The 57,671-nt window shown below is 43.9% G+C and carries 48 protein-coding genes and 3 rRNA genes (2 of these 51 only partly in view); 16 read left to right on the forward strand and 35 right to left on the reverse strand.

Features of this window, described 5'->3' with window-relative positions:
• Nucleotides 1-1,518: the end of a phosphoribosylformylglycinamidine synthase gene (gene purL / locus ACAY30_RS12325; protein WP_290250948.1), read on the forward strand. Its footprint begins 2,403 nt before the window's first position; 1,518 of the gene's 3,921 nt are visible here — the last part of the coding sequence; the start codon falls outside the window, past its left edge; its stop codon occupies nt 1,516-1,518.
• 71 nt (nt 1,519-1,589) lie between these two features.
• On the opposite strand, the gene ACAY30_RS12330 is transcribed toward purL, so the two are convergent.
• The gene (locus ACAY30_RS12330) at nt 1,590-2,831 is read right to left on the reverse strand and encodes an AAA family ATPase (RefSeq protein ID WP_290250947.1); all 1,242 of its coding nucleotides are present in this window, start codon (nt 2,829-2,831) and stop codon (nt 1,590-1,592) included.
• Between the two features lie 249 nt (nt 2,832-3,080).
• On the opposite strand from ACAY30_RS12330, the gene ACAY30_RS12335 reads away from it, so the two are divergent.
• Complete coding sequence (locus tag ACAY30_RS12335; RefSeq protein WP_290250946.1) at nt 3,081-3,692, forward strand: LysE family translocator; 612 nt, start codon at nt 3,081-3,083, stop codon at nt 3,690-3,692.
• 296 nt (nt 3,693-3,988) lie between these two features.
• The gene (locus ACAY30_RS12340; protein WP_290250945.1) at nt 3,989-4,663 is read left to right on the forward strand and encodes a nitroreductase family protein; all 675 of its coding nucleotides are present in this window, start codon (nt 3,989-3,991) and stop codon (nt 4,661-4,663) included.
• A gap of 10 nt (nt 4,664-4,673) precedes the next feature.
• Here ACAY30_RS12340 and ACAY30_RS12345 read toward each other — a convergent pair whose 3' ends face one another.
• From ACAY30_RS12345 to ACAY30_RS12360, 4 genes are all read right to left on the reverse strand, one after another.
• Nucleotides 4,674-5,255, reverse strand: a complete 582-nt coding sequence (locus ACAY30_RS12345; RefSeq protein ID WP_290250944.1) for an ACP phosphodiesterase — start codon at nt 5,253-5,255, stop codon at nt 4,674-4,676.
• Between the two features lie 13 nt (nt 5,256-5,268).
• Complete coding sequence (locus ACAY30_RS12350) at nt 5,269-5,487, reverse strand: hypothetical protein (RefSeq protein ID WP_290250943.1); 219 nt, start codon at nt 5,485-5,487, stop codon at nt 5,269-5,271.
• A gap of 24 nt (nt 5,488-5,511) precedes the next feature.
• The gene (locus tag ACAY30_RS12355; protein ID WP_290250942.1) at nt 5,512-5,886 is read right to left on the reverse strand and encodes a ribonuclease E inhibitor RraB; all 375 of its coding nucleotides are present in this window, start codon (nt 5,884-5,886) and stop codon (nt 5,512-5,514) included.
• 79 nt (nt 5,887-5,965) lie between these two features.
• Nucleotides 5,966-6,364 (reverse strand): hypothetical protein, encoded by a 399-nt coding sequence (locus ACAY30_RS12360; protein WP_290250941.1) that lies wholly within the window; start codon nt 6,362-6,364, stop codon nt 5,966-5,968.
• Between the two features lie 113 nt (nt 6,365-6,477).
• Here ACAY30_RS12360 and ACAY30_RS12365 point away from each other — a divergent pair, with 113 nt between their 5' ends.
• The gene (locus ACAY30_RS12365) at nt 6,478-9,348 is read left to right on the forward strand and encodes a prolyl oligopeptidase family serine peptidase (RefSeq protein ID WP_290250940.1); all 2,871 of its coding nucleotides are present in this window, start codon (nt 6,478-6,480) and stop codon (nt 9,346-9,348) included.
• Nucleotides 9,349-9,448: 100 nt separating this feature from the next.
• Here ACAY30_RS12365 and ACAY30_RS12370 read toward each other — a convergent pair whose 3' ends face one another.
• The 4 genes from ACAY30_RS12370 to ACAY30_RS12385 form a co-directional block, all read right to left on the reverse strand.
• On the reverse strand, nt 9,449-11,143 hold the full coding sequence (locus tag ACAY30_RS12370) for an NAD-dependent malic enzyme (RefSeq protein ID WP_290250939.1): 1,695 nt from the start codon (nt 11,141-11,143) through the stop codon (nt 9,449-9,451).
• 392 nt (nt 11,144-11,535) lie between these two features.
• Nucleotides 11,536-11,736, reverse strand: a complete 201-nt coding sequence (iscX, locus tag ACAY30_RS12375; protein ID WP_290250938.1) for a Fe-S cluster assembly protein IscX — start codon at nt 11,734-11,736, stop codon at nt 11,536-11,538.
• Nucleotides 11,737-11,974: 238 nt separating this feature from the next.
• The gene (locus tag ACAY30_RS12380; RefSeq protein ID WP_290250937.1) at nt 11,975-14,284 is read right to left on the reverse strand and encodes an aminotransferase class V-fold PLP-dependent enzyme; all 2,310 of its coding nucleotides are present in this window, start codon (nt 14,282-14,284) and stop codon (nt 11,975-11,977) included.
• 238 nt (nt 14,285-14,522) lie between these two features.
• On the reverse strand, nt 14,523-15,290 hold the full coding sequence (locus ACAY30_RS12385) for a glycerophosphodiester phosphodiesterase family protein (RefSeq protein ID WP_290250936.1): 768 nt from the start codon (nt 15,288-15,290) through the stop codon (nt 14,523-14,525).
• 350 nt (nt 15,291-15,640) lie between these two features.
• On the opposite strand from ACAY30_RS12385, the gene ACAY30_RS12390 reads away from it, so the two are divergent.
• A complete protein-coding gene (locus ACAY30_RS12390; protein WP_290250935.1) occupies nt 15,641-16,846 on the forward strand; it encodes a porin in 1,206 nt (401 codons plus the stop codon).
• A gap of 57 nt (nt 16,847-16,903) precedes the next feature.
• Here ACAY30_RS12390 and ACAY30_RS12395 read toward each other — a convergent pair whose 3' ends face one another.
• The 3 genes from ACAY30_RS12395 to ACAY30_RS12405 all read right to left on the reverse strand — a co-directional run bounded on the left by ACAY30_RS12395 (nt 16,904) and on the right by ACAY30_RS12405 (nt 19,380).
• Nucleotides 16,904-17,473 carry a glutathione S-transferase family protein gene (locus tag ACAY30_RS12395; protein ID WP_290250934.1) on the reverse strand — a complete coding sequence of 190 codons (570 nt, stop codon included), beginning with the start codon at nt 17,471-17,473 and terminating at the stop codon, nt 16,904-16,906.
• Between the two features lie 97 nt (nt 17,474-17,570).
• Complete coding sequence (gene speE, locus ACAY30_RS12400) at nt 17,571-18,431, reverse strand: polyamine aminopropyltransferase (protein ID WP_290250933.1); 861 nt, start codon at nt 18,429-18,431, stop codon at nt 17,571-17,573.
• Nucleotides 18,421-19,380, reverse strand: a complete 960-nt coding sequence (locus ACAY30_RS12405) for an adenosylmethionine decarboxylase (RefSeq protein WP_371189924.1) — start codon at nt 19,378-19,380, stop codon at nt 18,421-18,423. The genes speE and ACAY30_RS12405 overlap by 11 nt, the downstream gene beginning before the upstream one ends.
• 330 nt (nt 19,381-19,710) lie before the next feature.
• Between ACAY30_RS12405 and speB the strand changes: the two genes are divergently transcribed.
• From speB to ACAY30_RS12420, 3 genes are read left to right on the forward strand one after another with little or no spacing between them, the layout of a single operon-like run.
• Nucleotides 19,711-20,643, forward strand: coding sequence for an agmatinase (gene speB / locus ACAY30_RS12410; protein ID WP_290250931.1), 933 nt, complete (start codon nt 19,711-19,713; stop codon nt 20,641-20,643).
• 3 nt (nt 20,644-20,646) lie between these two features.
• Nucleotides 20,647-22,581 carry a biosynthetic arginine decarboxylase gene (speA, locus tag ACAY30_RS12415; protein WP_290250930.1) on the forward strand — a complete coding sequence of 645 codons (1,935 nt, stop codon included), beginning with the start codon at nt 20,647-20,649 and terminating at the stop codon, nt 22,579-22,581.
• A gap of 11 nt (nt 22,582-22,592) precedes the next feature.
• Nucleotides 22,593-23,018, forward strand: coding sequence for a TipAS antibiotic-recognition domain-containing protein (locus tag ACAY30_RS12420; RefSeq protein ID WP_290250929.1), 426 nt, complete (start codon nt 22,593-22,595; stop codon nt 23,016-23,018).
• Nucleotides 23,019-23,145: 127 nt separating this feature from the next.
• Here the strand turns inward: ACAY30_RS12420 and guaA are convergent, their stop codons facing one another.
• Both guaA and guaB read right to left on the reverse strand, forming a co-directional pair.
• The gene (guaA, locus tag ACAY30_RS12425; protein ID WP_290250928.1) at nt 23,146-24,723 is read right to left on the reverse strand and encodes a glutamine-hydrolyzing GMP synthase; all 1,578 of its coding nucleotides are present in this window, start codon (nt 24,721-24,723) and stop codon (nt 23,146-23,148) included.
• Between the two features lie 157 nt (nt 24,724-24,880).
• The gene (gene guaB, locus ACAY30_RS12430) at nt 24,881-26,350 is read right to left on the reverse strand and encodes an IMP dehydrogenase (protein WP_290250927.1); all 1,470 of its coding nucleotides are present in this window, start codon (nt 26,348-26,350) and stop codon (nt 24,881-24,883) included.
• Nucleotides 26,351-26,483: 133 nt separating this feature from the next.
• On the opposite strand from guaB, the gene xseA reads away from it, so the two are divergent.
• Nucleotides 26,484-27,854, forward strand: a complete 1,371-nt coding sequence (gene xseA / locus ACAY30_RS12435) for an exodeoxyribonuclease VII large subunit (RefSeq protein ID WP_290250926.1) — start codon at nt 26,484-26,486, stop codon at nt 27,852-27,854.
• Between the two features lie 89 nt (nt 27,855-27,943).
• Nucleotides 27,944-28,948, forward strand: coding sequence for a metallophosphoesterase (locus ACAY30_RS12440; protein WP_290250925.1), 1,005 nt, complete (start codon nt 27,944-27,946; stop codon nt 28,946-28,948).
• Here ACAY30_RS12440 and ACAY30_RS12445 read toward each other — a convergent pair.
• Complete coding sequence (locus ACAY30_RS12445; RefSeq protein ID WP_371189925.1) at nt 28,932-29,549, reverse strand: hypothetical protein; 618 nt, start codon at nt 29,547-29,549, stop codon at nt 28,932-28,934. The genes ACAY30_RS12440 and ACAY30_RS12445 overlap by 17 nt on opposite strands.
• 81 nt (nt 29,550-29,630) lie before the next feature.
• Complete coding sequence (locus ACAY30_RS12450; protein ID WP_290250923.1) at nt 29,631-30,140, reverse strand: isoprenylcysteine carboxylmethyltransferase family protein; 510 nt, start codon at nt 30,138-30,140, stop codon at nt 29,631-29,633.
• Nucleotides 30,141-30,225: 85 nt separating this feature from the next.
• Between ACAY30_RS12450 and ACAY30_RS12455 the strand changes: the two genes are divergently transcribed.
• Entirely contained in the window at nt 30,226-30,687 is a 462-nt protein-coding gene (locus ACAY30_RS12455; RefSeq protein ID WP_290250922.1) for an RDD family protein, read from the forward strand.
• A gap of 482 nt (nt 30,688-31,169) precedes the next feature.
• Here ACAY30_RS12455 and rrf read toward each other — a convergent pair.
• From rrf to ACAY30_RS12470, 3 genes are all read right to left on the reverse strand, one after another.
• Nucleotides 31,170-31,284: ribosomal RNA gene (gene rrf, locus ACAY30_RS12460) — 5S ribosomal RNA — on the reverse strand.
• A gap of 165 nt (nt 31,285-31,449) precedes the next feature.
• Nucleotides 31,450-34,334 (reverse strand): 23S ribosomal RNA (locus ACAY30_RS12465).
• A gap of 473 nt (nt 34,335-34,807) precedes the next feature.
• Nucleotides 34,808-36,347, reverse strand: a 16S ribosomal RNA gene (locus ACAY30_RS12470).
• Together the 16S, 23S and 5S rRNA genes form the textbook arrangement of a ribosomal RNA operon.
• Nucleotides 36,348-37,215: 868 nt before the next feature.
• On the opposite strand from ACAY30_RS12470, the gene ACAY30_RS12475 reads away from it, so the two are divergent.
• A complete protein-coding gene (locus ACAY30_RS12475; protein ID WP_290252627.1) occupies nt 37,216-37,860 on the forward strand; it encodes a hypothetical protein in 645 nt (214 codons plus the stop codon).
• A 51-nt stretch (nt 37,861-37,911) separates the two neighbouring features.
• Here the strand turns inward: ACAY30_RS12475 and fadA are convergent, their stop codons facing one another.
• From fadA to ppa, 3 genes are all read right to left on the reverse strand, one after another.
• The gene (gene fadA / locus ACAY30_RS12480) at nt 37,912-39,075 is read right to left on the reverse strand and encodes an acetyl-CoA C-acyltransferase FadA (protein ID WP_290252626.1); all 1,164 of its coding nucleotides are present in this window, start codon (nt 39,073-39,075) and stop codon (nt 37,912-37,914) included.
• Between the two features lie 14 nt (nt 39,076-39,089).
• Nucleotides 39,090-41,261, reverse strand: a complete 2,172-nt coding sequence (gene fadB / locus ACAY30_RS12485) for a fatty acid oxidation complex subunit alpha FadB (RefSeq protein ID WP_290252625.1) — start codon at nt 41,259-41,261, stop codon at nt 39,090-39,092.
• Between the two features lie 314 nt (nt 41,262-41,575).
• Nucleotides 41,576-42,124, reverse strand: a complete 549-nt coding sequence (gene ppa / locus ACAY30_RS12490; protein ID WP_290252624.1) for an inorganic diphosphatase — start codon at nt 42,122-42,124, stop codon at nt 41,576-41,578.
• Between the two features lie 356 nt (nt 42,125-42,480).
• Here ppa and ACAY30_RS12495 point away from each other — a divergent pair, with 356 nt between their 5' ends.
• On the forward strand, nt 42,481-44,475 hold the full coding sequence (locus ACAY30_RS12495) for a sodium-translocating pyrophosphatase (protein WP_290252623.1): 1,995 nt from the start codon (nt 42,481-42,483) through the stop codon (nt 44,473-44,475).
• Between the two features lie 344 nt (nt 44,476-44,819).
• On the opposite strand, the gene ACAY30_RS12500 is transcribed toward ACAY30_RS12495, so the two are convergent.
• On the reverse strand, nt 44,820-45,398 hold the full coding sequence (locus ACAY30_RS12500) for a hypothetical protein (RefSeq protein ID WP_290252622.1): 579 nt from the start codon (nt 45,396-45,398) through the stop codon (nt 44,820-44,822).
• A gap of 284 nt (nt 45,399-45,682) precedes the next feature.
• Between ACAY30_RS12500 and ACAY30_RS12505 the strand changes: the two genes are divergently transcribed.
• Entirely contained in the window at nt 45,683-46,513 is an 831-nt protein-coding gene (locus tag ACAY30_RS12505; RefSeq protein WP_290252621.1) for a MipA/OmpV family protein, read from the forward strand.
• A 280-nt stretch (nt 46,514-46,793) separates the two neighbouring features.
• On the forward strand, nt 46,794-47,663 hold the full coding sequence (locus tag ACAY30_RS12510) for a hypothetical protein (RefSeq protein WP_290252620.1): 870 nt from the start codon (nt 46,794-46,796) through the stop codon (nt 47,661-47,663).
• A 190-nt stretch (nt 47,664-47,853) separates the two neighbouring features.
• On the opposite strand, the gene ACAY30_RS12515 is transcribed toward ACAY30_RS12510, so the two are convergent.
• The 9 genes from ACAY30_RS12515 to ACAY30_RS12555 all read right to left on the reverse strand — a co-directional run bounded on the left by ACAY30_RS12515 (nt 47,854) and on the right by ACAY30_RS12555 (nt 54,424).
• Entirely contained in the window at nt 47,854-48,573 is a 720-nt protein-coding gene (locus ACAY30_RS12515) for a TIGR04219 family outer membrane beta-barrel protein (RefSeq protein ID WP_290252619.1), read from the reverse strand.
• Nucleotides 48,574-48,580: 7 nt separating this feature from the next.
• Nucleotides 48,581-49,573, reverse strand: a complete 993-nt coding sequence (locus ACAY30_RS12520) for a DUF2333 family protein (RefSeq protein WP_290252617.1) — start codon at nt 49,571-49,573, stop codon at nt 48,581-48,583.
• A 20-nt stretch (nt 49,574-49,593) separates the two neighbouring features.
• Nucleotides 49,594-50,028 (reverse strand): copper chaperone PCu(A)C, encoded by a 435-nt coding sequence (locus ACAY30_RS12525; RefSeq protein ID WP_290252616.1) that lies wholly within the window; start codon nt 50,026-50,028, stop codon nt 49,594-49,596.
• Nucleotides 50,029-50,177: 149 nt separating this feature from the next.
• Nucleotides 50,178-50,516: a hypothetical protein gene (locus ACAY30_RS12530; RefSeq protein ID WP_290252615.1), complete on the reverse strand. Its 339-nt coding sequence runs from the start codon at nt 50,514-50,516 to the stop codon at nt 50,178-50,180.
• Nucleotides 50,517-50,531: 15 nt separating this feature from the next.
• On the reverse strand, nt 50,532-50,735 hold the full coding sequence (locus ACAY30_RS12535; RefSeq protein ID WP_290252614.1) for a PspC domain-containing protein: 204 nt from the start codon (nt 50,733-50,735) through the stop codon (nt 50,532-50,534).
• A 196-nt stretch (nt 50,736-50,931) separates the two neighbouring features.
• Nucleotides 50,932-51,594: a phage shock protein PspA gene (gene pspA, locus ACAY30_RS12540; RefSeq protein ID WP_290252613.1), complete on the reverse strand. Its 663-nt coding sequence runs from the start codon at nt 51,592-51,594 to the stop codon at nt 50,932-50,934.
• A 34-nt stretch (nt 51,595-51,628) separates the two neighbouring features.
• Complete coding sequence (locus ACAY30_RS12545; RefSeq protein ID WP_290252612.1) at nt 51,629-51,940, reverse strand: hypothetical protein; 312 nt, start codon at nt 51,938-51,940, stop codon at nt 51,629-51,631.
• Between the two features lie 845 nt (nt 51,941-52,785).
• On the reverse strand, nt 52,786-53,781 hold the full coding sequence (dusA, locus tag ACAY30_RS12550; RefSeq protein WP_290252611.1) for a tRNA dihydrouridine(20/20a) synthase DusA: 996 nt from the start codon (nt 53,779-53,781) through the stop codon (nt 52,786-52,788).
• Between the two features lie 262 nt (nt 53,782-54,043).
• Entirely contained in the window at nt 54,044-54,424 is a 381-nt protein-coding gene (locus ACAY30_RS12555; RefSeq protein WP_290252610.1) for a VOC family protein, read from the reverse strand.
• Between the two features lie 259 nt (nt 54,425-54,683).
• Between ACAY30_RS12555 and ACAY30_RS12560 the strand changes: the two genes are divergently transcribed.
• A complete protein-coding gene (locus tag ACAY30_RS12560; protein ID WP_290252609.1) occupies nt 54,684-55,127 on the forward strand; it encodes a transcriptional repressor in 444 nt (147 codons plus the stop codon).
• Nucleotides 55,128-55,187: 60 nt separating this feature from the next.
• On the opposite strand, the gene ACAY30_RS12565 is transcribed toward ACAY30_RS12560, so the two are convergent.
• From ACAY30_RS12565 to dnaB, 3 genes are all read right to left on the reverse strand, one after another.
• Nucleotides 55,188-55,427, reverse strand: coding sequence for a DUF2375 family protein (locus tag ACAY30_RS12565; RefSeq protein WP_290252608.1), 240 nt, complete (start codon nt 55,425-55,427; stop codon nt 55,188-55,190).
• A 190-nt stretch (nt 55,428-55,617) separates the two neighbouring features.
• Nucleotides 55,618-56,703, reverse strand: a complete 1,086-nt coding sequence (alr, locus tag ACAY30_RS12570) for an alanine racemase (RefSeq protein WP_290252607.1) — start codon at nt 56,701-56,703, stop codon at nt 55,618-55,620.
• A gap of 6 nt (nt 56,704-56,709) precedes the next feature.
• Nucleotides 56,710-57,671, reverse strand: partial view of a replicative DNA helicase gene (gene dnaB, locus ACAY30_RS12575; RefSeq protein ID WP_290252606.1) — the 3' portion only. Its footprint extends 442 nt past the window's final position; 962 of the gene's 1,404 nt are visible here — the last part of the coding sequence; the start codon falls outside the window, past its right edge; it ends in the stop codon at nt 56,710-56,712.

Raw genomic sequence — 57,671 nt, forward strand, 5'->3', positions numbered from 1 at the left:
CCATTATCATTGGTTATTACTGCTTTCGGTCGTGTTGAAGATATCCGTAAAACCGTTACCCCAGAGCTTCGCACTGACAAAGGCGATTCTCGCATTGTTGCGATTGACCTTTCAAAAGGTAAGAACCGTTTAGGTGGTTCATGTATCGCTCAGGTTTACAAGCAATTAGGTACTGAGACACCAGACGTTGATAACGCGGAAGACTTAAAGAACTTCTTCAACTTAATTCAACACTTAGTACGTGATGAAAAACTACTAGCGTACCATGACCGTTCAGACGGTGGTTTATTCACAACCGTAGCTGAAATGGCGTTTGCTGGTCACACGGGTGTTGATATTGATATCAGCAAGCTTGCTGGTGACAACCTAAGCGTACTATTTAACGAAGAGCTTGGTGCGGTAATCCAAATCCGCGAAGACGACGTTGATGCAATTCACGCCATCATTGAGCAATACGGCTTAATGGAATGTTTCACTGATATTGGTCGCATCAACAACGAAGACGTTATCCGCTTTACTCGTGACGGTGAAGAAGTACTTGCTAACACCCGTACTTACTACCGTACCGTTTGGGCAGAAACGACCTTCAAGATGCAGTCAATGCGTGACAACCCAGAGTGCGCTGAACAAGAGCACGCACAGAAGTTCGATACTGAAGATCCAGGTCTAAACGCGCACTTAACATTCGACATCAACGAAGATATCGTTGCTGACTTAATCGCGAAGGACGCTACAGCAGAGAGCAACCCGAAAGTTGCTATCTTACGTGAACAAGGTGTTAACTCTCACGTTGAAATGGCAGCAGCCTTTGACCGTGCTGGCTTTATCACTGTTGACGTTCACATGTCAGACATCCTAGGTGGCCGTGTTGATCTTGCCAACTTCAAAGGCTTAGTTGCTTGTGGTGGTTTCTCTTACGGTGACGTACTAGGTGCAGGTGAAGGTTGGGCGAAATCAATCTTGTTCAACGACCAAGCTCGTGAAATGTTCAAGACCTTCTTCCACCGCGCAGACACCTTCTCATTAGGTGTATGTAACGGTTGTCAGATGCTTTCTAACTTAAAAGAAATCATCCCTGGTAGTGACCACTGGCCACACTTTGTACAAAACCGCTCAGAGCGTTTTGAAGCACGTTTCTCATTAGTTGAGATCCAAGAGTCGCCGTCAATCTTCTTCAAAGGTATGGAAGGCTCTCGCATGCCAATCGCTGTATCTCACGGTGAAGGTCGTGCTGAGTTCGCTTCAGAAGACGCAATTGGCGCTGCAAACGACTCAGGTACCGTATCAATGCGTTACGTAAACAACTACGGTGATGTTACTGAAACATACCCTGCGAACCCGAACGGTTCACCAGACGGTATCACCTCACTAACAACCACTGATGGCCGTGTAACCATTATGATGCCACACCCTGAGCGAGTATTTAGAACGGTTGCTAACTCGTGGCACCCAGACGAGTGGTTAGAAGACTCACCATGGGTACGCATGTTCCGCAACGCCCGTAAGTTTGTTGGTTAATCACTAACAGCTAGATACTAAAAAAGCGCCGCAAGGCGCTTTTTTATTGCTCAGTTTAACTGTCGTTAGTGTTAAAGTTCGTTATCATCAGAGTTCAATGCCATTTTTAGAAAACTTGGCATTCGAGGATCGGTGAATTGAAAGCATCCTCTGGCTGGCTTATGTAAAATTGTTGTTTTTTCACCTTGAGTTAGTTTTGTTAACCTTCGACTTAAAGCCTTTGAGTCAACCTCTACACCAAATTTACTCATTAATTTATCCCTTAACTCTGCGCTTCTAAATTCAGGGGTATTGCAATATGAAGCTGTCAATAATAATAACTTATACTCTTGTGGAGTATTCAAAGCCCTCAAGGTCGACTCTAGCATTCTTTGTAACGCACCTTCTGAATCTTTAACAGCTTCATTAAGTGCTGACTTCAATACATCCACGGTAACGTGTTTATTTTTGTTTATGATTGCCGCTTCTCCACATTTTAAACTTATTAAGTGCGTAAAATGAGGGAAACCTGCACTAATATCGACGATTTTGTCCACTACATCATTATCTGGTATCAAAGAGAGCCTATGCATACCATTTAATATTAGCTTTTTTAAATCATCATCACACATTCTTTGTAATGATACCTCTTTTAGACACCGCTCCACAGATGGATGCCCCGCTGTCAACTCCTCTCCTGTGGTAGCAATGCCAACAACAATAATTTTAAAATTGGAATTATTGTCGCTTAATAGTTTTATTAATTCTGCTATTTTTTTCTTATCTGAATCTAACGCTATAGCATCGGCTTCATCAATCAACATTATACCTGACAACCCTTTCAGCTGATTAGCGACCCAAGAGGGTGATTCAGGTTTGAAATTAGGAGCACTGGTTGTTTTCGTCTCTCGTTTAGATGACACACTTGCTTTCACTATGCCTGCGTTTAGTCCGGCGCCGCCACCATCATTGTGCGTATGAACTTCTTCTTTAAAAGATAGGTCAACTCCTGATGCTTCCAGTGCCTCTTCAAAAATAGAAGAGAATGAATCACCTGAATCACACCTCTTTTCGAAAAAGAGACCTCGTTGTAGCCTTTGTAAAATAACTTTACAGGTTGTTTTCGCAAGAGAAGTCTTGCCTACACCTCGATCGCCATAAAGCAGTATGTGTTGACCAGGTGAATTTATTACACTGACAAGGCGTGTTGCTTCGTCTTCTCTACCAAAAAAATGAGATATTTCATCGACGGGTATATGAGGTGTAAAAATTTCCCGTATTCCACTTTTTATTATTGCCGCTTCATTGCTTAAGCCAAAATCTCCGTTTGCCACAGGTTCTCCTTAATAAATATCGAAGTTTTATCTCGATATATCAGACTCTAGTCTCTACCAACCTATAGGTCGGTTTTTGAATTTTAGATGTTTTAACACGCATTCTAACTAATTGCTATATAAAGACATATCTAATAACAACTCTTTAATTGATACACAAACTTTAACATCACAAAGGCAGACATTAGCGTAAATATCCGTATAATGCGCGCTGATTTTATTTGTAGTTCTCTGTTGTACGATGCCTCTATGATCACTGAATATCTAACTTATGCCACCATGTCAGCGCTGGTTGCTGCCCTACCTGGTCCATCGAACTTTGTTGCCGCTGAGAATGGCGCGATGGCAGGTTTGCGTAAATCAGGGGTAGCGGTAACAGGTCACATGACGGCTATTTTAATATTGGCGGCATTATCGGCAATGGGCTTAACCAGTTTAGTTTTAGCCTCGCCTACCGCGTTTATGTTGTTGAAACTACTTGGCTGTAGTTACCTGTGTTATTTGGGCGTCAACATCATTCGCTCAGCCAGAGCACAGGCTAGTGGCGTAGCAATGGTGGCTCGTTCGATTAAACGTCGCCATATGTGGCGTAAACACTTTACCGTGGCGATTACTAACCCTAAAGCGTTGTTGTTCTTTAGTGCACTGTTGCCGCAGTTTGTTGATGCATCTAAACCTATGGCGGAGCAGTTTATCCCACTGATGAGTATTAGCATGTGCTCGGCGTTTACCTTTCCCATGCTGTATGCCTATGTGGGCAAAAAGTCCAATGCGTTAGCGATAAGCGATGCCAATAAAGCGCGCATAAAAATGGCGTTTGGTGCCAGCTTTATTCTGTTTTCGTTGTCTTTGCTTTGGTAAGCATTTGATAATCATTCGCTAGTAAGCATCTTATATATCAGCTCCAAAAAAATACTCGCAAGCCCCTAAAAACCACCTAAAACACCTGACGCGACGGGGCTTGCAGAGATACCCCTACAACTTCAATTAACAACGGCCATTTTGCTTGCAGCTCTAATTTTTCTATTTTCTTGTTGTAGTAACTTCTTGTATTTGCTTCTTGTACTTAACACCCTTTCCTGTTTATAGTGATTTTCATGCGTGTCATTAGCGCACAATGATAAATATAAAAAGAATTACAACAGGACGCTTTTACCATGCAAGATCACGATTGTTCACCGCTTAGCGATTTTATTGAATATCCACCAGAGCAAATGCGACAGCGCTCAGAGCAATTTCTTGCCGATATTTCACGCCGTCATTCCATTCGTAAATTTAGTGATAAGCCTGTTGCTAGGGAAGTTATCGAAAACTGTATAAAAGCGGCTGGACGAGCGCCAAGTGGCGCCAATCACCAGCCTTGGCATTTTTGTGCGATTGAATCGAGCGATGTGAAAAAGCAAATTCGCCAGCAAGCAGAACTTCACGAGCAAGGTTTTTACAGTGGTCGTGCCGGTGATGAGTGGTTAGATGCGTTAAAGCCATTGGGCACCGATGCCAGCAAGCCCTATTTAGAAACTGCTCCGTGGTTGATTGCTATTTTTAGTCAGAAAAAGGGGGGCTTAGATGTTAAGGATCGCAACACCAACTATTACGTGCATGAATCGGTTGGTATTGCTACTGGTTTTTTAATTACCGCGCTACACAACGCCGGTTTAGCAACCCTAACCCACACGCCAAAGCCAATGTCATTTTTGAATAAGATTTGTCAGCGAGGTGATAACGAACGCGCCTATATGCTGTTAATTGCCGGTTACCCCGCAGCGGACGCCACCATCCCCAAACACGCGCAACATAAAAAGCCATTTGACGATATTTGCACGTTTTTATAAGTCTGTTTGGTTATTCGTTGCCATGCCTTTCGACATGGCGACGTAAGTACGGAAAAAATTCAAGAAAATGACGTTCATATACATCGTAGTGAGTAATTACTTCATCAATAGCGCCTGCTAGCTGATTTTTAAAACGAATTCGCTTTGACATTGAATCTATCGCTTGCCCTGTGATAACGAGATCGGCGTACGCCGCCAGCCAATTATCTCGTATCATCGACTCAACAACGCGTGGCATGCGCCCCGGTAGCGGTTCGGGATAAGCTTGTATATTTCGATAAGTTTGCTGACAAAAATGGGGAAGAGTTTGCGGGTGAAATTGTTGCCAATGTTTTGCCAAAAAATGATCAAAAACCACATCACTAATCAAGCCTGAAAAACGCCGGCGTCGCTCACTCAAAAGCGGCTTTAACGAGCGCACCAAATGATGACTATCAGTGTACCTATCTATCATTCGGTGGGTCTCAATACCTCGCAGGGTTTGCTCTGGTAACGCCTCTTTATCCACCCCCTTCATGAAGTCGCCCATTAAATTACCTACGGCAGAGTACGGCGTGTTTTTGGCAAAATAAAGGTGAGCAAGATAGTTCATAGCAACATTGATGCTAGCCGATATCAAGTTCGATATCGGTACAGCCTTTGGGACAACAAATTTTCGCGGGATGATTGTGATTTTTTTCTGTAAAAGCGATCAGTTGGCGACATTTTTTGCAATGAACGCGTCGTCCGAGCAACACTTTTTTGATCAATGCCTTTTGATCGTGAAACGACTTTGCCGTTAATTTACTAACGCTGGTTAATTGTGAAAGGTCAATACCGGACATACTGCTCCCCGATAGCGGTCTGTGTTATGAGCTTTGAGGGGGACAATACCACCCATCGTAAATACCATCAAACTTTCTTGCGTGAGTTTCTAGTAATGATTGATAAGCGACAATATTATCATAGCTCGCTGCCATCTCTGGGTAGGCGGTAATTTCCCATGGATGTTCTGGGTTTTCTAAGTAAGGGCAGAAGGACAATTTCTGATTGTTGGCCAGTAATATATTGCCAAATTTTAACGCTTGCTCCTGAGAGGGAAAGATCACCGAAAATTGAATTTCTCTCGGGCGATTTAAATCGTCTCCCTCTAGTGCCATATGCCACAACATGTTGCCATTGGCATTGCTTGGAAACTTAGCTAAGTCGCGATTTACACTGTAACTTTTAGTTGATTGCTCCATTATAGATACCTGGTCGCTTACCTTAAGTTATTAACAAATATAATAATATATTAAGTTTAGCAGGATTTTGTAATTCTACTTAATCACTCTGTACCCTAGACAGGGTGTAGCTTTCACCAGTCACTATGTGCTCATAGGTAAATTCATTTTCGGTTAATTTTACAATTCTGTAGGCCTGATAATTGTCTTCATTTTCTAAATCAGCGGGGTAATCTTTTCCCGCGATTTGTTCGGATTTGGTAATGGTAAAATGAATATTTCCAACCACCCCCCAATCACCAAACTCACTGATTTCGTCAACTAACGTGCCGTCTTTTTGAAAAACGTAAAAGGTGAAGCAAAAGCTACCATCAGCGCGGAGCTGAGCAAATTCACTATAATGCTCATCGCCCTGTTGTTCTGAGCGGTACCAATGGCCAATAAGTTGCTGTCGGTGATACATAGGAAAAATTATCCAGTCATCGGTTATGCAAATCAATGTCTCAACCTTACCCTATTTATCGTCATTTTTCTGCTATTAATCGGGAATAAGGTTGATTTGTTATGGTGAAACAGCATAATCGAAACAAACTATTGATGATCAGGCCTATTATGAAAACAAAAAACCTGTTAAACATGCCAAAACTCAGTTTGGCCCTTTCCGTGGCTATCGCTTCGTGTTTTAGTCCAATCGCCACAGCGCAAGAGCAACGCCCTTTACAAGTTACCGATGTGATGAAGTTTAAAGAGATAAAATCTCCACAACTCAATGACAACGGTAATTGGTTATCATATGCTACAAAGCCAGATCGAGGCGACAGCAGCTTTCATGTTATCTCGACCATAAACGATTCTGCCTTTAGCGTTGAGCTAGGTAGCTCTGGTCACGTATCCGCCGATGGTAAATACGCCGCGACACTAATCAAACCAAGCTTACTTGAAACCGAGCAAGCCAGTAAAAAAGATAAGAAAAAGCTTAAAAATCAATTGAAGGTTATCAACCTAGCTACAGGTGCTGAAACACTGGCTGACAAAGTTGAAAGCTATCAATTAAGCGATGTCAGTGGCTTTGTTGCATTCACCACCAAGCAAGCTGAGTCTGATAACGATAAACAAGATATTACTTCAAGTGCTGAATCAACAGAAAAAAATGCTGAGCAAATAACATCAGCGACAAGTGAAAAGACTGACGAAAGCAAACCTGCCAAGCTTTACAATAGCAAGCGTATTAAATTCGATTTAACAATTACCAATTTAGCCAGCGCAAATACCCAGCAAATACAAAATGTTGACGCGTATAGCTTCTCTCCCAACAAAGCTCTCTTAGTTTATTCCGTGTCAACCGAAGACGGCAAAGACAACGGTTTATATGCGCTAAACCTTGTCAACAACAGTACTTCTGTTATCAGCAAAACCGATGCGGCAAGTTTTGACCACTTAACTTGGAGCCACAATGGCGACCAGTTGGCGTTTTTAGTCGGTAGCTTTGACGAGAAAAAAGATGTTCGCCAGCACAGTGTCCACATCTGGGATGCCAATAAACAGCGCATCCACAGCGTAGACATCAGTGAGCAACAAAACTGGTTTGTTAGCAATACCAACAAACTGACATGGTCGGTGGATGATGAGCGCTTGTTCTTTGGCTTTAAACCTGTGCTTGAAGCTAGCGACGACATTGATGCTAAGCCAGAAAACCAACAAGACTTATACAATCTCGAAAAGATCACCTCAAAGCGGAATCTACAAGTTTGGCATGGTGATGATGCATTAATTAAAACCAACGAAAAATATCAATATGAAGCCGACCAAAAAGCCTTCTTCACCGCGGTGTATCACGTTGATGATGAAGACTTGGTGATGCTTGCTGATAAACAATTAATAAATGTAAAAGCGACCAACAATGAGCATGCGGTTGTTGGGCAGTCTGACTTGAAGTATCGCAAGCTACGTACGTGGGAAGGGTTCTTTTCAGACTTCTACTTAGTTGATTTAGACGACGGTGATAAGCACCTTATCGCTGAGAAACTCAGTAGCTATACACCAGTAAAAGTTAGTGAGTCAGGTCGCTACGCCGCTTACTATCAAGATGGTGCATATTGGTCGTATGACAGCAAAAGAAAAACCCGAGTCAACTTAACTGCCAATATCGATGTGAGCTTTGCTGATGAAGATCACGACTATCCATCAGCAGCGCCTGGCTATGGTATTGCTGGCTGGTTAGAAGACGATGAAGGCGTTTTAGTTTACGACAAATACGATATTTGGTTATTACCAATCGACGGTGATGATGCCAGCTGTTTAACCTGTACTACAGGCCGCCCAAACTCACTGCGTTTTCGCATTAATGACCTTGATCCAGACAATGACTTCTTTGCTGAAGATGAATCGCTACTGCTAACAAGCTATAACCATAAATTGAAAAACTACGGTTTTTATCAGCTAACCTTGGGCAGTGATGACGCACCAAGCAAACTTGTTGAAGATAACAAAAAGTATCGTTTTATCGGCAAAGCAAAAGACGCAGATAAAATAATCTTTACTCGCGAAGACTTTAACGAGTTTCCAGATATTTGGGTGTCGGATTTAAATCCAGCCAATGGTAAAAAAGTTACCGATGTTAACCCGCAAATTAATGAGTTTTTATGGGGTTCTCCAGAGTTGGTAGAATGGAGCTCGTTAGACGGTGAAAAACACCAAGGTATTTTAATTAAGCCGGCCAACTACATTGAAGGCATGCAATACCCTGTGGTGGTTTACTACTACCGCCTGTTTAGCCAACGTATGTATGAGTTTAATCAGATGAAGGTTAACCATCGTCCGAACTTCCCACTGTACACATCAAATGGCTACGCTATCTTCTTGCCAGATGTGCACTTTGATATTGGCACCCCTGGTGATTCGACCAATAAATCGATTTTGCCCGGTTTGCAAAAAATCATCGACATGGGTGTTGCCGATCCAGATGCTATAGGCTTACACGGCCACAGCTGGAGCGGTTACCAAACTCTGCAAGCCATTACCCAAACCGATATGTACGCTGCCGCCGTGTCTGGTGCACCGGTATCGAATATGACCAGCGCCTATTCAGGCATCCGTTTGGGTACTGGGCTTGCTCGTCAATTCCAATACGAGCAAGGCCAAAGTCGCATTGGCGCCTCACTGTTTGAACGCCGTGATTTATACATTGAAAATTCACCGGTATTTTTTGCCGATCGCATTAATACGCCATTGTTAATGCAATTTGGCGACGTAGATGACGCTGTGCCGTGGCAGCAAGGTGTGGAAATGTATTTAGCAATGCGCCGTTTAGAAAAAGACGTTATTTTATTGCAATACGAAGGTGAGCCACATCACCTGAAGAAGTACCCTAATAAAGTCGACTATACGATTAAAATGATGCAGTACTTTGACCATCACCTAAAAGGCAAGCCGGCGCCAGAGTGGATGACTCAAGGCGAACCGTACCAAGCTAAAGACAAATAAAGTATTGCCAGTGTACAACTGGCTATCAAATACAAAAAACGCCGTACTCTTATCAAGTACGGCGTTTTTTTAAGTCACTTCGCGTTGCGAATATAACGCGTTAAATCGTGGTGCGCTTGTATTGACGATATTCTGGTTTCCAGTAGTTATCTTCGATACTTTGCAATAACTGCTCATCAGATACCTCTAGCGCCAAACCTTGTTCAATTGCGATTTTGCCAATCTTAAAGGCGATCTTCTTACTGATCTCTGAAATTTGCGTCAGTGGTGGTAGTAGTCCACCCTTACCCGTATTAGCCAATGGCGATTCTTCAGCAAGGGTTTCACTGGCAGCCATTAGCATTTCATCACTGATAAATCGAATTTTTGCGGCGACAACACCCAAACCGATACCAGGGAAGATATACGAGTTATTACACTGAGCAATAGGATAGCTTTTACCCTGGTACTCAATTGGTTCGAACGGGCTACCTGTGGCGATCACAACATCGCCCTCAGTCCACTCAATAACTTGCTCTGGGTGCGCTTCCACTTGACGCGACGGGTTTGATAGCGGGAAGATGATTGGCGTTTTAGTGCCAGCGTGCATGGCTTTGATCACTTGCTCGGTAAACAAACCAGCTTGACCTGACACACCAATTAAAATGTCGGGTTTCGCACAGTGCATCACATCTAATAACGAGGCGTATTCGCCCGAAAAATTCCAATCGCTTAACGCATCACTCGACTGCACTAGCTTTTGTTGGAAATCGCGAAGATCGGGCATGCCTTCGGTTAACAGACCGAACCGGTCAACCATAAACACTTGCTGACGGGCTTGTTGGTCGGTTAAACCTTCTGAGGTCATTTGGGCAATGATTTGCTCGGCAATACCACAACCTGCTGAGCCCGCGCCAACAAAGGCGACTTTTTGCTCTGACAGTTTCTTACCTTTAATTCGGCACGCCGCCAATAACGTACCTACTGTTACCGACGCGGTACCTTGAATGTCGTCGTTAAAGCAACAAATCTCATTGCGGTAGCGCTCTAGCAATGGCATCGCATTGGGTTGGGCAAAATCTTCCCATTGCAATAGCACACCCGGCCAGCGACGTTTCACCGCTTGAATAAACAATTCAACAAATTCGTCGTACTGCTCTTGGCTGATACGCTTGTGACGGGCGCCCATATACATAGGATCGTTTAGCAAGGTTTCATTGTTGGTACCTACATCGAGCATGATAGGCATGGTGTAAGCAGGACTGATACCACCGCACGCGGTGTATAGTGACAGCTTACCAATAGGTATCCCCATACCACCAATACCTTGGTCGCCAAGGCCAAGAATGCGCTCGCCATCGGTCACGACAATAACTTTTACTTTGTGCTTGGTTGCATTTTGTAAAATATCATCAATTTGATGACGCTCAGAATACGAGATAAACAAACCGCGATTAGAGCGATAAATATCAGAAAACTTTTCACATGCATCACCCACTGTTGGGGTATAAATAATCGGCATCATTTCTTCTAGATGCGCTTGCACTAAAGCGTGAAATAGCGTTTCGTTTTTATCTTGAATGTTGCGCAGGTAGATGTGTTTGTTCAAGCTACTTCTAAAACTTGAATACTGCATGTAGGCGCGTTCTACTTGTTCATCTATGGTTTCAAAACGCGGCGGGATCAAACCTGTAAGGTTAAAGTTAACTCGCTCTTGAGCACTAAAAGCACTGCCTTTATTCAGCAAAGGTGTTTCCAGCAAGGTTGGTCCTGCATAGGGGATATATAAAGGTCGTTTTCTGCTTTCATTACTCATTGTTTTCGTCCGAAATATAAGGTCTCGTAAAAGGTCGCATATTGTATAGACTTTTCTCAGCCTTGGCTAATATCTATGATGAGTAAATAGCTAAAAAAGTAAAAAAATGCTAGGGCGTGTTGATCTTTGTGGTATAGATTTTGTTCGAGTTAACAGAGATTCTATCGAGGCGCGTCGAGAGAAGTATGGTTATTCCATACGAACGAGCAGCTACCATGAGAAAATGCCTGTTAAACGAATCCAATAATTGCCCCCTTAGGACAGCGTTGATTGAACACTTTTACCGCGTTATTACACACTCACGTGGAATAACGACACAACGCAAGCGCTGCTGTGAAAAAATGTTCACTAAATCGCAGCAAAAACATACAACCATGGTCAACACGGCCAAATTAATCGGCTTCCTCAATCCAGGCCAGTTGTATCGCTTCTAAAATTCGCTCACCGCAGTGATTGGGATCGTCGTCGAAGTTATCCAATTCCATTACCCACTGCATTAAGTCAGTAAAGCGAACTTGGCGCGGATCTACGTCAGGGTGTTGTTCAATTAAGTCCAATGCTATATCTAAAGAATCTGTCCACTTTAATGTCATATTCGCTGCCTTATTCTGTATTAATTATTCACCCCATAGGGTCATAAATAATAACTATAGCCAAAGTTTGCCCTGAGCAAGATAGCCGACCGACAATCGGTTCAGTAAAGACAAGAATACGCGGGATTAACCACCAACGTTTTGATAACTAAAGGTCAGCCTCGAGCGCGAATCGGCAATAAAAAAAGGCCCTATAGGACAGTCCAATCGGGCCTTTTAATCATCTGCTAGCTGACGCTTAATGGATCAACGCGAAGCCACCCGGAACGTGATACACCCGGTTAAAGTTCATCCGTTTCAACATTTTTGCTGCCGTATCCGAGCGATTGCCGCTGCGACAAATACAAACCAATGTCTGCTGATTATTCACTGGCATGTGATGACGAACAAAGTGCGTAAGTTGACTCAATGGCACATTGACCAATGGCTTTTGCTTAAGCTGAGTTTGTTGATGTGCCTCAAATTCATATGCTTCTCGCACATCAATTACCAATACATCATCGTGCTCAGCCAAAAAGTCATTGAGCTGTTCTGGAGCAATATTGACACACGGTTGTGTACTTTGTTGGATATAGCCACAGTAGTGCGCTGGTAATTGCTCGGCAATTTGTTGATCGACTTGCGCCTTGGCATCGACAAACTGTTCTTTGCTGATGCGTTGTAAACACACATCGGCTAACAACGGACTCTCAGCCATTTCAAGGGCAAAGCTAGTGGTAAACAGTTGCTTGTAGTCATGTGCCGGACACAACAAGGTGTCATTGTTAACCAAGCTATACAGCATCTGCAACGAGTCAAATAAGGCCCCGCTGTCACTGTCGGTAAAATCAGAACGACCAATACCACCTATTTGAATGGTATCGCCAGTAAATGCGTAATCAATGTCAACAGCCGTCACAGCCCCAGACGTATTATTGGCAATAAAGTAGCTGACGCTATCGTGTGTATGGCCCGGTGTTTGCAGTTTGATTACTCGCTTCGAACCCAAATTAATCATTGATGCGATAACACCAGAGTCAAACTCTAGCGTCTGACTTTGTTCAATCGGCCAGCCATGTGCATCTACTGGTGTTTGCTCGCTCATTGGTGCAAGCAAGTCAGTTAACTCACTATTACTCACCTGCAGGTCATGTTGGTGGGTGGTTAAGATTGCGCGCACGTGATAGCCACCACTTTCAATAAGGGTGCGCAATTTGTGATTTAGCTCTGCCACCGCATCGATGATAACAACCTGCTTACTCGCTTGGTCAATGTAACACCAAGTGCATTGATTGTTGTATACCCACTGCTGGAGCCCCTCAAACTTGCTGTCTATCGCGTTATCGGGATCGGGTGTTAATAAACCGCTTTGACGCATCGCCACGCCCGCTGAAAAAATAGCTGCGCACGCTCGGTCGATATCCTGTTGCGTTGTCGCTGGACCAAACGACATGCGAATCGCCCCTTCGCTCTGCCATTGTGCTTTTCCCATGGCATCGAGGACAAAACTGCCTGTCACTTTTGAACTGCACGCAGACCCTGAACTAACGCGAATGTTAGCGGCGTCAAAAACATCCATGATTTCTTTACTGCTTAGCCCTTTAACAGAAAAGTTTAACGTTGTCGGTAGTGAGTAGTTAAAGTCGTGATTGAAGACGATTGCCGGAAAAACAACGCCCAGCGTTTTCGCTAACTGTTGGCGATAAGCTACGAGTTGTTGGTGTGTTTTAAATGTCTCATCTGCTGAATCAAGCATTAACTCAAAAATGGCGCGAAGTGCGGCAATACCCGGCAAGTTCTCAGTTCCTGAACGCAACCCTTGCTCTTGCCCCCCGCCGGCAATAAACGGAGTGTAAGGTGCATTTTGACGAACGTAAAGCATGCCGATGCCTTTGGGTGCATAGAGTTTGTGGCCACTAAACGGAGCGTAATCAATTGTCGTAGACGACAGGTTTAGCTTGATTTTACCGAGCCCTTGAACGCAATCAACCATCCAAAGCACCTCTGGATTGCCTTTGCGAATAATTTCTTCTAACGCCAGCATATCCTGAAACACACCGGTTTCATTATTGGCAATCATGGTACATATCAATACGGTATCAGCAATGTGCTCAGCAATAAACTGATGATCTAATAGTCCGTTTTCATCAACAGGTATCGCCACCACCTCGGCACCCACCTCAAGCATATCGTTCCAATGCTTCAAGGTTTCAGGAACCGCCTTATGCTCGGTTGCACCGTATAAAAGCAAAGGTTTTGATGGTGTCATGCCACCTTGCTTTATCGCCGCAAGAGCTGAAATGATTGATGTTTGAATACCTTCAGTAGCTCCTGAAGTGAAAATAATGTCACCGTCATCGGCGCCAATCACTTGGCGGGCCAACTGACGTGTGGATTCAAGAATATATTTAGCTTGAATTCCTGTTGAGTGCGAGGAGCTTGGGTTGCCAAAGCAGGTACTCATGGTGTGCATTGCCGCTTGGGCCGCCTGTGGCAGCACAGCAGTAGTGGCATTATTATCTAAATAGATTTCGTTCTTATTTGCCTTAATATCAGCTAGGTTGAGCATATACTTCTTCTCTTATTACCCTGAATCTCGCTTATTCTAACCAAACATAACTTGTAACTCTAGGTTATAAGAAAGAAATTATTGCGATTTAGGTAATTCGCCTATTTTTGCAAGGTCTCAAGGCGATGTTAACGTATTACACGCAGTAAAACGCTGATGAAAGAGCACAAACTAAGAGGGTGACGGCGACTTTTGGCGCCAAATACAGCGTGTCAATGATGTCAGCAGGGTTTAATGTTTAAGGGCTTAATATCGTTGGATTGTCCAATAGAATACCGGTCACACCAAGACTCATTAGTTTTTCAAGTTCTCCACGCTGCGGGGCGCCAACGGTAGTCCACACAGGCTTGCCAAGGCGGCGCAACTGGTTAACTAAATCAGGGTTGGCGTATATCCATTGCGGCCACAAGCGAATGATATCAACGCCGGCTTGAATAAACGGCTCTATATCGTCAATGGTCAAAATAAAACCCAGTGTGCGAATGTTTGGATTGAGTCGGCGAAAAGCGATCAAGTCGTCAACATCACGAGGACCAATTATCACTTTTGATATCGCGTTGTATTGCTCAGTTATGCGAATCACATCAAATGCCTTTATTGGCGGTGTATTTTTAATATCAATTAACAGTGTAATGTCAGTTTCAACCAATAATTGCAGTACTTCTTGGTAGGTTGGTATGCGTTGCCCTCGACCGGCATCGAGTTGTTTAAGCTCTGCCAAGGTGTGATCAATAACCTTGCCACGACCATTGGTTGTTCGATTGACGGTTTCATCGTGGATAACGACAATGGCGCCATCTTTTGTGCTGCGAAGGTCAATTTCAATAACGTCTATGCCATCGCGGATAGCTTGTTCAAATGCCGCCAGTGTGTTCTCGGGTTCGCCCAAGCCTGTTCCGCCCCGATGGGCGATAGCCACTACCTTGTCGGCTAACTCATGCGGGCTAAGGTTGTCAGCCTTTGCCACGGTGTTTACCGAGTTAAAATACAAGACAAATACGGCCACAGTCAGCAATTTTAAAATAGCCCCTCCTCTGGCTCGATCGCCATAGTCAGCCCAAAATCAATTGACATACACAGCTCAGCCGTTGCTAATTCCCGCTCGTATTAACAACGGTCTGATTTATTAAGCTTAGTTTGAACTGCGTGGTTTTAGTAATAACTTGCCGAAAAGGGCTATGCACTGGAGGTATCGATTAATTAGCTACAGTTACTAACGCGTATTGCATTGGCTTGTCGATATAGAAAGGGGTCGCTGGAGCTGATATTGCGCCTGAGAGCAGGGCCAAACAATCTGAAAGAAATTGTATTTTTGCATATACTGATATTCATGGTCATTTCAACAAAGGTTATCCCATGCCCTTAGCGCCCTCAGCAAAAGTTGCTCTATACGCCTCGTTACTCGCGACTTATCTATCGAGCTCTTTATACTCTACCTCTCATGCTGTTGAAATATATAAAGACAATCAGACCTCTGTTAATACACACGGCTATTTGCGCGTTACTTATGAAGACAACGCGGCAGGCGAAGCTTTTACCGATAGTGGTTCGCGCTGGGGTTTTAAAGTCAATCGAGAACTGGCCTATGGTTGGCAAGGTAGGCTGGTAACCGAATGGGCGATGACCTTTGAGCGCTCGCGTAGCTTTGCCGTTGACTTTATCGGTAACGACGCCAATGTTGCCATTGGTGATGCCGGTGAGACGATTTCCTCTCGGCTGGGCTATATTGAGTTTACACACGATGACTGGGGGCGCATTGGCCTTGGTAAACAATGGGGTGTTTATTACGATATTGCAGGTGGTACCGACTTACTGCATTACTATGGAGGTAGTGCTCTAGGTGTATATAAGTTGGGAGCCGATGGTGGGCTGTCTGGAACGGGTCGCGCTGAGCGGGCGATCACTTGGCGAAAATCCTATAACAATTTAAATATTGGCTTGTTGTACCAACCACAAGACGAAGAAATCATTCTAAACTTTCCACGCTGCCGTGACATCGAAGAAGACAACCCTAACTTTGAGCAATGTAACAACCTCGATGGCCAAAGTCTCGGTACAATAGGAACAGGTTATGGTATTTCGCTCAGTTATCAATTTGATATGATTTGGCTTGGAGCAACGTACAATACCTCCAACGTCGATGGCAGTAATAGTTTAAATGACTTTGGTTTAAGCGGCGAGATTGACGATACCATGCAAGCCTTTATGATCAAATACGGTACCTTTAATAAAGGTCTTTATGTTGCAGCTGGTATTGCCGAAGGTGAAAACCATGAAATCGACAACACCGGAAAGTATTTTGACTCCAGAGGCGTTGAAGTCTTAATAAAGTATCAATTTGCCGAGCGCTTTTGGTTTTACGGCGGGATCAATCACTTGGAATCACGGGATAACACTACTCAATACGAAATCAGTTACCCATATATCGCCGCCGATTACCACTTTAAAAACAACGTCGGTGCGGTGTTTGTGGAAGTGAGAAAAAACAATCATACCAACGCCGATGGAAGCGATGGCAATACCCATACCGATATCGCCATCGGCGTACAATTGAACCTATAAAGCAGTCATAGGCGCTGTGAATAAACACTTGGTCAGGAATTAAATAGCCACACTCGATTAAAACGGTGCCGTTGCTAGTACTTCCTCACGGTTGCAGTGCTCGTTTAAAAAACGCTTGAGAGTTGGGTAGGCATCTAAATCGAGTAATTGTCTAAAGACAACCCAATCAAGTAAACAATACAAACAAATACTGGGGTAATGCCAATCGCTGAAGTCGCCCTGCTCGACTAAATTTGATAGATAGCTCAACACCTGCTCAATGCGTTGATGTTGTAACTTACAAAACATGATGTCGTTATCGACATCCACGCCACTTCGCTGCAGTAATAGCAAACTGACAAAGGAATCGTTGGCAGCATCGATCAACGTCAATAAGTTTTCTTGTTGCCAAGACAGTGCGGTTAAAGAGAACTTTTCTTGCAAGTATCTAAAGATCACTCGTGAATCAAGAATACTCTGTTGGTCGTCGAGTAAAAATGGGACTTTCAAACACGGATTGTGTTGTATTAATGTTTGTCTATCACCGTCGCTAAAAATGTCTAAGGCAATAAATTCAAGGTCAATGCTGTATGCGTATATGCGGATGCGGCGCACAAAAGGTGAAGCTGTGGAACCGTAGAGTTTCATCGTCATCGCTCATTATCTGTTCATTTTAAATACTGTACCCCCTTTTATACGACAAAGCCAACAAGCTAGCGTCTGTTGGCTATGCGATCTGTCTGACTTAGCCGTTAGCGATTAAACCCGCTAACCCTTTGCGCGCAAAATTTGGCAAGCTAAATGCGGCTTTGTGTACCGCACAGTTATAGTAATCGAACTCGATCCCACTGTTGTGAACGCGTTCGTCTTTAAAGTCTTGCAACGGATGATATTTTTTCGAGGCAAAAGTAAAGCTCCACAAACCACCAGGGTAGGTTAAATTGCTAAAGTTGTATAAAAAGCACTGTGGAAATACATCGTTAAGCACCCGTAATAGCGACTGTTGAATGTCCATCGCGTACCAGGATGATTCACCTTGCGACACAACAATGCCGTCATCAGTCAAACAATTAAACACATCTTGGTAAAACTCTGGTCCAAATAACGGCGCTGCCGGACCGATGGGGTCGGTGCTATCAACAATGATCACATCGAACTTTTCATCGGTTTCTTTTACGAATTTCACGCCGTCACCAATAATTAAATTAAGGCGCGGGTTTTCAAGCTCACATGCGGTTTGCGGAATGAACTCTTTACAGGCATCAACTACCATGCCATCAATCTCAACCATAGTGCATTTTTCAACACCGCTGTGACGCAAGACCTCGCGCGCGGTACCGCCGTCACCACCACCGATCACAAGCACATTTTTCGGTTGCGGATGCACAAACAACGGAACGTGGCTGATCATATCGTGATAGGCAAACTCGTCGCGTTCAGTAACCATGATCAATCCGTCGTTCAACAACATGCGGCCGTGGCCTCGCGTTTCTACCACATCAACGGTTTGAAATTCGCTTTTGCCTGAAAACAGAACGCGATCGACTTTAATTTTTAAGCCGAGAAAATCCTGAAATTTCTCTTCAATCCATAATTCAGAGTGCATGGTTATCTCCTGTCGTATCAAGCAGTCTAGGCTTGGCAAATTGTTGTTGAGGGGCAATGTAATTAATAAAACTTAACTGGTAGCCGTTGCTCATCGTATCTGAGACTTTGGCTTGACTGACGTAGTGTTGCGGTATGTGCGTGTCTACCATCAGTTCTAAATTTGGTTCATTAAACGCCAATAAATCAAATGAATTGGGTTTGAGTACATCAAGAATCACCGGTGCCATATTGACCAAATTTAAACTCGACTCAAAACTGACGTAGCTAATCCCCGCCTGTGGAGTGATGTGAATGGTAAAATAGTCTTTCGCGTTTATTGCATTAACCGAATAGCCATATGGGTCGAAGACAAAATCATCAAACTCAAATCCCGGCAAAAGGGTTTCTAGCTGCAAATATTCGCGAATTTGCTCAGGTGTTAAGCCTGGGGTGGTAAGCATGTTCGATGCTTTTTCACAAATTTGATAGGCTAAAAGCTCGTAAGTTTTATCGTTCTTATCCGCTTGAAAATCATTTTGCTGGTGAAATACGTAATTGTGGTGGCCGTCTAATTCGCCAAAGCGGTAGGCGATACCGGGCATATACTCTTGCAACAATCGAATATCTTCACCAAAGTTACTGAACTGTGCCTGAGCGTAATATTCGTTTTTTCGTTGATAAAAAACGTGCGCAATATTAGCCATGGTGAAATGTTTAATAAAATACTCCACCGATTTCACCAAGCGGGTGACGCCACAGGTCAAAATGAGAATTCGATCATCCCAAACAAATAAACTCGACTCTGACAACAAATACGCTTTGCAGTGTTCATTTTTAACCGACGATAATATTTGAGCGTTGCAACAACTTACCATAGCAGCCCAAAAATCATCATTAACATCATTGAGTAGCGAGACGTTACCGTTGACAATAACCTCTGCTTTTTTTTCTGAACCTTCGAAAAACAATAGTGGATCCTCAAAGACGCTGTAGTTGTGCAAACATTCGCTTACCCTACAGCTTAATTACGTGCTAATAAAAATTGCGCGGTATTGTACGTGTAAATGTTGTAAACGCAATCTATTTGATGTTAAAAAGCACAATTGAATCAACAACATTGACCATTAAATAACCACACAACACAATTTTTGTAAGGCCGCTATCAGCACCTTACCAAGTAGCGCTTAACGTCGCTAGCCAAGTGCAAGGCTATAATTAGTATAGATGAAAAAAACCACTATACTTTAAGGCAAAATTAGGCATAATTGCCGCCATTTTTTAGGGGCTTGAAAGACATTATGATAAACAAAGTCGCCGATCTCAGTATCAACCTACAAACACCACCACAAAACTATTATTGCGCGGCGCCGGCAACCGGTATTTTTGCCGATACCATTCACTTAATTGGTTTTGGTTTTGATGGCACGGCGTGTTTTCGCAAAGGAACTAAAGACGGGCCTGATGCACTGCGTGCGGTGTCCGATGGTATTGAGTCGTTTTCACCGTATTTAAATGCTGATGTCGACGATATTCAGTTCACTGACTTGGGTAACTTAATCATACCCGGCGAGATAAACTACGACGATACCGCTCATACTCAGGCTCAGTGGCAAGCGGCAACCGATGATTTTTTTAGCCAATTTGCAGGTTTAAATTTAAAGCAAGACAATATTAAAATTGTCACCCTAGGTGGAGAACACTCCATCTCGTATGCACCGGTAACAACCTACCTCAAGCAATATGATGATTTAGTATTGATTCACTTAGATGCTCATGCCGATCTGCGCGATGGCTATGAAGGCTATCACTACTCGCATGCATCAATCATTCGACGTTGTCTCGACCACTTTAAAGAGGGTCACCGCTTAATTCAGTATGGCATTCGCTCAGGTACCAAAGACGAGTATCAATACATGCAAGCTGAACAGACATTAATACGCTCGCGGCAGCAATTTCTCGACGAAGTTGCCGCCTTAGATGACCAGCGCCCTATTTACCTCACCTTCGACTTAGATTATTTTGATCCAAGCTTTTTCCCTGGTACGGGAACACCTGAGCCCGGAGGTGAAGACTTTCACTCATTTGTTAGCCTGTGCAAGATTTTACGCGATAAAAATTTTGTCGGTTGTGACGTTGTAGAGCTGTCACCAAGCATAGACAGTACAGGTAATAGCGATGTATTCGCGGCCAAAGTGGTACGTGAATTATTATTATGCTTAGCAGGAAAATAAACATTGAATACAGAAAACCACGAGCCACAGACACCTTCATGGTCAATTGCTGATGCCGAAAAAACCTATCGCGTAAAGCGCTGGGGTAACGGTTACTTCGAAGTTGGTGATAGCGGTGACCTTATGGTAACCCCCAGATATGACCAGCCTGATTTAAAAATTAACATGCGCGAAGTTATCGACGAAATGCAGCAAGACGGTATTCAATTTCCCGCTGTGATTCGCTTTCACGATATCTTGCGATCGCAAGTTGAACAGCTCAACAAAACCTTTCGCCATGTCATCGAAGAGGCCAAATACGAAGGTCATTATCAGGGTGTGTACCCCGTTAAAGTAAACCAAATGCGCGAAGTCATAGAAGAGATCGTCTCTGCAGGTAAGCGCTTTAACTACGGGTTAGAGGCTGGCAGTAAACCAGAGTTGGTGGCGGCATTGGCCTACAACACCAATAAAAACGCGTTAACCATTCTCAACGGCTACAAAGATGAAGAGTATTTGCGTCTGGCCCTACTGGGCATTCAAATCGGCCGCAAAGTGATTGTCGTTATTGAAAAGTACTCAGAGTTGTTATTACTGATCAAACTTAGCAAGCAGTTAAATGTAGAACCTATGATTGGCTTTCGCGCTAAGATGATGGTTAAAGGACGCGGAAAATGGGAGAGTTCAAGTGGTGAACGAGCTAAGTTTGGCTTGAGCTTGAGTGAAATGCTCAATGCCAAAAAGCTGCTTGAAGAAGAAAACTTATTGCATACCGTTACTCTTTTGCACTTTCACATTGGCAGCCAACTCACCGACATTCGCGCCATTAAAGAAGCGGTGCAAGAAGCTTCGTTAATTTACTGTAGTCTCTATCAAATGGGCATACCGCTAAAGTACGTCGATGTAGGTGGCGGCTTAGCGGTTGATTACGACGGCACCCAATCAACCAACGATTCATCGTGTAATTACGGCCTAGCCGAATACGTTGCAGATATTGTTTATGGGTTTAAACAAAGCTGTGATTTGCAATCGGTTCCGCATCCTAACTTAGTCAGTGAAAGCGGTCGCTCAATTACCGCTCACCACTCGTGTGTAGTGACCAAAGTAATCGGTGAAATAATGCCTGGTGGTAATAGTTACCCTACGCGAAAAACGACCGGTGAGCACATTATCGTTACTAATATGCGCGACTACCACAAGGATCTCAACCAAAACAATTTTCAAGAAACATATAACGATATTAGCCAGTTAAAAGAACAAGCCGAACAAGCCTTTAAACTCAGTGTATTGACCATTGAAGAAATGGCCAAGGTGGAGAGTTTGTACTGGAAAACATTACACGCGGTTAATGATTTTGTGCAACAGCAAGAATTCATTTCAGACGAACTGAAGGAAATCGAAGAAAAACTGTCATCTCAATACCTTGCTAATTTTTCGGTATTTCAATCGGCCGCTGACTCGTGGGCCATTGATCAAGTACTGCCCATTGTCCCTATCTCACGGCTAGATGAACGTCCGTCTAAACGCTGTACGTTTGTAGATATTACCTGTGACAGCGATGGCAAAATTGATCAATTTATTGGCGATGAGCACAACGCCAATTTTGTACCGATGCATCCACTAAAAAAGAATGAAGATTACTTTATCGGCATCTTTTTGACCGGTGCCTACCAAGACGTGATGGGTGATATGCACAATTTATTTGGTCGCTTGAACGAGGTTCACGTTGTCAGCTATGATGACGACCCGAAAGACTTCTATATTGAAGAAGTGGTTCGCGGAACATCGGTAGAGAGCGTGCTGTCGACCATGCAATACACACCAGCCATTTTAGCGCAAACACTGAAAAAAGAGATCGATAAGGAAGTTGCACGCGGAAAAATAAACCCGCGTCAAGGTGTGCAACTGATCGACTTCTACGAGTCCTGCTTAGCAGGGTACACTTATTTGAAAGTATGATAAAAGTAGCTATGAGTAAAGATACAGAATTTACAGAGAATCCAGAATTGGCAAAGCAAGAACAACTTGCACGCAAAAATATTGGCGATGACAAAGTAGACGAGCGCATGGAACAACTGGCGAACATGAGTATGGACGATACGTTAGCGCTAAAACAAAAAGCCGATGCAGTAATGGCTAATATCGCCACGTGTTTAAACTTAGATGTCCAGTCTGAACAAATGCAAGCGATTGTCAAAGAGTATTTGTTGTACAGCAATTTTGCCCTGTCAAAATTACAAGGTAAGTCTGTCGTCATCGACAAAGAGCGCTTTTTAAAAATGGCTCAATCAATTGAACACGATGAACATCAAAAAGCCGCATTTGAGCAATACGGTGAAGGTACCGCCAGCCACTTTGCTAGCGCCATGCGTGTTTACGCTGAGAACAATCTGTAGTAAAAGTTCACCGCAATCGATTTAATCAAGGTGCTATCAACCACGGTTAAATCGATTAAAGTACAAACAAAAAAGCCTGCTTATAGAGCAGGCTTTTTTATTAATGGTGGCTAGCTAATATATGATGCTATTCCCACTCAATAGTTGCTGGTGGTTTACCCGATATATCGTATACCACTCGTGAGATGCCGTCGATTTCATTGATAATACGATTTGATACCAAACCGAGGAAATCATACGGTAAGTGTGCCCAGTGCGCCGTCATAAAGTCGATGGTTTCTACCGCGCGCAACGACACAACCCAATCGTATTTGCGACCATCGCCCATAACCCCAACTGAACGCACAGGTAAGAAGACGGTAAATGCCTGGCTTACTTTGTGGTATAGGTCGTGGTTGTGTAACTCTTCAATAAAAATCGCATCGGCACGACGTAATAGATCAGCATACTCTTTTTTCACTTCGCCAAGAATACGCACACCTAAACCCGGTCCAGGGAACGGATGGCGATACAACATATCGTATGGTAGACCAAGTTCAAGGCCAATTTTGCGAACTTCATCTTTAAACAGTTCACGCAGTGGCTCAACTAACCCCAGCTCCATGTCTTCTGGCAACCCACCTACGTTGTGATGTGATTTGATAACGTGTGCTTTACCAGTTTTAGAAGCTGCCGATTCAATAACATCTGGATAAATAGTGCCTTGAGCTAACCACTTAGCATTGCTTAATTTACCAGCTTCCTCGTCGAATACTTCAACGAATACGTTACCGATAATTTTGCGTTTTGCCTCTGGATCATTCTCACCTCGCAAACGATCTAAAAAGCGATCTTCCGCTTTAACATGAACAATATTCAATCCGAAGTGGTCGCCAAACATATCCATGACTTGTTGACCTTCATTAAGGCGAAGTAAACCATTATCAACAAACACACACGTTAGTTTGTCGCCAATAGCGCGATGAATAAGCATCGCCACAACCGACGAGTCAACGCCGCCTGATAAGCCCAATACGACTTCGTCATCACCCACTTGTTCTTTGATTTTAGCGATTGCATCTTCAATGATTGACGATGGGGTCCACAGCTTTTCACAACCACAAATATCAACGGCAAAGTGCTCAAGAATACGCTTGCCTTGCTTAGTATGTGTTACTTCTGGGTGAAATTGCACGCCGTAAAATTTCTTATCTTCATTAGCCATTGCCGCATAAGCACAACTTGGCGTTTGTGCGATAGTGGTAAAGCCGCTAGGAATAGCTGAAACTTTGTCACCATGGCTCATCCACACATCTAGGGTTGCATTACCAGCCGCATTGATGGCGTCTTCGATATTTTTAAACAACGCAGACTCTGCGATAACCTCAACACTCGCATAACCAAACTCTTTATGCTCTGAGCTTTGTACGCCACCACCTAGCTGTTCAGCCATCGTTTGCATACCATAGCAAATACCCAATACAGGTACACCTGCATTAAAAACGTATTCAGGAGCGCGTGGTGAGTTTTGTTCAGTCACCGACTCTGGACCACCAGCAAGAATAATACCGCTTGGTGCAAACTCTTTGATTTGCTCTTCGGTTACATCCCAAGCCCAAAGCTCACAATAGATACCTATCTCTCGAATACGACGGGCGATCAATTGCGTATACTGTGAACCAAAATCAAGAATTAGAATTCGGCTGTCATGAATGTCTTTGCTCATTGTCTTCTCTTTCCGGTAAATGCCGTAAATAAACGACATTTAAAAATGTTACTGAAATAAAGTGTGCCAATCACAACTCGTGTATTAGCACACAATGCCAGCACAGGTTCAGTGCAACAGCGCCAAAGCACTGGCATTGCTAGGTAACGCAATACCGCTAGCCCATGCGATAGTTAGGCGCTTCTTTAGTAATGGTTACGTCGTGAACGTGTGACTCACCCATACCGGCACTGGTCACGCGAACGAACTGTGGCTTGGTACGCAGTGTTTCGATATCTGCAGAGCCCGTTAAGCCCATAGCCGAGCGAATACCACCAATTTGTTGGTGGATAATGTTGGCGATCGGGCCTTTGTAGGCAACGCGACCTTCAATACCTTCTGGTACTAATTTGTCTGCTTCGTTTGATTTTTGGAAATAGCGATCCGACGATCCTTCTTTTTGATTCATCGCACCTAACGAGCCCATACCGCGGTATGATTTGTAATAACGACCTTGGTACAACTCAACTTCACCAGGCGCTTCTTCTGTACCCGCAAGCATTGAGCCCACCATGACACAATGTGCGCCAGCGACTAATGCTTTAACAATATCACCAGAAAAACGAATACCACCATCAGCAATAATGGTGACGTCCATACCTTCAACACCTTTAACGGCTTCAGAAATGGCCGTAATTTGTGGCACACCACAACCGGTAACAATACGCGTCGTACAAATTGAACCAGGACCAATACCTACTTTAACGGCATTTGCACCCGCTTCAGCTAGTGCTTTAGCACCAGCGGCGGTAGCAATGTTACCTGCAACGATTTGTAAATCAGGGTATTTAGCGCGCGTTTGCTTAACGCGATCAATAACACCCTGAGAGTGACCGTGTGAGGTATCGATAAGTAAGATATCAACACCAGCGTTAACTAACGCATCAATGCGCTCATCGGTACCAGCACCTACGCCAACCGCCGCACCAACGCGCAGACGGCCAAACTCGTCTTTACACGCATGAGGTTTACTTTCGGCTTTTTGGAAGTCTTTTACCGTGATCATCCCTTGCAATGCAAAGTGTTCATCAACCTGCAATATTTTTTCAATGCGGTTTTCGTGCATCAAGTTTAGGATTTCTTCACGGCTATTATCAGCAGTAACAGTAACCAGTTTCTCTTTACCGGTCATTAGCTCTGATACCTTTTTGTTTAAATCGGTTTCAAAGCGCAGGTCGCGTGAGGTGATAATACCAACTAAGTTATCGGCTTGATCAACTACGGGGAATCCTGAAAAGTTTAACTCTTGTGATAATGCGAGTACTTCTCGAATAGTAATGTCTGGACGAACAGTTACCGGATCTGTCACAATGCCTGACTCGTACTTTTTAACTTGACGAACATTAGCTGCTTGCTCAGCAATGGTCATGTTTTTATGAATAAAACCCAGACCGCCTTCTTGCGCTAAAGCAATGGCTAAACGAGCTTCAGTTACCGTATCCATTGACGCAGAAAGGATTGGCACATTTAAGCTAATTTTACTTGTAAGTTGGGTTTTTAAGTCGGCAGTGTGTGGCAACACTGTTGAGTGGGCAGGTACTAAAAGTACATCATCAAAAGTTAAGGCTTCTTGAGCTATTCTTAACATGGCAACATTCTCACTTGAGGTAGGTGGAGTAAATATTGCGGTGGGATTTTAACGCCTTTGCCCCCTTAGGTAAACTTATATTTGTTAAAAAATGTATTTTTAATAAAAATTTAACATCACGTAAAAATCAAACATGTTTAATACCCAAAAACAACACATTTTGAAGGTTAGCGAGCTAACCAAAAAAGCTCGTTTCCTGCTTGAATCTGAACTGTCTGTGGTCTGGCTCAGCGGCGAAATATCTAACTTTATTGCGGCCAGTTCAGGCCACTGGTATTTGTCGTTAAAAGACGCAAAATCGCAAGTTCGTTGTGCCATGTTTAAAGGTAACAATCGAACCGTTCAAATACGCCCAGCAAACGGTAAACAAGTTCTGGTAAAAGCACGCGTGTCACTATATGAGCCACGTGGTGATTTTCAGTTGATCATTGAACAAATGACCGATGCCGGTGAAGGATTACTGCAACAAAAGTACGAACAATTAAAAGCACAACTGCAAGCCGAGGGATTATTTGATCACGGCTACAAACAGCCGTTGCCAAGTCATATTAATACGGTTGGTGTGGTGACCTCGCCAACCGGCGCGGCCATTCACGATATCTTACACGTTTTACAGCGCCGCAATCCAAGTATCGAGGTTATTATTTACCCCACTTTGGTACAAGGTGAAGGTAGCGCGCAGCAAATCGCTGATGCAATATACACGGCCTATGAGCGCGATGAAGTCGACGCCTTAATCGTTGGTCGCGGTGGTGGTTCACTTGAAGATCTTTGGTCGTTTAACGAAGAGATCGTGGTTCGCGCTATTTTCGACTGCGATATTCCTATCGTCAGTGCTGTAGGGCATGAAGTTGATACCTGTTTGTCCGATTTTGTCGCAGACATGCGTGCGCCAACACCGTCGGCGGCTGCTGAATTACTGTCTAATGACAAAGCTGTTCAAATTCGCCAGTTTCAAACCTTAACACAACAAGCGCAATTGCGCTTTGAGTCAACATTGCACCGTTTGAGACACGCACTGCATCAGTACCAACATCGTTTGTCTCGTTTAAATCCTATTGCGCAACTGAGATTGCAACAGCAACACGCAGATGAACTCAGGGGTCGTCTGCTGCAAAGCTTAAAAGATAAGTACCAATACCAACAACATGTATTAACTTTAGTTGCTCAACGGCTGCAACATGCTTCTCCAGCTAGAAACATGGCATCCGCTAGGGTTAAACAAGTTGACTTAACTCATGCTTTAAAGTCGGCTATGTTGCGACACCAAGACAGTAAGCATATGCGCTTATCAATGTTAGCGCAAAACCTGAACGTGGTAAGCCCGTTGGCAACCATCGCTCGCGGTTACAGCATAGCACGCGATGCAAGCGGTAAAATTATACGTCGAGTTGATGAGGTGACGATGGGTGATGTCATTAGCGTCCAAGTTAGTGATGGCGAACTCAAAGCACAGATCTGTGACAAATCAAATGGCCACTCTCAATTAGCAAGTCGAACTTAGTAAAGCTCAACCTCGGCGATAATAACTATAAAGATGTCACTGTGTCGGTCTACACTATATTGTAGACCCTAATAAAACAGTGACAGACTATGACCCATTCCCGATTCTCCTGCTTAGTGTTGTGCGTTTCCTTGCTTAGCTGCGACTCCGACGAGGACGACAACCTCAACAATGGCACCACCAGAGCAGATCGTGATGGTCTGTGCCAACCAAATAGTTTGGAATTCAACGCCGATATATTCAACCAGCCAGGCGTGCACATGTTGATTGTTGGCGACACAGGGGTGGGCTCGAAACAACAACGGCAAGTCGCTCATATGATTGAGCATTACCACATCAATCATCCTCTGGATGCTATTATACATACCGGAGATATTTTTTATCCCGATGGTATCAACAGTGCCGACGATCTAATCGCAACCACTCACTTCTCTGACATTTACCTCAATAGTGCCTATAACGATGTGCCATGGTATTTGGTCGCAGGCAACCATGACCATGATGGTAATATCAACGCTTTGATTACCTTCTTTAATCGCTATTCCAGCTTATCGTTTCCATCACTATACTATGCAACACAAATCAATAAAGGTAATATTAGCGTTAATATAGTTGCAGTCGATACTGACCCGATAAAAAAAGGTACTGTGCAAGCTGAGCAACTAGGGTGGTTGCAACAAACTCTTGCCGAGCGTCAAAGTGACGATGCGATAACGATTGCTGTGGGTCATCACCCTATTTTTTCAAACGGGGAACAAGGCAACACTGCGGCATTACAAGGAACCTTTTACGCCTTACTACAGCACTACCAAGTAATGTTTTACCTTGCAGGGCACGAACACAACCTTGAATATATCGTTAAAGATGAATTACCACAGTTTATTATCAGCGGTGCAGCAGGTGCTCCGCTAAGAGATATTGAGTGTGGTACAGATAGTAGGTTTGCATTGTCAAAGGCTGGCGGATTTGCCTTATATGTGCAGCCAACACTGGCTTGGTTGATTCCATTAACCGAAACTTTGCCCAATATTATGTTCAGAATCCCTATTAACCGACCTGTATCGTCGAGTAGGGTTATTAAAATACATAAGTAATCGTTACCTGATAACGATTAGCATCGTGCTCTAACTGCCGGTCATACGCCAACTCCGTTAGCACTTCAAATCGCCATAAGCGACTCAAATGATGCTGATAATATAAGGCTAAATCATATCTAGGGTTATCAAACAATTGGTAATGACGCAACCTCGTTCCAATATCATGGTCATTAACAATGGTATGCTGCAGATCCAGTCCGACTAAATAAGAAAAGTCATGTTCATTGTTGGAAAATGTATCGGAGTTAAATTCACGCTGTACATGGTGCCCGCCTAGCGTCAAAGTCAACAGAAGAGGCTTAACAAAAGCAAGTTGATAACTTCCGCCCCAGACTTGTCGCATGATTGTAAATTCACTTTGATCGAATTGCTCTTGCAAGAATTCAAATTCGACAACAACATGCCATTGCTTGGTTAATTGATATTTACCAGCGAGGTGCACACCGTCAAAATCTACGCCTTGATTCAACGGCATATATCGATGCAAACCTAACCCCACTTCTGCTGCGTGCGCATTTGAGTGGCAGATCACTAAAATGAGTAACACTGGGTTAAAAATTTGCTTTAGTTGTAGGACTAGAAAATTAAATATGGACACTAAAACCCCAAATATGTGAACAAATACCTTATTAAGTGTAATAGCAATAAGTTATTGTGCATGACAAGAAAAAGAAAAGCGCTACAACCACCGTCTAACACGCTGACAATAAGCTTGATACGCTTGGCCAAATTTGTCCTGCAGCCACAGCTCTTCTGGCACAATCTGAAAACGATTCAGATAAATTACAAACAAGGGGGTAATAACCAACAACGCCCATGTATTGAGCCACACGCCAAAGGCGAGAATAAATAATACAAAGCCAACATACATTGGGTTTCGAGATAGTTTGTAAACCCCTTCTGTCACTAGGTGTACACTAGATTCAGGATGTCTCGGATCTACCGTAGTTTGCTGCCACCGAAACTGAATCACCGCAGAACCAACAAAAAAAATAGCAAGAACCGATAAACCTGCCGAGATCCATCCAAGAAAGACACTATTATCGTCACCCACAATCGCCCACTGGGGCAGCAGCCACAATATTACAAGTGTTATGGACAATAAAATTAACGGCGGAATTCTTAACGCTAAGCTTGAGTGCATGATCACCTCCAGTTGCAATTGCAGAAATATTTCTACTTTTCCCAAGACAATGATACACTTTTTCTTATTAAGCAATAATACGTTGAAACCTTAACTACTTATGCGCCATACATTCCCTAGGGCCGGCTTTATGCGCCGCTTAGGCTCCTATATCTATGACTTCCTAATGGCCATTGCTATTTATATGCTTGCAGGCTTTATTTCATTTGCATGTTTTGGCTATTTATTCGATCAACAGTTTATCGCTAACCAAGGGCACCAACACGCCATCGATTTATTGCGCTCATCTTTGCTATTAACCGGTGTTAATGAACTTTGGAAAATATTTTGGGTGTGTTTCTTTTTTATTTATTTTTGGTGTAAAAGCGGGCAGACCATTGGCATGAGAGCGTGGCGATTACTGTTACAAAACCAAGATGGCACTGAGATCACACTTCCGACCGCCTGTAAACGACTACTGTTTACCTTGCTGGGCTTAGGTAATCTAAGGGTATTATTTGATCGACGTCACAAACTCAGTCTGCAAGACAAGTTAACCAATACCGAGGTCGTGGTTTTATCGGTTGCTGCGAATCGAGCGGCAATGGGCTAAATAATATCATTAATCTACAAACCCAAAAACGCGATTCTGGAATTGCGCAGCGATGTCCGGGGCCTCCTTGAGCGCGTAGAGATTTCTTTATACGCACACTCACTTTTGTAGAAACAACTAAACGTCATCCCGGAATCGCAGAGCGATATTAGGGATGTCGTTGAGCATGCAGAGGCTTCGTTAAACGCACTCTTTTCTGGCCGGAGGTCCCAGCCAAAAACATGCTGGGATGACGTACACGGATGTACTAATGCCGCGGGTGCATGGATGCGCAGGAGCGGTGACGTACACGGATGTACTAAAGCCGCGGGTGCATGGATGCGCAGGAGCGGCGACGGCGATACCTTTCTAGAAACGACTCAACGTCATCCTGGAATCGCAGAGCGATGTCCGGGACCTCCTTGAGCGCGCAGAGGCTTAGAAAAATTTAATCTACACAAAGAAAAAAACCCGTCACAAGGACGGGTTTTTCTTAATTGGAAGCCTGGCGATGACCTACTCTCACATGGGAACTCCCACACTACCATCGGCGCTACTTCGTTTCACTTCTGAGTTCGGCATGGGTTCAGGTGGTTCCAAAGTGCTATTGTCGCCAGACAAAAAACTTTTATACATGGATGTATTTATGTCGCGATGCCATGGATGGCTTGGAGCGACGTCTCCACGTATTTAATAATCTGGAAAGCGATATTTACTCAATTCTTAATCATGCGTGATGATTATCAGACCATACACACCAGAGTAAAACCTCTTGGGTGTTGTATGGTTAAGCCTCACGGGCAATTAGTATCAGTTAGCTCAACATCTCACAACGCTTACACACCTGACCTATCAACGTCGTAGTCTCCGACGACCCTTTAGGGGACTCAAAGTCCCAGTGAGAACTCATCTCAAAGCCTGCTTCCCGCTTAGATGCTTTCAGCGGTTATCAGTTCCGAACATAGCTACCCGGCAATGCCACTGGCGTGACAACCGGAACACCAGAGGTTCGTCCACTCCGGTCCTCTCGTACTAGGAGCAGCCCTCTTCAATTCTCAAACGCCCACGGCAGATAGGGACCGAACTGTCTCACGACGTTCTAAACCCAGCTCGCGTACCACTTTAAATGGCGAACAGCCATACCCTTGGGACCGACTTCAGCCCCAGGATGTGATGAGCCGACATCGAGGTGCCAAACACCGCCGTCGATATGAACTCTTGGGCGGTATCAGCCTGTTATCCCCGGAGTACCTTTTATCCGTTGAGCGATGGCCCTTCCATACAGAACCACCGGATCACTATGACCTACTTTCGTACCTGCTCGACGTGTCTGTCTCGCAGTTAAGCTGGCTTATGCCATTGCACTAACCGTACGATGTCCGACCGTACTTAGCCAACCTTCGTGCTCCTCCGTTACACTTTGGGAGGAGACCGCCCCAGTCAAACTACCCACCAGACAGTGTCCCCATCCCAGATTATGGGACCAGGTTAGAACATCACGCATACAAGGGTGGTATTTCAAGGATGGCTCCACGAATACTGGCGTACTCGCTTCAAAGCCTCCCACCTATCCTACACATGTAGGAGCAATGTTCACTGTCAAGCTATAGTAAAGGTTCACGGGGTCTTTCCGTCTAGCCGCGGGTATACGGCATCTTAACCGCAAATTCAATTTCACTGAGTCTCGGGTGGAGACAGTGTGGCCATGATTACGCCATTCGTGCAGGTCGGAACTTACCCGACAAGGAATTTCGCTACCTTAGGACCGTTATAGTTACGGCCGCCGTTTACCGGGGCTTCGATCATGAGCTTCGCTTGCGCTAACCCAATCAATTAACCTTCCGGCACCGGGCAGGCGTCACACCGTATACGTCATCTTACGATTTAGCACAGTGCTGTGTTTTTAATAAACAGTTCCAGCCACCTGGTTACTTCGACTGGCCTCAGCTTAGGGAGCAAGTCCCATCACCAGAGCCAGCGTACCTTCTCCCGAAGTTACGGTACTATTTTGCCTAGTTCCTTCACCCGAGTTCTCTCAAGCGCCTTAGTATTCTCTACCTAACCACCTGTGTCGGTTTGGGGTACGGTTCCTTATAATCTGATGCTTAGAAGCTTTTCCTGGAAGTATGGCATCAACAACTTCAATTCCGTAGAATCTCGTCTCGTATCTCAGCCTTAAGGAAATCCGGATTTACCTAAATCTCCAGCCTACGTACTTTCACATGGACAACCAACGCCATGCTTGCCTAGCCTGCTCCGTCCCTCCTTCGCAATTATAAGAAGTACAGAAATATTAATCTGTTTCCCATCGACTACACCTTTCGGTCTCGCCTTAGGGGCCGACTTACCCTGCCCTGATTAACATGGGACAGGAAACCTTGGTCTTTCGGCGTGGGGGTTTTTCACCCCCATTATCGTTACTCATGTCAGCATTCGCACTTCTGATACCTCCAGCATGCTTTACAACACACCTTCAACGGCTTACAGAACGCTCCCCTACCACTTAATCCTAAGATTAAATCCGCAGCTTCGGTGCTATGTTTAGCCCCGTTACATCTTCCGCGCAGACCGACTCGACTAGTGAGCTATTACGCTTTCTTTAAAGGATGGCTGCTTCTAAGCCAACCTCCTAGCTGTCTGGGCCTTTCCACATCGTTTCCCACTTAACATAGACTTTGGGACCTTAGCTGGCGGTCTGGGTTGTTTCCCTTTCCACGACGGACGTTAGCACCCGCCGTGTGTCTCCCGGATATCACTCACTGGTATTCGGAGTTTGCAAAGGGTTGGTAAGTCGGGATGACCCCCTAGCCTTAACAGTGCTCTACCCCCAGTGGTGTTCGTCCGAGGCTCTACCTAAATAGATTTCGGGGAGAACCAGCTATCTCCCGGCTTGATTAGCCTTTCACTCCGACCCACAAGTCATCACCGCATTTTTCAACATACGTGTGTTCGGTCCTCCAGTTGATGTTACTCAACCTTCAACCTGCCCATGGGTAGATCGCCGGGTTTCGGGTCTATGCCCTGCAACTAAACGCGCAGTTAACACTCGCTTTCGCTACGGCTCCCCTAATCGGTTAACCTTGCTACAGAACATAAGTCGCTGACCCATTATACAAAAGGTACGCAGTCACCCGAAGGCTTCCACTGCTTGTACGTATGCGGTTTCAGGTTCTATTTCACTCCCCTCACAGGGGTTCTTTTCGCCTTTCCCTCACGGTACTGGTTCACTATCGGTCAGTTAGGAGTATTTAGCCTTGGAGGATGGTCCCCCCATATTCAGACAGAATTTCACGTGTTCCGTCCTACTCGATTTCACGGTAAGGTCATTTTCGTGTACGGGACTATCACCCTGTATCGTCAAGCTTTCCAGCTTATTCCACTAATTCACAAACCGCTTAAGGGCTAATTCCCGTTCGCTCGCCGCTACTAAGGAAATCTCGGTTGATTTCTTTTCCTCGGGGTACTTAGATGTTTCAGTTCTCCCGGTTCGCCTCGTTAAGCTATGTATTCACTTAACGATACCCGCCTTATGACGGGTGGGTTTCCCCATTCGGAAATCTGTGCCTATAACGCCTTTTATCGGCTCAACACAGCTTATCGCAGATTAACACGTCCTTCATCGCCTCTAACTGCCAAGGCATCCACCACATACGCTTAGTCACTTAACCATACAACCCCAAAAAGTCTTGCTTGTCTTTTGCGTTATTAGCTGCGTTACGCTTGATGTTCGTTGGTCATTACCCGAAGGTAACTCCCTGCCTCACATCATCGCAAGCCTTGCTACTAAAGCAAAATCTGTGCAATACAGTTGCTGAGTAATTTGGTGACAAAACCAAATTCAAATGTATGTCTGACATTTTCACGCATTCATTAAGAATGTTCCAAACAAGGATGTTTGGATGTCGAATTGTACACGGATGTACTTAATTCGACCCTTGAGTATTGATTTTTTTAAAAATCATGAAGAATTTCTTCTTCGTTGGTATTTATATCTTATGTAACACCGTGCGACACGTTGTTACCAATATAAACACCGGGTTTAATATCAGCTTTCCAAATTGTTAAAGAGCATCATGCAATTGCATGCGAATGTTATCATTCAATTTGTGTGAACACTCAAAAGACAGTGTTTTACTTAAGGTAAGGAGGTGATCCAACCCCAGGTTCCCCTAGGGTTACCTTGTTACGACTTCACCCCAGTCATGAATCACAAAGTGGTAACCGTCCTCCCGAAGGTTAAACTAGCTACTTCTTTTGCAACCCACTCCCATGGTGTGACGGGCGGTGTGTACAAGGCCCGGGAACGTATTCACCGCGGCATTCTGATCCACGATTACTAGCGATTCCGACTTCATGGAGTCGAGTTGCAGACTCCAATCCGGACTACGACGGACTTTATGGGATTCGCTCCACCTCGCGGTCTCGCTGCCCTTTGTATCCGCCATTGTAGCACGTGTGTAGCCCATCCCGTAAGGGCCATGATGACTTGACGTCGTCCCCACCTTCCTCCGGTTTATCACCGGCAGTCTCCTTAGAGTTCCCGCCCGAAGCGCTGGCAAATAAGGATAGGGGTTGCGCTCGTTGCGGGACTTAACCCAACATTTCACAACACGAGCTGACGACAGCCATGCAGCACCTGTCTCAGAGTTCCCGAAGGCACCAAACTATCTCTAGTAAGTTCTCTGGATGTCAAGGGATGGTAAGGTTCTTCGCGTTGCATCGAATTAAACCACATGCTCCACCGCTTGTGCGGGCCCCCGTCAATTCATTTGAGTTTTAACCTTGCGGCCGTACTCCCCAGGCGGTCAACTTAGCGCGTTAGCTACGCTACCCACGAATCAAGTTCACAGACAGCTAGTTGACATCGTTTACGGCGTGGACTACCAGGGTATCTAATCCTGTTTGCTCCCCACGCTTTCGTGTCTCAGCGTCAGTATTTGTCCAGGTGGCCGCCTTCGCCACTGATGTTCCTTCCAATCTCTACGCATTTCACCGCTACACTGGAAATTCCACCACCCTCTACAATACTCTAGACAGCCAGTTCGAAATGCAGTTCCAAGGTTGAGCCCTGGGCTTTCACATCTCGCTTAACAATCCGCCTACACACGCTTTACGCCCAGTAATTCCGATTAACGCTCGCACCCTCCGTATTACCGCGGCTGCTGGCACGGAGTTAGCCGGTGCTTCTTCTGCGAGTAACGTCACAGCTAGCAGGTATTAACTACTAACCTTTCCTCCTCGCTGAAAGTGCTTTACAACCCGAAGGCCTTCTTCACACACGCGGCATGGCTGCATCAGGGTTTCCCCCATTGTGCAATATTCCCCACTGCTGCCTCCCGTAGGAGTCTGGGCCGTGTCTCAGTCCCAGTGTGGCTGATCATCCTCTCAAACCAGCTAGAGATCGTCGCCATGGTAGGCCATTACCCCACCATCTAGCTAATCTCACTTGGGCTAATCTAAAGGCGAAAGGTCCGAAGAGCCCCTCCTTTGGTCCGTAGACATTATGCGGTATTAGCAGTCGTTTCCAACTGTTGTCCCCCACCTTAAGGCATATTCCCAAGCATTACTCACCCGTCCGCCGCTCGACGCCTTCTAGTAAACTAGAATCGTTTCCGCTCGACTTGCATGTGTTAAGCCTGCCGCCAGCGTTCAATCTGAGCCATGATCAAACTCTTCAATTAAAAATTTAATCTACTCAATGAATTCTGTTGCATTTGACATATGTCGTTTGCATGAACCTCATTAAGATTTTGAATAGTGGTAAAACTACGTATCTTATGAATGCTCACACAAATTGCATGATAACTATTTGTTAAAGATCAGTACAAGGATGTACCGACATCGAAACGGCTCATGGATGAACGCTTTATTTCGATGCGAGATTAGACGCACTCGCTAACCTTCTTCGTGTCGCTGCAGGTCTTGCCCGAAGCGAGATGCGCATTCTACGCATCTGAGTTTTGATGTCAACCGCTTTTTAAAAGTTTTTTGAAAAACATTTTTAAGCGCTTTGTTGACCGTTAAGCTCAATATTATCTGACTTAACTTATCAAAACCGACCTTATCTCAATTTGACTCGGTCTAGTAGGTATTTCCTACTGTTTACCCCGTTGGCCTGTGCCGTTGAAGTGGATGCGCATTTTAGGGATTTTTGCGATGGGGTCAACTGTTTTTTTGCAAAAATCTTATAAAAACCGCTTAACAGCGCAAATATTAGCCAACACACACATCAACTTACATAAAATCAACAAAACAAAGGTAAGCAGTTAACAATCGAGCCGCGCGAGGGAACTTTTTACTGGCTCTGTGTTCCTACTTTTTATACTACCTTGGTTGTTATGCTGGTAGTTTCTACAAATAACTGTCGTAGTTAAGGTCTTATGACCAACACATATGTGTTCATTAATATATTATGAGGCTCTCATGCATGTTAAAACTTCAATAATAACTAATAACAACTTATGTCGGAGTTTCGCCTTAGTGATTATGTGTCTAATTAGTGGGTCTTTGGCGGCGTCACCTAGCCAAGATCAAATGATATCAGCGCTGATGAACCAATCGATTGAAAAGAAAATATCGGTTAGCAGAACAATCAGTAGCTTGTTAAATCGCTATCCTGAATTAAGCGATAAAATTTTATCGCTAGCAATCAGTAATTACCCTAACAAATATCGCCAAATTATTCGCGGAGCCCTAAGAAGTGATCCAAATTACGCCGACGAAATTATTGCTCTCGCTATTAATCACCAAGTTGCAACCATAACCGATATCGTTAAAACAGCAATAAAAGCTGAACCGGCTTATGCCGATGAAATAGTCATTAATGCGGCAAGTGCTGAATTAACAAAGAAACAAGAAATTTTGAAGGAAGCGTTAAAAACGATGCCTTCAATGTCTAATTCCATACTGCACCGAATGCTCAACGAGTACCCCTCAGAATTTGATCAAACCCTGCACAATACCTTTGCAACACTGCCCAGACGAGTGCGCTCTTTACTCGATTATTTATTTGTTAATTTTCCACAGCAGCAAACGCAGATTATGGCTGTAGCGATACAATCGACCCAACCGGAACAGATTAACACTATCGTAAAATCTGCAATGGCGGCAGGAATTGATGAGAAAACAATTATTGATACAGCAATAGCTGCTGGTGTCAAAGAAGAGCAATTAACAGTACAAAGTCGCTCGTGACAAAAGGAAAACTAGGGTCTCAGCCCTAGTTTTTCTTATAACGGCTAGCAACTATACCCGTTCAAACACGGTGGCGATACCTTGGCCTAAACCGATACACATAGTAGCAAGACCAATATTAGCGTCGCGATTTTCCATTAAATTAATCAGTGTTGTCGAAATACGAGCACCAGAACATCCCAATGGATGACCAAGCGCTATCGCCCCACCATTTAAATTAATCTTGTCTTCCATCACATCGAGCATACCCAGCGATTTAATACATGATAACGCTTGCGCGGCAAACGCTTCGTTAAATTCAGCAAGGTCAATATCGGCAATGGTTAAGCCCGCACGCTTAAGCGCTTTTTGCGTTGCTGGTACTGGACCGTAGCCCATTGTTGCTGGATCGCAACCAGCAACAGCCATCGATTTTATTTTTGCGCGAGGCTTTAAGCCCAGTGCTTTTGCTTTGCTCGCTGACATAACTAACATCGCACTGGCACCATCAGAAATTGCCGATGACGAACCCGCGGTAACGGTACCATTAACCGGATCAAATACCGGACGTAACGTTTGTAAACTCTCTACCGTACAGTCTGGACGTATCACTTCATCTTGATCGATAAGCTGCAACGCACCTAAGCTGTTGTGGCCGGGTACCGCTGCTATTTCATTATTCCACGCGCCTTGCTGTTGAGCGGCATATGCACGCTGATGCGAGCGCGCCGCAAACTCGTCTTGCATTTCACGTGAGATAGCGTGTTGACGACCGAGTAATTCAGCCGTTAGCCCCATATTCCCCGCTGCTTTGGCCATATACTTAGCCATTGCAGGTGCAAAATCTACGTCGTACATCATAGGCACATGTCCCATGTGTTCAACACCACCGATTAGGAATACATCACCCTGCCCGGCAATAATTGAGGTAGCAGCGTCGTGTAACGCCTGCATCGACGAGCCACACAAGCGGTTTACGGTAACGCCCGCTACCGACTTGGGAATACCTGCAAGTAGCGCAGCATTGCGGGCAATATTAAAGCCCTGCTCTTTGGTTTGTTTAACGCATCCCCAAATCACATCTTCTATATCAGCAGGGTCTAATTGAGGATTGCGCTTTAATATAGCACTCATTAGCGATGCTGATAGCTCTTCAGCGCGAGTATTTCTAAACACACCACCTTTTGAACGCCCCATTGGCGATCGTATACAATCTACTATAACGACTTCATTCATAATTATCCCTGCCCTTATTTCGCTGCTTTTACGTCAGTATCAAAGTACGATTTACCGGTGTTAGCCATGTTGCGCAAACCATCGGTTACCTGGTACATTTCACCTAAATGTGCGTATTTATCAGCCTGCTCGATAAAATTATCTAAGCCCAAGGTTTCTAAATAGCGCATTGGACCACCTCTAAATGGCGGAAAGCCAAGACCATAAATGCAGGCCATATCGGCTTCAGCAGCGGTATCAACAATACCTTCCTCTAAACAGCGAATGGTTTCGTTTACCATAGGTATCATCAGACGGGCAATAATCTCTTGCTGGTTAAATGGTACTGCGTCACTGCAAACTTGAGAAAGCAACTCAATGCTTTCTTTGCTCGCTACTTTAACCATGCGACCGCGTTTATCTTTGTCGTAATCGTAAAACCCTGAGCCATTTTTCTGACCGAGCTTATTGTGACGATACAGCAGTTCAACGGGATCTTTTGCGAGTTTTGCCATGCGCGTTGGGAAGCCATCAGCCATAACACCCGAACCATGTACAGCGGTATCTAGACCAACCACATCCAACAAGTAGGCCGGTCCCATAGGCCAGCCAAATTGTTTTTCCATAACTTTGTCAACGGCGACAAAATCTGCACCATCAACTAACAGTTGGCTCAACGCAGCGAGGTAAGGAAATAAAATTCGATTGACATAAAAGCCAGGACAATCGTTAACAACAATGGCCGACTTGCCCATTTTTGACGCATACGCCACGACCGCTGCGACCGTTTCATCAGACGTGTGCTCGCCTCGAATAACCTCGACAAGTGGCATCTTATGAACAGGATTAAAAAAGTGCATCCCACAGAAACGCTCTGGATTTTGCAAGTTCTTCGCCAATTCATCTATAGAAATAGTTGAGGTGTTCGACGTTAAAATACAGCTTTCGCTAACACTCTGTTCCACTTCTTTTAGAACTGCCGCCTTAACCTTAGGGTTTTCAACGACAGCTTCAACCACAATATCAACATCGGCTAAACCTTGGTAATCCAAGGTAGGGGTGATGTTATTTAACACCTTGGCCATCTTACTGGCTTGCAGGCGGCCTTTGTCTACTTGCTTAGACAAAATATCTGATGCCGTATCTAAGCCAAGCTTTAATGCGTCGGTATTGATATCTTTCATCAAAATTGGAGTGTTGGTATAGGCCGACTGATAGGCAATACCGCCCCCCATAATACCCGCACCGATAACCGCAGCACGATTTATTGTTGTCGTCGCTGATTTAGCTGCTTTTTTAGCTTTGCCTTTAACCACTTGATCCGCTAAAAACAGGCCTACTTGTGCTGTACAAGCATCTGTTTTGGCCAAAACACCGAAGGCTGAATTTTCTAATAACATGGCTTCAGTTCGAGGCAATTTAACTGATTTTTCCAGTAGCTCTACCATCGCCATGGGCGCAGGATAATGTTTTCCTGCACTTGCCGCGACCATCGCCTTAGCCGTAGAAAAGCTCATTAAGTGCTCGGTTTCTGATAATGTCACCGGCTGCATCTTTTCTGCCTTGCGCGCTTGCCAGTCCAGTTGTCCGCTGATCGCATCCTTAACCATAGACAAAGCTGCTTGACGCAGATTTTCTGGGGCAACAACAGCATCAATTGCGCGGTACGCCAATGCGTCCTCTGCTTTGTGAGGTTTACCTGTGGTCATCCACTCTAAGGCATTATCAACACCAATGATTCGCGGTAGTCGCACCGTACCGCCAAACCCTGGCATCAACCCCAACTTCACTTCGGGTAAACCAATTCGCGCCGTTGTATCAGCCACTCGATAATCACACACTAATGCGGTTTCACAACCACCGCCCAATGCAAAGCCGTTAATGGCCGCAACCGTTGGTATTTGCAAGTCTTCAAAGGCATCAAAAATATCACTACTTGACTTAAATACACCACTGATTTGCTCATCAGGAGTTTTAAATAATTCAGTAAATTCAGTAATGTCGGCGCCAACGATGAAGGTTGATTTAGCAGAGGTTACAATCACCCCTTGGGCGTCGTCATTTGCTGCAATGGCTGCTATGGCTTGTTTGTATTCATTTAGGGTTGCTAGGTTCAATGCGTTAACCGAACCCGGTGCGTTAAAACACAGTTCAACGATATTATCGTCGAGTAGTTTGGCAGTGAGGCGTTCGCCTTGATAGATCATGCCTGTCTCCTTTTGGGTTAAGGATTATCGTTATCTTGTTGTCTTTGGGTGTTATTGGGCATTGCTTTAACTAGCCAATAACACTAAAAATCTTGTTGTTTTACAAAGCTGAATAGTAATCTTAGCGCAAAGAGTGTGCCTTGTCTTACGCATCAAATCAATACTTTTTTAAACGACTGTTTTAATTTTGTGTTTAAAATATCACAAAATATTTTAGTCTAAGGGCAGTTGCAACATATCACAGTGATTGCCTTTTTATGGGCAAAAAAAAGCCCGTATAAACGGGCTTTTACAAGTCTTTAGACAATATTTGCTTAGAATGCAGGCTTGTCTTCTGCTTCGTTGTAGCGAGTTACGCTTGCAGTGATTTCATCTTTTGCAGCTTGGGCGTTGTCCCAACCTTCAATTTTTACCCACTTGTTTGGTTCTAGATCTTTGTAACGCTCAAAGAAGTGAGAGATTTGGTTTAATAAAAGCTCTGGCATTTCAGATGCTTCGTTAATACCGCGGTAGATTGTTGATAATTTGTCTACTGGAACGGCCAATACTTTTGCGTCTTCACCCGACTCATCGGTCATTTTTAGAACGCCAATTGGACGACAACGAATAACTGCACCCGGCATTAATGGGAATGGAGTTGGTACTAAAACGTCAACTGGGTCACCATCTTCTGATAAAGTGTGAGGCACATAACCATAGTTGGTTGGATAGTGCATACAAGTTGACATAAAGCGATCAACAAAAATTGCGCCCGAATCTTTATCAACTTCGTATTTTACCGGATCAGCGTGAGCTGGGATTTCGATGATTACGTTAATTTCCTCTGGCAGGTTTTTACCTGCAGGTACGTTATTTAAGCTCATGGTTTTCCCCAATGGAATCTATAAAAAAATTAAGGCGCTATTATAACCAGTTAATTTTTAAATACATCTGTTTTTGCTATAAAAGTGCGTAATATCTGGGCAAACTTTAGCCGATAAAGCGATATTTTCCCAAAAAAAATACAAATCCCCGACGAGCAATTTTCACTCACCAACTATACATTTTTTAATTATGCGACTAATGTATTAGTAACACTTTAATATTTAAAGATTTTTATAAAAGACACTCGCAAAAATTAAGCCGTATATTGCGGGGTGAGTGGGCATGCTTACCACATAAGCCATAAAAACCTGTTTGCAGTTAGGTTTTGCCTGATAACAACAATAATGGGACTACTATGGACTACATGTTATTACTTCCTCCCTTACTGGGCGTCATTGGATTGATTGTCGCTTTTATTTTGTACAACGTCATCAAATCTTACCCCGAAGGTAATGAGACGATGCAAAAGATTGCCAGCCAAATCCACCTTGGCGCCATGGTGTTCATGCACAGAGAATACAAAATGCTCGCAGTCTTCGCTGCCGTTTTACTTGTATTACTTTATTTTTTTGTTGCGGCAAACACCGCTTTAGCTTTTCTCGTTGGCGCCTTATCATCAGCGCTAGCTGGTTATATTGGTATGTTTACCGCAACGAAAGCCAATGTGCGCACCACTGCGGCCGCTCACGACAAGGGCGCGGCGCCTGCACTCACCGTCGCGTTTTTTGGCGGCTCTGTAATGGGCTTGTGCGTCGCTTCTTTAGGACTAATAGGACTTGGCACACTATATTGGTACTTTGGCGGTGATCCAACAACAGCACATTACATTCACGGTTTTGGTATGGGCGCTTCATCGGTGGCGTTATTTTCGCGTGTCGGTGGCGGTATCTTTACCAAGAGCGCTGATGTCGGTGCCGATTTGGTCGGTAAAATAGAAGCGGGCATTCCAGAGGATGACCCAAGAAACCCTGGCGTCATAGCCGACAATGTCGGTGATAATGTTGGCGACGTTGCCGGTATGGGCTCTGACATTTTTGAGTCTTATTGCGGTTCGATGATTGCCTCAATAGCAATCGCGTCTACCATGATTGTCGATAGCCTCGGTAGTCGCAATGCGCTGATGGCGCTGCCGCTCGTACTCGCATCTACCGGCTTAGTGTGCTCTATTATCGGTATTTTGTTAGTCAAAATGATGTCATCGAGCAAAGCCGAAGTGGCACTGCGCACCGGTACCATGGGCTCTGCATTGCTGTTTATCGTTGTCGCGTATTTTGTTATTCAGTACATGGGTATTAATTCCAATGTCTGGTATGCGGTACTAACTGGGGCTGTAGGTGGTATTGTGATTGGTCTTGTTACCGAATACTACACTTCAAGTAAACCGGTTCACAAAATTGCCAAATCGGGTCAAACAGGCTCAGCTACGGTAATGATTACCGGTTTATCGGTGGGTATGGAGTCAGTGGTTATTCCAATATTAACCTTAAGTGCCATTATTTATGCGTCAACTCAGATGGCTGGTTTATACGGGGTTGGTATTGCCGCTGTTGGTATGTTAGCCACCGTTGGTATTACCATGGCCATTGATGCTTATGGCCCTGTCGCCGATAATGCTGGTGGTATCGCGGAAATGGCTGGCTTGGGAGAAGAAACCCGTCACATTACCGATTCACTTGACGAGTTAGGCAATACTACCGCAGCCATTGGTAAAGGTTTTGCTATTGGAGCGGCAGCATTGGCGGCATTAGCAATCATCGCCGCCTACGTTGAAACCATGACGGTAAAAATTCCTGATTTTTCATTACACCTTGGCGATCCCGAAGTGCTCATGGGCTTGTTTATTGGCGGCATGGTACCGTTTTTAATTGCCTCGATAACTATGACAGCTGTTGGCGATGCGGCCTTTGAAATGATCAATGAAATTCGACGCCAGTTTAGAGAGATTGACGGTTTATTAAAAGGCGAAGCCGAACCCGATACCGCGCGATGCGTAGATATTGCCACCACCGCGGCCTTGAAAAAAATGATCTTTCCCGGCGTTGTTGCAGTAGGTGTTCCCGTGGTTGTCGGTTTTGGCATTAGCCCACAAGCACTTGGCGGTACGTTAGGCGGTGCCTTATTAGGTTGTGTGTTGATGGCTTTAATGATGGCCAATGCTGGTGGGGCTTGGGACAACGCGAAGAAATACGTCGAAAAAGGCAATTACGGCGGTAAAGGCAGTGAGGTACACGCCGCTACGGTTGTTGGCGACACGGTAGGCGACCCGTTTAAAGATACTTCTGGCCCATCGATGAATATACTCATTAACGTTATGGCGATTGTCTCGTTAGTTATTGCACCAGTGCTATAGCTGTCGCATTGCAAAAATCAGTTGGCATATAGCCCTAACTGCAGCTGTAAAAAAAAGACCGAACAGCACTGGCTATTCGGTCTTTTTTATCACGTTTGAATTTGCCTATTCGGGGTTAAATACCATCACTATCCGGGAGTAAGCCTCATTCTCTTTGTATACCGTTAAATCATCTACCTGACTCGTACATACCGAGATTCAATGGCTTTGTTGAATGAAGAAGCATCGAGCGCTAATTCACTTAAACAAACCTTGTTCCCACAAGCCAATCATAAATGTCAGTTTGTGACGGTGATTGAACCAAACTAATGATTAAAGATCTAGATTGACTGACTTGTTAAGTTTTACTCTAAAAATAGAGCTAAATTAGCTTTAATCTTATTGATTTCTAAATAGTGATTTTTAGTAAGTACCTCCAAATCATTTTCACGATCCCAAGTCCACTCAAATAACTCTAATTTCAGATCAAGTGGTAAGTCACAGATATACATTCCTTTAAAATTTACAACGTAATGTATCTCTGCTCCTATAGTTCCAGGCGTTCCAGTTCGGATAGGAATGAGTGGCCACGCACCATTTTGGTAATCGATTGATACCCATCCTTGATCATCATGCAAGAAATAAATACCAGAAGTTCCTACGGGCGTAACATTTTGGCGAGAAGTTAAGTATATTTCAGTCTGTTCTTTAGATTTAATGACGCCATCTTTATTTTTAGAATAGAGTACATCAATAACAGAGACCGTGAGTTTAATTTGAGTACTACCCTCTTCCGAATGTTCAATAGCTTCAGCTGCTATGACATCTCCATGAAGGACCAGTTTAGTTTTAGCTTTCAACGAATCCCAACATAAGGGTTTTGTGCGCGAATAGGATGGTAAGCTAAATGCTAGTAAAACTATTAAACCCAATATTGTCTTCATTTATTTTCCACGCTACTTAACATGATTATTGAGAAAGTAACAAGCTTTGGTTGACGATATGTTCCATACTCGAACACAACAGCCTTTCGCCACTGCACTTATTAATCAACAACTTACGCTAAATATACGACCGACGCAAATTCGGGGAAACTCAAAGCCTCACTATGTTTTTGTCATCAATTGCGCTCTGTCCATAAAAATGTCAACTGACAACCTATACTAATGATTACACGTGAAGATGTTTGGACTTTCCGCGTCCAACGATAAAATACTTGGGTGTCAAAATGCTAAATATAACAACGCGTTTACCGTTCATCATATCGATCTATATTTTTGCTGCGAATACCGTTTTAGCTCAAGACAGTTATACAACGTTAGTTCCTTTACCTTCAATCGACGATTTTACCAAGGGTGAAGATGGTTGGGCAGTCGGCCTCGGTTTGGGTATTGAATACGAATCGGCTTATGAGGGCTCTGATGAATTTGGACTCGAAGTAGATCCCGCAGGTGCAGTTCAGTATCGACGCGGAGATAATATATTCTATTGGGCCGGTGAAGCGCTGGGCTGGCGAGGTCTTCGCTATGACAAATGGCTGTTTGATGCAGCCATCGCTTTCGAGGAAGGTCGCGAAGAAAGTGACTCTGATGAGGGACATTTGAATGGCCTTGGTGATGGCGATGAGGGTACAGAAATAGTACTGCAAACGCGCTATGCGTTAGATAATAACTGGCGTTACTGGCTCGATGGCAGAGTAGTCGCCAGTGAAAATGGAAATCTTGGCTTGTTTGGCATAGGCTACCGCTTTGGTGGGCAGAATAATGGAACTGGCTCTGAAATTGCCATTGTTGCGGTTTTTCACGATAGCGATTACGCCAACAAAGATTTTGGTATAAACGCCCGCCAATCTGCGGCTTCAGGGCTCCAAGAAACTCATTTGAGTGGAGGGTTCCGCTCATTTGGCTTGAATTATAATTATCGAACCTATATCGCTAAAAATTGGCAAGTGTTCGGTGAGGCCGTTTACGAACACTACAGTGGTGATATAAAAGACAGCCCGATCACCCGCAACAATTACGAAGCCGAAGTGGGTGTTGGATTCATTTACATATTTTAGCGTGACCAACCTAGTTGATTGCTGTTGCTTACCCAGGACGACTCTGTCACTTAGAAGACGTTGGTGATTGATTGCTTAGAGTGCATCGACCAATCACCAACCACACTTAACCAGTTGATTATAAATACCTTTTGATTTAATCTGTTTTTTCTTAACAACTATTGGTAGACACTGTTTGCAAAGCAAACTAGGTACAGTTGAGTAGCTAAAGCCAAGGCACTTTCTAAATTGACACCGTACCTCCACAACTATGCCCCATAACAATGAGTAAGGATACCCGATGACCCTCGCCAAATATATGAGTCTTGCCTCGGTTTTAACATTATCTGCTTGCCAATCGATCGATAATGCGAGCTTGCATATCCCCGCTAATCAAGTAAATGACATTGAGCGATGTCAAATCGTTGACGGCGATGGTTGGAGTGTTAAAGAGACACTTCACGTGAGCGCTTGTAACTATCGCGTTCAAAATATTGAATACAATTTTTTAGATTTATTCACTAACTTGAAGATCCGAACAACCGTAGGCGTTAATGGGTTTGGATTTACTTGGGATGAAGATGGTGACATTGTCAGTTACAAATTTGGCTCTAAACAAGTACACGTTGATAAAGAGGGGAACTTTGCCGGTTTGATTATCGATGGGCAAGGTGTCACCAGAAATGACATAGATAAATACACCAAAGATTTTGCCTTTACCACACAGCTTCCCAATGGCGAATTAGCACATTCTGCGTGCTTCTATATTTCTAAAGCACAAGTTGTTAGCTTTTTCGATGATAACGAAGAAGTTTTTGGCTACACAGAAAAACCTGATGAGATTTTAACCTGCCAAGGTACGATTGGTGAAGCGTTATACCAAACGCGCTGGCATTCCAAAGACAACAAGTTTGCGCTGCTGATTAATGATGACATGACCAACTACCAGTTAACTCAACCGACTCGCTATCTCCTTGATGGTCAGGTATTTGATTTGCCAGGCTCAATGGCACTTTGTATCGAACAAAACGACCTCTACCAAGCATGCCTTGCCGAAGAACAACCCGCTGATCATATTTACCTTCAATACAATGAAGATGATAAGCAACGCGGTGCTCTTCTCACCAGCTTATTTGCATTTAAAATCATCGACGCAATCGATAAACCTTAACTCGATTAATGCATACTTTGATAATAACCAAACAGCAATTCGAGGCAAGATTGATAATGCGTGCACGCTTGTTCGATTAGCGCTAAGGCTTTTCGCCGCGCAATCACGGCGCGCCAGCTCAAACAAAAAAGCCTGCAACTAGCAGGCTTTTACGATTTAATACATGTGCGATAAACACCTGTATTAGTTATTAAAAGTGTACTTCAACACCGGCAAAGGCACCATCAAATTTTAGATCAGAATAAATACCGTCTAAATCATCAAGTTCCATGTTAACAGCGCGATAACCCAACTGTAGATCAACATCAACAACCATGTTGTCAATTACTGCATAGGCAATACCTGCTTGATAGTCTGACAATGTATGGCCGTCAAATGACAGGAAATTGCCTTCAGCAAACGCACTTAACCCCGTTAATGGCAAGCCAACTTCGGCAGAAACATAAAGCATAGGAATGACGGCATCAACACTGTCAACATCTAAGCCAGCTTGATCAACACTTTGGAACTCGCCGTCTAAGTCTTTCCCAGTAAGACCAAAGTCAAATGAGAACAAACCGTTATCGAATAGTTCATAGTACAAGGTGTAGTCTGTGTAGCTGATATCAATATTGGTTGCGCCAAGAGCAACGTCTTGAATCGAACTTAACTCGACACCGTTAACCTCAATACCAGACTGAGCAACTTTAAAATTTGGAATGAACGGGACTGGGTGCTCTAGTTCAATGTAAAAGCGAGATTCGCTTTCGTCTTCAAATACGAACTCATCCTGAACTTGATTATCAGCGTAGCTACCTTCGGCAGCCATATCCCACGCTTGAGCCCCGATGTAAACCCCAATCGCATCGGCGTTGGCGTTTGCACTGGCCAACACCATTGCCGAAGCAACTAACACAGCGCTTTTTTTCATTTTATTATTATCCTTGACTTAACAGCTCTCGCAAATCAATCAATGCTGCGTTGGCTCTTGAGATATAGTTTGCCATAACCAATGAATGATTGGCGACAAAACCAAATCCATTACCATTGAGGATCAATGGGCTCCACACAGTTTGTTGAGTTGCTTCAAGCTCTCTAATTATTTGACTAACACTTACAGTAGCGTTTTTATTTTCTAATACGTCAGCGAAATCAACCTCAATGGCTTGTAACATATGCAGCAATGCCCAACAGGCACCGCGTGATTCGTAAAAGACATCGTCGATTTTCCACCAACTGGTTTTTACTATAACAGAAGAGGCACTGTATGTGGACTGCTGAGCGACTTTATCGCCAGCTAAATCAGTATTTAATTGATTGCGCCCCACACTAGCACTTAACCGTTGTGAATAACTGCCTAAGCGTTTTTCTACTTCGCGCAAATAATCGCGCAAATTATCGGCACGAGCATAAAATTGCGCATCTTGCACCAAGGGATCAGCAAGCGCCTTGCGATATGAATACAAATCTTCAATCGCCGATGCATATTCACCTTCGGCTGACGGTATTGCCCAGTTTAAGTGGCCGATATTAAATTTGGGCTGGGCAGCCTTTAGATATTTATTTTCTTGCGATTGTGATTGTGAGCGCGAGAATAGCTGGCGCATACTCAAAGACATGTCTCGCACCATTTCCAAGGCGCCAAATTCCCACGCTGGTATATTATCTAATAGTACCGACGGCGGGGTAATATCGTTGGCTAAGTAACCGCCTGGTTTGTTCAAAATGGTTTCGGCCACTTTAATTGTTGCCGTAGTGGTTGTATAGCCGACTACCGGCTTTACATTGGCAACCTTAGCATCAGTTAAGGCTGCTTCTCTCACATCAAACGTGTCTGGTTCAAAGCTCCAAAAAACCCCGAGTAAATAAAACAGAAAGATAATCACAGCAACACTCAATGTTACTGATTTTGCTGAAAATTTTAACGCCATGATAAATCCTTATTACAAATTTAGTGAGTTTTCTTAGTTTTTGAGCTAATCACAGGAACATCTAAATTCACTGTAACACCATCATCAAAGTATAACCTTAGATCTACGTATTGCCCTTGTTTCACAAGCTGATTAGGTTTGAATATCATGATGTGAAATCCGTGAGGCTGAAGCTTTACCGAACCCTTTGCTGGAACGCTAATTGATTGAACCTGTTGCATTTTCATCATTTGATCGGCAAAAACATGTTGATGCAGTTCAATGCGCTCACTCAGGGTTGATGTCACTTTTAACAATTTAACATCGTCATCACCGTGATTGTTAATAAGCATGTAAGCCGATGTTACCGCCGTGCCCGGTATGGATTCTTTTACATAGTAGTGTTTAACCGTAAGATGATCGGCTGACACTTGGAAGCTGACCATAAGAAGTATCAATAAGCATATGTTTTTCATAAATTAACCCGTTAATTAATACTGTTGTAATGGTCGCTTATTTTAACTGAGTTAACAACTTAAATGATACCTTGGTAAATTACTCTGTGACTTGGAGTTTTGCAATGTGGAGTGAGGTGCGCCTCGATGATAAGGCGAGTTGTTGTTATCTACGCGGCAGCGCTACTGCGATTTGAGCTTAATAAGTAAACGATGAAAGCTAATAACAGTACCGGCCAAAATACCCCCAGTCCCATAACGGCTAAGCCAACAAATAAAGCGAGTAATAAAAAGATAACTAAACTAAAAACACTAACCAAAATGGCTGCGGTAACCAAGGCCACGACGACCGCTACTAATGCGGCAACGCTCACTGCTGCCCACGATGAGACCACTTGTTGATCTACATACAGGCTGATATTAAAGAGTTCAATTAACGATGTACCCAATGCCCATGTAATTACAACGGTGGCCACTATCGCGAGCGCAAGTGCTTTAAAAAAGTTCATCACAAGTCCCCACTACTAGTAACGATTTGGCATCACTAATGCGGCAACTAAATAAGCGATAACAGCCGTACTAGGCATCATTAAGCCGACCACTACGGTTGCGGCTCTGACGCCAAAAACCGGTAAATCAAAATAACGCGCTATCCCTGCACATACGCCGCAAATTTTTTTGTTCAACATGTCCTTGCTCAAAGTAACGTGTTTTTTAAAATGTGTCATTTTGCTCTCCAATAACATCTAACATACAATGTCTAACGGCTGGTAATACTCTGCCCTTAGCACGTTAATTACTACCACGATTTGACTAAGCCAAAAACGCCAGCACCAATAAAGAAACTAATCACTGGAATCATCCAGCAGGTCATAAGAAACGTAAAGTTAAGCATGATCCCCCCTACTCTGTGTACATAGCCAGTTAACTATTGACTACGCGTTGCTTCAACTTTTCAAGCTGTTGAGCGATAGCATCCTGTTGCTCTAATTCGGCAATTTGATCTGCCAGACTTTGATTGGCAACAACGTCGTATGCGTCCACCTGAGCCTCTAAATCGTCAACTTTTTGTTGATAGTGTTCAAATTTCGCTATCGCTCGATCAATGTCGCCGGTGTCTAACACCTTCTTAGTTTGTAAGCGCACTTCTGCAGTTTGTTGACGAGTCACTATGGCGTGTTGTCTTGCTTTAGCCTCGCTTAGTTTGTTTTGCAAATGCTGGCTATCTGTTTGAATAGCTGTCAAAACATCATCAATATGTTGAATGCTTTGCTCGCACTCTGATAGCTCTTGAGCTAGCTTTTGCTTTTCAACAAGTGCACTGCGTGCCAAGTCTTCACGACCTTTAGATAACGCCAACTCGGCTTTTTCTTGCCATTGAGTATCTTGTTTATTAATGCGCTCTAACGCACGTGTTAGCTGTTTCTTTTCGGCTATGTATTTAGCCGCCTCACATCTGACTTCAACCAAGGTTTCTTCCATTTCTTGGACAATTAGACGAATCATCTTTTCGGGATTTTCTGCTTTGTCCAGTAATGCATTGATGTTGGCATTAATGATGTCTGTTATTCTTGAAAACATACCCATAAGTCACTCCATAAATTCGTTGTTGTGAAAATTACTACTTAGCTGATTCTTCAGAAAGTGGTTTATTCAAGTTATCTAGTTGCGCGGTCGCCTCATGAATGGTCACCGAAGGTACGCCTTTTTCGTTGCGAAGTAATGAATCAATGTTAAAGTTGGCAACTTCTTGCTCAATGCTGTAAGCAACTTCTTGAGTAACTGACTCAAATACCGCCTTTGACTGTTGTGTCACTACATACTGTAAATATTTCTCTAGTGATACTTGTTCGGCTTGCGCTGCTGTTGGAGCAATCGCTGCTAAACCTAAAGCGCTTGCTAAAATTACTGCTTTGTTAATTGGGGTGTTCATTTTTCTCTCCTGCCCTGAGTAGGCTTTTAGTTAAAATAAATAAAGCGTATTTATCATTGTTAGCCGCTTTCCCTAATAACAATTCAACTCTCGTGCCAAGCTTACGAAAAAGCCAACAAACCATTGTTTTATATACAATTAATCAAACAAAAAAGAACCGCGAAGCAACCAGAAACAAGTTATTAACAACTGTAAAGTTAGCTTTTTTGACTAATGAAATAGTCAATTTAACCAACTTGATGATAAAGATGCTTTAGTTGTTTATCAGATAACACGTACAGCACCCAAACTAGGCCAATTTGAATAGGTGGCCAGCTACGGTGCTAACCTATTTCGTAGCTTGATAAGTGGCGATAACTATTTAGGGAATGTGTATGTCGTGGAAGGAAGCACTGCACCGCTAATTATATGTACCAATAAGGAATATATCGTGTTGTAAACAACGATTATAAGTGACACACGGTCGGGTGCATATCGATTACTAGTGCATCAATTCTGTAAGGGTAATAAAAACCGAAAAAACCAGCGCACATACGCTCGGTAACATTAAAATCCAAAATAAAGACACCGTGGTAATCATAAACACCTTCTTATTTATCAACTAGTGAACGCAGGGAGTAACGTCGTATTAGTTAACGTTGTGTTGAGTAATATGTCTATTAGTCGTCACAAGTCTTAAAAAGGTTTAAATCACAGGTATTAAATCCTTAACTTTAGGTGATAGTTAGGCACTACATCATGTTGTGCCTAAAAAAAACGGATACATATTGTATCCGTTTGGCAAATTAACTGGGCACTTGATTATTTAGAACCGTAAACACGCCAATTCTCGGCAATAAAAACAGCTAGGCGTTGTCAGCGTCAACGGTCGTTAATGCAAAAGCCTCGCGAAGCACGCGCGAGTCAGCTCCAGATTTTCCCGCATTTTCACTTAAGTAGCGACGATATTTACGCGCGCCAGGTAAGCCATTACACAAACCCAACATGTGACGCACAATGTGCCACACACGTGGTCCGTGTTTTTCATCAGAGATCACCTTATCGATATAATCACACATCTGATCAATCACCTGCTGACGTGAAATCTGCGGGTAGTCTTTATTAAAAATATGTTGATCTGCCAAGCTCAACAAATACGGATTTTGATACACTTCACGACCAATCATTACACCGTCGATATGTTGTAAATGTTGAGTCGACTCTTCAAGCGTTTTAATTCCACCATTGATCGAAATCATTAACTCGGGAAAGTCTTTTTTAATGCGGTAAACACGAGAGTAATCAAGCGGCGGAATTTCGCGGTTTTCTTTTGGGCTTAAACCGCTAAGCCAGGCTTTTCTTGCGTGAATAATAAAGTGCTCACAGCCTGCGTCGCTAACCGTATCAATAAATTGATGTAAAAAGTCATAGCTGTCTTGATCGTCAATGCCGATACGAGATTTTACAGTAACCGGCACTGAAACCGCGTTTTGCATGGTATTAACGCAGTCTGCGACCAATGTAGGTTCAGCCATCAAACACGCGCCAAAGCGGCCGTTTTGAACCCGATCAGACGGGCAACCGACGTTGATATTAATTGCATCGTAGCCGTATTGCTCTGCAATTTTTGCACACTCTGTCATCGCTTTTACATCGCTACCACCCAATTGCAGTACCAAGGGATGCTCTTCGGTGTTATAACTTAGGTAATCTCCCTTACCATACAAAATAGCTCCTGTGGTCACCATTTCGGTGTACAACACCGTATGCTTAGACAGTACGCGCAAAAAATAGCGACAATGGCGATCTGTCCAATCGAGCATTGGAGCGACTGAGAGTTGTTCTGTAAATGGCTTATCCATGAAATTCTTTGAAAACCTTATAAATAAAGGGTTATAGGCAAACGCGCCTGAAAAACCCAACAAGTTCATTTGCTCTAAATAGGACCCCAAATAGGTCCCCAAATTACTGCAGGTCCCCCTATAGGTACCCAAAATACAGGAGCATTAAGTTGGCACATTTTAGCATAGAAACTATCGACAAGAGCAATACCAATAACGGTTCTAGCACATTTCTCGACACATCGATTGCTATAAACTGCGCTTTGGCGACCAACAGGGTGTTTTATTCCTTTATTTCTACCTTCCAAGGGGGATCGATACGATTCTCGCCAGCCCAATAAAGTTTTATTTTATTACCTGACGGATCTCTTAAAATGGCTTCTTTCCACAAATACCGCTGATCTTGTGGCGCTTGCTCAAAAACAATGCCTTTTTCACTTAGCCGTTGACACAGTTCCTCTAGCTCTTCGTGTTCAAAATAGATCACTGAGTGATTTTCAAAGTCTTCTCTTTCTAATGATAAGGAAAATGTCGAGTCGCCATCTGGGCAGGTAAAACGCGCATAGTGGGGCGTGTCGACAATTTGAGTAAATCCTAGCTTAAGGTAAAACTGCACAGCTTCCTGCATATTTTTTACCGGCATGGTAACTTGGTTAAGTTGCATTGGACCTCCTGGCGTTTATTTTATGTATTCGCGGTAACTTGACTAGCCCTTACTAAAACATGACCTTTATCGATACGGGATAAAAATCGCAATTCATCGCTTGCAGAGCTGATTAAAATGGCTTTAATAACCTGAAATATCACATTATTCTGGCTCGCGAGCGTTGTTGATATCGGCGGTCGCTATTACTACAAACGAAGCTGGCATCAAGCACGAGGTATGATACACTAGGTTTAATCGACACAGTGCAACAATATTTATGGAATCTTCACAACTACTTGAATTAGCAAGAGAATACTGTAAGAAAAACGGTAGTCGACTCACCCCTGCTCGTGAACAAGTTTTTCTTTTGTTGGCTCAAAATCAAGGCGCGATTGGCGCGTATGACTTACTTGAACAATTAAAGCAAATTGATCCCGGTGCTAAACCAGCCACCGTCTATCGGGCACTCGATTTTCTCGCGAGCCAAGGGTTTGTTCATAAGATTGAATCGATCAATGCGTTTTTAATGTGCGACCACTTCAGCGAATGCAGTCACCCCGTTCAGTTACTCATTTGCGATCACTGTAGCAGTGTGGAAGAAATTCAGTCAAACAATTTAGATCTCGCCTTACGGGCGATGGCTGATGCCAGTGGCTTTACCATAACCAAGCAAGTAGTAGAAGCACACGGACGGTGTAAGAATTGCCAGCGCGCTACCTAACTGTAGCGCGACATCTCGTTAGATATAATCAATAAAATTACGCCGTTAATGAACGCCGGTTTATTGTAGTTCGTTTTGTTTTTCGCTATTTGAGTATATTGGGCGATCGCCTAACGAGTTGCGCACGTGACAATCGCCATCAAGAACGGCAATAATGATTTTATTGTCGCGGTATGATTCTGGAAAAATCACCCGCCGATCACTTTGTACGGTGACATTGGTCAGCACATCGGAACACAGTGACATCATATCATCTTGCTCATAATACAACACGGTTACAGCATTATTATTACTTTGCATAAGTGAAGCCTCACAATCGTCAATAAGCGCTAAAAAATTAGAACTTCAGTCCTTTTTTTAACCGCAATAGCATAACTATAGCCAACATTTTTAGTTTTACGAATTGGGTCAATAGTTACTCTGAAGCGATGACCAAGAAAGAACCTAGCGTATTGGCTGTATCAGTGAGGTGCGCTTTGACTAAAGAAGATCAGCGCAGGATGATTTTTACCCGACGGGAAATATTACACAATAGCTCGTAAGCAATGGTGGTGGCATGTGCTGCCACGCGATTAATATTGAGGTTTTTACCCCACAGTTCAACGTGGTCGCCAATCTTATCTTTGGCAGCAACGCCCAGATCAACGGTGATCATGTCCATTGACACGCGCCCCACTAATGGTACTTCTCGGCCATTTATCAATACTGGTGTACCGTTTTGAGCATGTCGTGGATAGCCGTCTCCATAACCAATAGCAACCACGCCAATGCAGGTGTCCTGCTTGGCTTGCCAAGCAGCGCTATAACCTATCGACTCTCCTGCTTTTATATGACGAATCGCAATCAAGCTTGAATGCAAAGTCATCACCGGTTGTAAGTCTATAGGTAAAGCACCTTCGCTGATGCGAGGGTCAATGCCGTATAACATCAATCCAGGGCGAACCCATTGATAATGGCATTCTGGCCAAGCGCAGATAGCCGCGGAATTAGCTAATGTGCGCTCTCCACTAAACGGTGCGGTAATTTGCTCAAATAACTGTTGTTGATGGCGAGTTTGTTCACTTTCCAAGTCATCAGCGCAGGCCAAGTGACTCATCAATCGAAGATTGTCTTTAACCACTTTACATTGGCGTAAACGTTGATAAAACTCGGCGCACTCATCCGGCTCTATACCAAGGCGATGCATGCCGGTGTCTATCTTCAGCCAAACTTGAATCGCATCTTCAACATCGGCTTGTTCAAGTGCTTCGAGTTGTTGGCGATTGTGTACGACAGTTTGTAAATTGTTGGCTGCAATGATCGGCAGGTGTTGCTTATCAAAAAAACCTTCAAGTAAAACTATGGGCTGAACAATGCCTCCTTGACGCAATTCCAAAGCTTCCTCGATACGCGCGACACCAAAGGCATTGGCTTGCGGTAACGCTTTGGCTATTTGTACCAAACCGTGACCATAGGCGTTAGCTTTGAGTACGGCCAATACCTTACTGGCCGGAGCTATGTTTTTAATGCACTGATAATTGTGTAATAGTGCCGCGGTATCAATGGTTGCGGTGGCTGTTTGCTGGGCGTTGAACATCAATTATTAATCTTCGTCCATAATGCCGCCTGGTCCGGCAAAGTTATCAAAGCGAGAGTATTGACCTTGGAATGTCACTCTAACCCGACCGATGGGGCCGTTACGTTGTTTACCAATAATGATTTCTGCGGTGCCCTTATCCGGTGAATCGTCGTGATAAACTTCATCGCGATAAATAAACATAATCAAGTCAGCATCTTGCTCGATAGAGCCCGATTCACGCAAATCCGAGTTTACCGGACGCTTATCAGCGCGTTGCTCCAATGAACGGTTCAGCTGTGATAGGGCGACAACCGGAATATTTAACTCTTTCGCCAATGCTTTTAATGAACGGGATATTTCGGCGATTTCTAGGGTACGGTTATCGCTAAATTGCGGCACGCGCATTAATTGTAGGTAATCGACCATGATCATTGACAAACCACCGTGATCGCGAGCTACTCGACGAGCGCGCGAGCGAACTTCGGTTGGCGTCAAACCCGCAGCATCATCGACAAATAATTTACCTTTTTCAACTAATATGCCCATGGTCGATGACAGTCTCGCCCAATCTTCGTCGTTTAACTGACCGGTACGAATTTTGGTTTGGTCTATGCGTCCAAGTGATGCCAACATACGCATCATGATTTGTTCTGATGGCATCTCCAACGAGAACACTAAAGCGGGCTTGTCGTGAGTCATTGCCGCACTCTCGACTAAGTTCATAGCAAAGGTGGTTTTACCCATTGATGGGCGAGCAGCAACAATGATCAAATCTGAGGGTTGCATCCCCGCGGTCATTTTGTCGAGATCAGTAAATCCGGTAGATACACCAGTTACCCCATCGTGTGGTTGACCGTAAAGTTTTTCAATTTTATCAACGGTCTTCTCCATGATTGAGTGAATACTTTCAGGGCCTTCCGATTTATTCGCGCGTTGTTCGGCAATGGCAAAGACCTTACCTTCAGCAAAATCGAGTAATTCTGCAC

The organism is Thalassotalea ponticola (genome assembly GCF_041379045.1).
Taxonomy (GTDB): Bacteria; Pseudomonadota; Gammaproteobacteria; order Enterobacterales; family Alteromonadaceae; genus Thalassotalea_A; species Thalassotalea_A ponticola.

What these genes read in the sequence shown, in the direction of transcription:
- ACAY30_RS12335 (WP_290250946.1), top strand. Translation starts at nt 3,081, where the DNA reads ATGATCACTGAATATCTAACTTATGCCACCATGTCAGCGCTGGTTGCT.
- ACAY30_RS12340 (WP_290250945.1), top strand. Translation starts at nt 3,989, where the DNA reads ATGCAAGATCACGATTGTTCACCGCTTAGCGATTTTATTGAATATCCA.
- ACAY30_RS12345 (WP_290250944.1), bottom strand. Translation starts at nt 5,255, where the DNA reads ATGAACTATCTTGCTCACCTTTATTTTGCCAAAAACACGCCGTACTCT.
- ACAY30_RS12350 (WP_290250943.1), bottom strand. Translation starts at nt 5,487, where the DNA reads ATGTCCGGTATTGACCTTTCACAATTAACCAGCGTTAGTAAATTAACG.
- ACAY30_RS12355 (WP_290250942.1), bottom strand. Translation starts at nt 5,886, where the DNA reads ATGGAGCAATCAACTAAAAGTTACAGTGTAAATCGCGACTTAGCTAAG.
- ACAY30_RS12365 (WP_290250940.1), top strand. Translation starts at nt 6,478, where the DNA reads ATGAAAACAAAAAACCTGTTAAACATGCCAAAACTCAGTTTGGCCCTT.
- ACAY30_RS12370 (WP_290250939.1), bottom strand. Translation starts at nt 11,143, where the DNA reads ATGAGTAATGAAAGCAGAAAACGACCTTTATATATCCCCTATGCAGGA.
- iscX (WP_290250938.1), bottom strand. Translation starts at nt 11,736, where the DNA reads ATGACATTAAAGTGGACAGATTCTTTAGATATAGCATTGGACTTAATT.
- ACAY30_RS12380 (WP_290250937.1), bottom strand. Translation starts at nt 14,284, where the DNA reads ATGCTCAACCTAGCTGATATTAAGGCAAATAAGAACGAAATCTATTTA.
- ACAY30_RS12390 (WP_290250935.1), top strand. Translation starts at nt 15,641, where the DNA reads ATGCCCTTAGCGCCCTCAGCAAAAGTTGCTCTATACGCCTCGTTACTC.
- ACAY30_RS12395 (WP_290250934.1), bottom strand. Translation starts at nt 17,473, where the DNA reads ATGAAACTCTACGGTTCCACAGCTTCACCTTTTGTGCGCCGCATCCGC.
- speE (WP_290250933.1), bottom strand. Translation starts at nt 18,431, where the DNA reads ATGCACTCTGAATTATGGATTGAAGAGAAATTTCAGGATTTTCTCGGC.
- speB (WP_290250931.1), top strand. Translation starts at nt 19,711, where the DNA reads ATGATAAACAAAGTCGCCGATCTCAGTATCAACCTACAAACACCACCA.
- ACAY30_RS12420 (WP_290250929.1), top strand. Translation starts at nt 22,593, where the DNA reads ATGAGTAAAGATACAGAATTTACAGAGAATCCAGAATTGGCAAAGCAA.
- guaA (WP_290250928.1), bottom strand. Translation starts at nt 24,723, where the DNA reads ATGAGCAAAGACATTCATGACAGCCGAATTCTAATTCTTGATTTTGGT.
- guaB (WP_290250927.1), bottom strand. Translation starts at nt 26,350, where the DNA reads ATGTTAAGAATAGCTCAAGAAGCCTTAACTTTTGATGATGTACTTTTA.
- xseA (WP_290250926.1), top strand. Translation starts at nt 26,484, where the DNA reads ATGTTTAATACCCAAAAACAACACATTTTGAAGGTTAGCGAGCTAACC.
- ACAY30_RS12440 (WP_290250925.1), top strand. Translation starts at nt 27,944, where the DNA reads ATGACCCATTCCCGATTCTCCTGCTTAGTGTTGTGCGTTTCCTTGCTT.
- ACAY30_RS12455 (WP_290250922.1), top strand. Translation starts at nt 30,226, where the DNA reads ATGCGCCGCTTAGGCTCCTATATCTATGACTTCCTAATGGCCATTGCT.
- ACAY30_RS12475 (WP_290252627.1), top strand. Translation starts at nt 37,216, where the DNA reads ATGAACCAATCGATTGAAAAGAAAATATCGGTTAGCAGAACAATCAGT.
- fadA (WP_290252626.1), bottom strand. Translation starts at nt 39,075, where the DNA reads ATGAATGAAGTCGTTATAGTAGATTGTATACGATCGCCAATGGGGCGT.
- fadB (WP_290252625.1), bottom strand. Translation starts at nt 41,261, where the DNA reads ATGATCTATCAAGGCGAACGCCTCACTGCCAAACTACTCGACGATAAT.
- ppa (WP_290252624.1), bottom strand. Translation starts at nt 42,124, where the DNA reads ATGAGCTTAAATAACGTACCTGCAGGTAAAAACCTGCCAGAGGAAATT.
- ACAY30_RS12495 (WP_290252623.1), top strand. Translation starts at nt 42,481, where the DNA reads ATGGACTACATGTTATTACTTCCTCCCTTACTGGGCGTCATTGGATTG.
- ACAY30_RS12500 (WP_290252622.1), bottom strand. Translation starts at nt 45,398, where the DNA reads ATGAAGACAATATTGGGTTTAATAGTTTTACTAGCATTTAGCTTACCA.
- ACAY30_RS12505 (WP_290252621.1), top strand. Translation starts at nt 45,683, where the DNA reads ATGCTAAATATAACAACGCGTTTACCGTTCATCATATCGATCTATATT.
- ACAY30_RS12510 (WP_290252620.1), top strand. Translation starts at nt 46,794, where the DNA reads ATGACCCTCGCCAAATATATGAGTCTTGCCTCGGTTTTAACATTATCT.
- ACAY30_RS12515 (WP_290252619.1), bottom strand. Translation starts at nt 48,573, where the DNA reads ATGAAAAAAAGCGCTGTGTTAGTTGCTTCGGCAATGGTGTTGGCCAGT.
- ACAY30_RS12520 (WP_290252617.1), bottom strand. Translation starts at nt 49,573, where the DNA reads ATGGCGTTAAAATTTTCAGCAAAATCAGTAACATTGAGTGTTGCTGTG.
- ACAY30_RS12525 (WP_290252616.1), bottom strand. Translation starts at nt 50,028, where the DNA reads ATGAAAAACATATGCTTATTGATACTTCTTATGGTCAGCTTCCAAGTG.
- ACAY30_RS12530 (WP_290252615.1), bottom strand. Translation starts at nt 50,516, where the DNA reads ATGAACTTTTTTAAAGCACTTGCGCTCGCGATAGTGGCCACCGTTGTA.
- ACAY30_RS12535 (WP_290252614.1), bottom strand. Translation starts at nt 50,735, where the DNA reads ATGACACATTTTAAAAAACACGTTACTTTGAGCAAGGACATGTTGAAC.
- pspA (WP_290252613.1), bottom strand. Translation starts at nt 51,594, where the DNA reads ATGGGTATGTTTTCAAGAATAACAGACATCATTAATGCCAACATCAAT.
- ACAY30_RS12545 (WP_290252612.1), bottom strand. Translation starts at nt 51,940, where the DNA reads ATGAACACCCCAATTAACAAAGCAGTAATTTTAGCAAGCGCTTTAGGT.
- dusA (WP_290252611.1), bottom strand. Translation starts at nt 53,781, where the DNA reads ATGGATAAGCCATTTACAGAACAACTCTCAGTCGCTCCAATGCTCGAT.
- ACAY30_RS12555 (WP_290252610.1), bottom strand. Translation starts at nt 54,424, where the DNA reads ATGCAACTTAACCAAGTTACCATGCCGGTAAAAAATATGCAGGAAGCT.
- ACAY30_RS12560 (WP_290252609.1), top strand. Translation starts at nt 54,684, where the DNA reads ATGGAATCTTCACAACTACTTGAATTAGCAAGAGAATACTGTAAGAAA.
- ACAY30_RS12565 (WP_290252608.1), bottom strand. Translation starts at nt 55,427, where the DNA reads ATGCAAAGTAATAATAATGCTGTAACCGTGTTGTATTATGAGCAAGAT.
- alr (WP_290252607.1), bottom strand. Translation starts at nt 56,703, where the DNA reads ATGTTCAACGCCCAGCAAACAGCCACCGCAACCATTGATACCGCGGCA.